Source organism: Hymenobacter algoricola (assembly GCF_039539525.1).
Classification (GTDB): Bacteria; Bacteroidota; Bacteroidia; order Cytophagales; family Hymenobacteraceae; genus Hymenobacter; species Hymenobacter algoricola.
Window position 1 is genome coordinate 1 of sequence record NZ_BAABDH010000037.1, and the last position, 55,875, is coordinate 55,875.

The window sequence follows — 55,875 nt, forward strand, 5'->3', positions numbered from 1 at the left end:
GGCGAGCGACCGTCAACTGGCAATTCTCGCTCGATAAGGCGCGGGAGAAACTCACCCGCCACTACCAAAAGGTTTGTTCGAAAAACTCTCCTGACTAAGCACTAGTTCAGAGCCGTTAGGGATGGTACCGGTTGGTAGAAAGTACCCACCGAGTGCGTGTAGCGCATGCGGCTGATGGCCTTGCCGTGCTGAAAAATGGTGGGGTTCTTGGCCCCCTTGGGCACCAGCATCAGGCCGCTGGGAGAAGTTTTTACCCCGAAGCGCGTATCAAGCACCGTATCGAAGTAGTACAGATAATCCGAAACCCAGGAAAAGTACGCCTTGGCCTTTGTGTTGGATGAGGTGACGACGTGCAGCCCCGGCGTTTTATTAACCAGCGCGGCCTGCAGCTCAACGGCATTGAGGGGCGTATCGTTGAGCATCGGAACCACATCCCACTGCCCATCTACCATCACCCATTTTTGCTGGTCGCGCAGCCAGGCTTCGGCCACGGCGTGTCCGGCACCTTCGCGGCGGGTTTCGACATCGGCCGTTTTCAGGTACAGCGGCCGGGCCGGAATGCCCAGGGCCGTGAGCGTGCCCACCACTACGATGCTGTATTCGACACATTGAAACTGCTGACCCATATCGGCATCGTGCAGGATGGAAATGGGGTCGGCTTTTTTAGCCTGCCCGCGTCCGTCGTGTACCCAGCGGTTGTGCACCCAGGTGCAAACGGCCTGCACTTTCGCCAGATCAGTTTCTTTGCCCGCCACTACGTCTTCCAGCGCGTAGGACGTGTACAGGTTCACCAGATAAGGCTCATCCGGCGTGCTGCGTTGGAAGGAGTAGGTGGTAGGGTCGGCGCTTTTGTCGAACTCCAGCGGTTTGAGCCGCCCCTGGGCAGTAGCGGCCTGCTGTAAGCTCAGCAGGCAAAGAAGCGTGAAGGCAACAGACTTAGTAAAAAAATGAAATTCCATAGGAGGAAGATGGTGCAACAGGGCAGATAACGGGTCGGTTGAGCAGACGTAAACGCAGTAGTGGCAGCTAGGGTTGTGGCGGTAAAATTCAATATTTTATGCTCACGAACCAATTCGGGCTGCCTACATAAACATGCGGGTACCCGCGCAAGGATAAAAAAGCCTGCCCGGGACACGGGCAGGCTTTTTAGGAGTAAATAGGGGCCGTTGCTGCGGCCCAAAGAAAGTTAGATGCCCTGGGCGGTCAGCACTTCTTTCACGCGCTCAGCAGCATCCTTCAGCAGCACGGCCGAGTAGACCTTCAGGCCCGACTCGTCGATGATGCGGGCACCTTCTTCGGCGTTGGTGCCCTGCAGGCGCACAATGATGGGCACTTTGATGTCGCCGATGTTCTTGTAGGCCTCTACCACGCCATTGGCCACCCGGTCGCAGCGGACGATGCCGCCGAAGATGTTGATCAGGATGGCTTTTACGTTCGGATCCTTCAGAATAATGCGGAAGCCGGCTTCTACGGTCTGGGCGTTGGCTCCACCCCCTACGTCGAGGAAGTTGGCCGGCTCACCGCCGCTGAGCTTGATGATGTCCATCGTGGCCATGGCCAAACCCGCGCCATTTACCATGCAGCCCACGTTGCCGTCGAGCTTCACGTAGTTCAGGTTCGAGGCCGACGCTTCCACTTCCAGCGGATCTTCCTCGTTCGTGTCGCGCAGGGCAACGAAGTCGGGGTGGCGGTAGAGGGCGTTTTCGTCCAGCGTCACCTTGGCATCAACGGCCAGGATCTTGTTGTCCGAGGTCTTCAGCACGGGGTTGATTTCGAACATGCTGGAGTCCGTCTCGTCGTAGGCCTTGTACAAAGCCTGCACGAACTTCACCATTTCCTTCTGGGCCGGGCCGGTCAGGCCCAGGTTGAAGGCAATCTTGGCGGCCTGGAAAGGACGCAGACCCACGCGCGGATCGACGTGCTCGTGGTGAATTTTCTCGGGGTGCGCCTCGGCTACCTCCTCGATGTCCATGCCGCCTTCGGTGGTATAGATGATAACATTCTGGCCGGTGTTACGATCCAGCAGCACGCTCATGTAGTATTCCTTTACTTCCGACTCGCCGGGGTAGTACACGTCCTGGGCAATCAGAACCTTGTGCACCTTGCGGCCTTCAGCCCCAGTCTGCTTGGTTACGAGCTGCATGCCGATGATCTGGCCGGCAATGTCTTTTACCTGCTCCAGGTTTTTGGCGAGTTTCACCCCGCCCCCTTTGCCGCGGCCGCCGGCGTGAATCTGGGCCTTGATAACGTACCAGCTGGTGCCGGTGTCGGCGGTCAGCTTTTTGGCAGCTTCAACGGCCTCTTCGGCGGTGTCGGCCACTATGCCTTCCTGCACGCGGACGCCGTAGCGCTTAAGAATTTCTTTACCCTGATACTCGTGAATGTTCATAGAGGGTCCAGTTCAGTGGGGGGTTGACGGGTGGTTCTAGGCCACGAAAGTAGGCAATAATCAGTTGCGCCGCGTCATCCGGTCCGTTATTGGCCGCTGCCACCCTCCGTCGTAGCAAGGCCGCGGGACGGCGCAATCCGGGCTGAATAATATGCTGAGCCCCATTAAACCGGAAAGCCCGGCTGCCCACCCCCGCCAGGGCCTGCTGCGGGAAGGCACCTATTCACTCCTCAGAGAATGGGTTACAGCCCTTCGTACGCCGGGCCGCCCTACTTTCCGTACCACTTCGCCATCACCTGCTCGGCGGGCTTGTGCTGGGGCGTGAAGTCGGCGTGACGGCGGGCGGGGCCGTCGGCGGCCAGGCCGGGGTACCACTTCCACACGAACAGCCCCTTAAACCAGGGCCGGGGCCAGAACGTCGCGAACAGGGCGTCGTAGCAGGCCGCCTGGGTAGCCTCATCGGTGGGCAGGAACGTGGCGGTGTGGTCGGGCCACTTCCAGGGCTCAATGGCCGTATCCGGCGTATTCTTATAGCCTGCCTCGGTGAACACCACCGGCTTGCGGAACTTCTGCTGCACCCGCTCGATGGCTTGCAGGTGCGGCTGCCAGTTGGCCAGCAGCTCAGCCCGGCCCGGACTGTTGGCTTTGCTGAGCGGGAAATACGCCTGGATGCCGATAAAATCCAGGGCGTCCCAGAACCGGATCTGCTCAAACTCTCCACTCCAGTTGGCCGCGTACGTCAGCGGGCCGTGGTACACCCGCCGCACCTGCCGGATCAGGGCCCGCCATTCAGCCTCGTGGCCCACGGTTTTTTCCAGCTCGGTGCCGATGCACAGCGCCTCCATCTGCTCGGCCTCGGCCAGCTGAGCATAGTGCAGGATAAACATAGTGTAGCTGGCAAACCACGCCTGCCAGTCGGCCGCCGACTGCATCTGGATGTCGCCGGGCCAGGTGCCCCCGGGGCCGCGCAGCCAGAGGTGGGGCTTGAGCAGAGTCCGGATGCCCTGCCGGCGGGCCTGCTGGGCCGTCTGGGTCAGGCCGTAGTCACTTTCGCCCCAGTAGCCGTGCCGGCCGGGGCGGCGCTGGGTGTGCAGCTGCACGACGGGTACGGCTGCTCCGGCCTGCCAGCCGAAGGGCGTCTGGGCAATCCAGGTGACGTGGGCGCGGAGCAGCGGCGTGAGGTCGGCGGAAGCGGCCGAGTCGGCGGCTACCCAACTCACCCCGCGGAACCGGCCATCGGCCGCCAGCTCGGCCGCTGAACGGCTGGCAAAGGTGGCCGCCGGGACCAGGTGCGGGATCCGGGGCCAGTACCACCAGGCAAGGGCCGTGGCCCCGAGCAGTAGTACCGCCGCCCCGAGCGTGAGAAGAAGCCAACGACGCATGCGCAATGGAAAGGACCCGGGCGCTGGCCCGAAGCGGGCAGGAAAAGAAAGGGGCTGCGGAACGGGCATACGGTAGTTATGGGCCGTCGTGCTGCCGGACCAGGAGCAGGAAATCTACTGATTTTGGGAAGGAAACCCGACAATGCACGCCATTGCGTAGATTTGTTTCGTAAGACCAGTACCACTAATTCCGTTTCCCTTGCTCCAGGCCATCAACGTTCGTAAGAAATATAACACGCTGGAAGTGCTCAAGGGCATCGACCTGACGATTGAGAAGTCGGAGATTGTGTCTATCGTGGGCTCCTCGGGAGCGGGCAAAAGCACGCTGCTGCATATCCTGGGCACGCTGGACAACCCCGACTCGGGTGAAGTGCTGTTTGATGGCACCTCCGTCAGCTCGCTGGGCCGGGCCAATCTGGCCAAGTTCCGCAACCGGCACATCGGCTTCATCTTCCAGTTTCACAACCTGCTGCCTGAGTTTACGGCCCTCGAAAACGTGTGCCTGCCGGCCTACCTGGCCGGCCGCTCGGAAAAGGAAACCCGGGTGCGGGCCCGCGAATTGCTTGGTATGCTGAACCTGGAGCGCCGCGCCGACCACAAGCCCTCGGAAATGAGCGGCGGCGAGCAGCAGCGCACCGCCGTAGCCCGCGCCCTGATCAACTCGCCCGAAATCATCTTCGCCGATGAGCCCAGCGGCAACCTCGACTCGCAGAACGCCCACGAGCTGCACCAGATCTTCTTTCTGCTGCGCAAGGAGCTGGGGCAGACCTTCGTCATCGTAACCCACAACGACCAGCTGGCCGAAATGGCCGACCGCACCATCACCATGAAGGACGGCCACATTTCGGAGTAGAATCGTCTTTAGTTTAAGCCAAAAGCCCCGCTGGATTCGTCCGGTGGGGCTTTTTACTTGTCGCCGCCGCTGCTGGCCTAAAGGAAGCAGCGGTCTGAACGGGCTATTTAGAAGCCAATAATCTGACTGTAAGTGAATTGTGATTTTTAAAAGCCAATAAAATTAGGATGGCTAAAAAGGTTGGGAAAATAATTTGTAAGTGTCTGGTAATCAAGGATAAAATTTCGTAATTTTTGGCACGAAACGGCAGGCTTCTTGGTTTGCTATATAGAACAACAGAACGTAACAGGACACTTATGGAAACCGCCATGAACGAAGCCACCAAAACCACCAAAAACCAGGTGAACAAAACTAAAGTCGAGAGCTACGACATCTCGCGCTCCGACGAAACGTTGCACTTGGCCACGGACCTGGCCAAGTTCATCAAGGACAACAAGCTCACCACGAATGTGCAGGGCAAGGAGTTCGTGAACGTGGAAGGCTGGCAGTACGCCGGCTCGCGCCTGGGCATTGTGCCCATCGTCGACCACGTCATCAACGTGAGTACCGAAACCGAAATTAAGTACCAGGCCAAGGTCACGCTGTTTGACCTGCGTTCGGGCCATATTGTGGGCGCGGGCTTCGCCATCTGCTCGAACAAGGAGCAGGGTAAGAAATTTTACCAGGAGTTTGCCATCATGAGCATGGCCCAGACCCGGGCCATCGGCAAGGCCTACCGCAACATCCTGGCCTGGATTATCCGCGCGGCGGGCTATGAGCCCACGCCGGCCGAAGAAATGGAGTACGGCGGCAACCAGCCCGAAGCGAAGGGGGTTGTGGCCACTCCAGCTCAGCCGCTAGCTGCGGAGCCAGCCATTGCCGCGGCCATGAAGGCTGTGCCCGCCGAGCCGACGGTAGCTGCCGAAGCCTCGGCTGTATCCTACGCCTCGGCCTCGCAGAAAGAGGAAATCATCCGGTTGCTCAACCATCCGGTGATTACGCGGCAGGAAAAGACCAAGATGCTGCTCAACATCAACCGGCTGGATGAGGAGCGCGCCACCCAGGCCGTGGCCAAGCTGCGCAAGGCCATCGATGACCGGGAGAACGGGCAGTCGGCCGCTGCTTAACCCTCACTACTTATATCGAAAGCCCGGTTCCGTTCGGAGCCGGGCTTTTTTGTTTGTCTGTCATCCTGAATGGAGCGAAGCGGAATGAAGGACCTTCCTCTTCATCAGTACGAAGCCTTTTTAGATGAGCAAAGCCCTGTCCCAATGTGTGGTGAAGGGCTTTGGGCGTTGGAAGGAGTTTTGTAGCAAACGAGGAGGAAGGTCCTTCACTCTGCTCAGGATGACCGACGTGAGAGAAGATTGACAGCAGCAGCCGAAAGCTTCCGTTTCCGAAGCCGCCCTGCTACCTTCGTTGCTCCGCCAAAACCAGCTATACCCGTGCCTTTGCCCACCGACGATATTCTGCTGGTTCTGAGCCAGCACTGGGGCCATGCGGCCTTCCGGCCGCTGCAGGAGGATATCATCCGGGCCGTGCTGACCGGGCACGACACGCTGGCGCTGCTGCCCACCGGCGGCGGCAAGAGCATCTGCTTTCAGGTACCGGCCCTGGCCCGGGACGGGCTGTGCCTGGTCGTCTCGCCGCTGATTGCGCTGATGAAGGACCAGGTCGAAAATCTGCGTAAGCGCGGCATCAAAGCCGAAGCGGTGTTTTCGGGCATGAGCCACCAGGAAATCGACCAGACGCTGGACAACTGCGTGTACGGGCCGGTGAAGTTCCTGTACGTGAGTCCTGAACGGCTGCTGACCGACATGTTCCGGGCCCGGGTGGGCCGCATGAAAGTGAGTTTGCTGGCCGTGGATGAAGCTCATTGTCTTTCGCAGTGGGGCTACGACTTCCGCCCGCCGTATATGCAGATTGCCGCGCTGCGGGAGCTGCTGCCCGGCGTGCCCTGCATTGCCCTCACGGCCACCGCCACCGAGCAGGTGAAGCTCGACATCGTGGAGAAGCTGCACTTCCGGGCCGGCAACCAGGTTTTTCAGCAGAGCTTCGCCCGGCCCAACCTATCGTACTCGGCCCTGCCGACCGAGGACAAGCTGCGCCGCCTGCTGGAAGTGGTGCGCGGGGTGGGCGCCGACAAAACCAGCATCGTGTACGCCCGCACCCGGCGCCAGACCGAGGACACGGCCGCGTATCTGCAGCAAAACGGGCTGAAAGCTGCTCCCTACCACGCCGGTCTGCCTGCCGACCAGCGCACCCGTACCCAGCAGGACTGGATGGAAAATCGCATCCGCTGCATCGTGGCCACCAACGCCTTCGGCATGGGCATCGACAAGCCCGACGTGCGGCTGGTGGTGCACCTGGAGGCACCCGACAGCCTGGAAGCCTACTACCAGGAAGCCGGCCGGGCCGGCCGCGATGAGAAATATGCCTTTGCCGTGCTGCTGCAGGGCCCCAACGATGCCGACGAGCTGCGCCGCCGCACCCAGCAGGCCTACCCGCCGCTCGATACGGTGCGTCGGGTGTACCAGGCCCTGGCCAACTTTTCGCGCACGGCCGTGGGCGGGGGCGAGCTGGTGGCCTTCGACTTCGACATCCAGCACTTCGCCGAAACCTACCGCATCAAGGCCCTGGATGCCCACAACAGCCTGCGCACCCTAGCCCGGGAAGGCTTCGTGCAGCTCAATGAGGCCGTAAACACGCCCGCCCGGGTCCACATTCCCATCGACCACCACGACCTGTACCGGTTTCAGGTGGCCAATGAGCAGCACGACAAGCTCATCAAGTCGTTGCTGCGCTTTAATGGGGGCGAGCTGTTCAGCGGGTTTCAGCGCATTTCCGAAAACAGCCTGGCCCAGCACCTGAAGCTGAGTGTGCTCGACGTGCGCAAAACGCTGCTGTTTCTGCACCGCTCGGGCATCATCCAGTACCAGCCCCGGCAGGAGTCGCCGCAGGCGCTCTTTACCACCCCGCGCTTCGACGCCGACAAGCTGCCGCTGGACCAGAAGCGCCTGCTCCAGGCCCGCGACCTGGCCCGCGACAAAACCGAATCCGTCATCCGCTACGCCCACGGCGGCCTGTGTCGCCAGCAGCTATTGCTGGAATACTTCGGCGAGCTGGACGCGCCGGCCTGCAAGGTCTGCGACTTCTGCCTGGCCGAGAAGAAAGCCCGCCAGGCCCCGGCTCCCGCTGCCGATTTGCGCGCTCAGCTGCTCACGCTGCTTAAAGCCACGCCCCAGACGCCCCGCGACGTCCTCACGCACTTCGAGCCCGGCCAGGCTACGGCCGTAACCGAGCAGCTGCGGGAGCTGGTAGAAATGGGGGAGCTGAAGTACGCGCCGGACGGGCGGCTGGGGTAGAAACCAAAAAGCCGCCCCGGCCACGCCTGAAACAGGAGCAGCCGGGGCGGCTTGGTACTGCAAGCGGCAGGAACTACTTCGCCAGCTGCTTCAGCAATTCGTGGGCAGCCGGCTCCGAGGAGGCCGGGTTCTGGCCCGTAATCAGGTTGCCGGCGCTTACCACGTACGGGGCCCAGTCGGCGCCTTTGGAGTAAGTGCCGCCGTTTTCCTTCAGCATGTCTTCCACCAGGAACGGCACGACGTTGGTCAGCTGCACGGCTTCCTCCTCGGTGTTGGTGAAGCCGGCTACCGACTTGCCTTTCACCAGCGGCTCGCCGTTGGCGGCTTTCACGTGGCGTAGCACGCCGGGGGCGTGGCACACGGCCGCTACGGGCTTGCCGGCGGCGTAGAACGTTTCGATCAGCTCAATCGACTTCTTGTCCTCGGCCAGATCCCAGAGCGGGCCGTGGCCGCCGGGGTAGAATACGGCGTCGTAGTCGGCGGCGGCAATGGAGTCCAGCTTCACGGTGCTGGCCAGAGCCTTTTGCGCCTCCGGATCCTTTTTGAACCGCTCGGTGGCTTCGGTCTGGGCACCGGCTTCGTCGCTCTTGGGGTCGAGGGGCGGCTGGCCACCGGCGGGGGAAGCCAGGGTCAGCGTCGCGCCGGCGTCCTGGAACACGTAGTAGGGGGCGGCAAATTCTTCCAGCCAGAAGCCGGTTTTATGACCCGTGTTGCCCAGCTGATCGTGGGACGTCAATACCATCAGAATATTCATGGGAGCTTGCTTTTGAGGTGAAAAAATGCCGTGGCTAAGCCAGCAGGCGGTAAAACGAGGTTTTGCGCTCGGCCAGCAGCGGCACGATCCGGCCCAGCACCAGGTCCTGGAAGTGGGCCGCGGCGCGGTGGGCTATCTGCGCGTCCTGGTCTACGTACTGCTCGTAGATGAAGAAGCGCTCCGGCTCCTCCGCCGACTGGTGGGCGATGTACAGTAGATTGCCGGGCTCGTGCTGGCGCACGGCGGCGGCGGCTTCGGCCAGCAGGCGGCGCACGGTATCGGCCTGGCCGGGCTGTACCAGCCACTCGGCGGCTACGCAGTAGATTTCAGCTTGGTTAGTCATGTTGGTAGGATTGGGGTTTTGATTTCACGCGGTGTAGCGCAATGGTAGGCGCAGTGGTTCGTGGTGTCGTGTAACGGACCACTGCGAGACACTGCGGTTTTACACCCCGAGACCCTGCGTGAAAGAGCACTTAGGATACCTTTACGATGGCCTTGCCAGTGTTGTCGCCCTGAAACAGGCCCAGGAAGGCGGCCGGAATCTGGCCGAAACCCTCGGTGATGGTTTCCTCAAACTGGAGCTTGCCCTGGCCGTACCACTCGGTGAGCCTGGTCACGCCCTCGGGCCAGCGGCTGAGGTAGTCGCTCACGATAAAGCCCTGCAGGCGGGAGCTGGTCTTGAGCAGCTTGCCTTCCGGCCGCGGGCCCACGGGCGCTTCGGTAGCGTTATACGTCGAAATCTGGCCGCAAAGGGCAATGCGGGCGTGCTTGTTGAGCTGGTTGTACACCGCGTCGGTGATGGCGCCGCCCACGTTGTCGAAGTAGCAGTCGATACCGTTGGGGGCCGCGGCGGCCAGGGCTTCGGCCAGGTTGACCGTCTTATAGTTGATGGCCTCGTCGAAGCCGAGCTGTTTGAGGTAAGCCACTTTCTCGTCGGAGCCGGCGGTGCCCACGACGCGGGCCCCCAGGATTTTGGCCAGCTGCCCGACTACCATACCCACGGCCCCGGCCGCGCCGGATACCACTACGGTTTCACCGGCCTGGGGCTGGCAGATGTCGAGCAGGCCGAAATAAGCGGTGAGGCCCGGCATGCCCAGCAGCCCCAGAAAGTAGCTGATAGGCGCCTGATCGGTCGGAATACGGGTCAGCCCCTTGCCGTCCGCCACGCTGTGCTGCTGCCAGGGCAGATTGCCGACCACCACGCTGCCCACCGGCAGCGCGTCGTTGCGGCTTTCCACCACCTCAGCCACTATGCCGCCGCTGATGGGCTGGCCCACCTCAAACGGTGCCACGTACGACTTAGCCGCGCTCATCCGGCCGCGCATGTAGGGGTCGACGGACACGTAGCGGGTTTGGAGCAGTACCTGGCCCGCGGCGGGGGGCTCTAGGGTCGTGGCTTCGAACCGGAAATGCTCGGCCGACGGCATGCCCACGGGGCGGCTGGCCAGCACAATACGTTGGGTTTGCATAGCTCTCGGGAAGGGATGAGAAAAGAAGAACCTACCATCCGGAAGCGGCGAAGCCCTTCCGGATGGTAGGTTCCAATACGGCGGCGGTTAGGCGTTGGTAGTGGTGGTCAGGCTCACCTCAACGTTGCCGCGGGTGGCGCGGGAGTAGGGGCAGATGCCGTGGGCCGCTTCCACCAGCTCTTCGGCCTGCTGCTGCTCCACGCCGGGAATGTTGATGTGCAGGTCGGCCGAAATGCCGTAGCCCCCATCCTCCGCCTGGCCGAAGCCGATCAGGGCCTCCACCGTCACGCCGTCCAGCTTTACGCTGGCCTGGCGGGCCGCTACGCCCAGCGCGCCCTCGAAGCAGGAGGCGTAGGCGGCGGCAAACAGCTGCTCGGGGTTGGTGGAGTTGGCTTTGCCGGGGCCGCCCATTTCGCGGGGCGTGCTCAGGGCGAGGTTAATTACCTGGTCGTTGGACGTAACCTGGCCGTCGCGGCCACCTTTGGCCAGGGCCTGAGCCGTGAAAACTTTCTGGATTTTCATCTGCAAAAAAGAAGGAGGGAAGTGAAAAAATAGCCGGCCCGATCAGGCAAGCCTGGTAAGTAAAGTGTGGAGCTGCTGGCGCAGGGTTTCAAATTCGGACGTCGTCAGGCCCAGCTGCTCAAAAAGGCGGGCCGGAATGTGGCAGGCCGCTTGCTGCAGCTCGCGCCCGGCCCCCAGCAGGCGGATGATGACGGAACGCTCGTCGCGCGGGTCGCGGCGGCGGCTCAGCCACTGCTTCTGCTCCATGCGCTTGAGCAGGGGCGTGAGGGTACCCGAGTCGAGCAATAGCTTTTCGCCCAGGGCCTTCACCGTCAGCTCATCGTGTTCCCAGAGCAGCAGCAGCACCAGGTACTGCGGATAGGTGAGGCCCAGCTCCTGCAGGTGAGGCTGGTAGGCCCGGGTGAGCTGCCGCGACACGGCGTAGAGCGGAAAGCAGAGCTGGTTGTGCAGCTTCTGCAGATCTTCGGACGCGGACAAGGGAGAAAGGGACGTGCTCATGGGCTTCGGAATAGTAAACCAGCGCTGGTTGTGTGATGTTTGGTTGTGGGCAATTAAAATCACCGTGCGCTGACAACTGCCTCTTTGCCAGCGGAAAAATATTTCACCTCAGCGCTGAACGCCGGCCCCCGGCCATAAAAAAGCGTCGGCGCTCTGCGGGTGCAGGGCGCCGACGCGGGCCGATACGGGCACAGAAAGCTACGCCTGCTGGTAGGCCTGAAAGCCGCCGAGCAGATTGCGCACGTTTTTGAAGCCGTGCTGCACCAGAAAGGCCTTGGCCGACGCCGACCGGCCGCCGCCTTTGCAGTGCACAATAATTTCCTGGTCCCTCAGGTCTTCCAACTCGTCGAGCTTGTCGGGCAGCGTGCCCAGCGGGATGCTGCGGCTGCCGTCGATGTGGGCCTCCTCATTTTCCCAGGTTTCGCGCACGTCGATGATGGTGGGGGTTTCGCCGTTGGCGCGGCGTTGCTTTAGCTCGTCAGGGGTGATGTCGGTCATGGTCAGGAAAGCAGTGAGACGTGGGGTAGTAGCCGCAACAATAGGGAATTCTGGCAAAACAACCCCGGCTAGCGGGCCAGCACCAGCCGTTTGGCGACCGTCAGGCCGGTGGGCAGGGTAAGCTGCACCACGTAAACACCCGCCGCCAGGGGCCGCAGATCCAGCTCCGGCTGCCCCAGCTGGGCGGCGGGCTGCTGCCACACCGGCCGGCCCAGCGCGTCAAACACGGTGGCGCGGGCGTAGCGGCCCTGCACCCGCACCAGCCCCGAGCTGGGGTTAGGATACAGGGCGAAGGCGGCCGCCACGCTGGGGTCAGCGGCGGCGGTGGTCGTGTTGTTGGTCATCACCGCCCGCATCATGATGGCGCCGGCCGGCGTTTTGCCCGCGTTGAACTGGTCGGTGGAGTAGGGCACCCAGGTTCCGGTTTCGTTGGCGAAAAAGTAGTTCTCGGGCGGCGCATTGTTCAGGTCCAGTCCCATCGGCGCGTACTGCCCGCCCAGCGGCCCGCGGCCGTAGCCCACGAAAAAGCTGCCGTTTACCGCTACGGGCGTGGTAAAGTTGATTTCCACGAAGCGCTGCCCGGCCGGCAGCGTCGCCGGAATGGTGAAGCTGACGGTGGCCTTGGGCGAGTCGGCGGGGCGCAGGGCGTTGCCCGTACCCTGACTGTCCCACACGTTGGCCGTGATGGTGCGGCCGGCGGCATCGGGCAGCACGGGATAAATCCGCAGGCTGCGCACCTGATCCGGCCTGTTCAGGTCGTAGCGGAAAGCGTAGAAGTGGGGCGGACCGCTGACGAAGGGAAAGAAGTCGATGGTGCCCTCGGGCGTGCCGTCGTCGTAGGCGTAGAAGTTTTTCAGCTCCGTCACCCGCGAAATGGTGTCGTTGGCTACCGTCAGCGGATCAACGCCCGCCAGCCGCACCAGATACAAGCTGTGGCGGATGGTTTTGGGTTCCGGCGTCAGCGGCAACGGCGTCAGCCGCACGTTGCCGACCAGGGGCAGCTGCCGGGCATTGGCCCCGATGGCCTGGTTGCCGACCAGAAACATGGCCGAAGGGCCGGTAGGCAGCAGCTGCAGCGTGCCGCGCCAGTCAATGGGAATGGGCTGGGGGCCAAGGTCGAGGTTGTTGATGGTCGTGGCCGTCTGGTCGTTGAGCTCGGCGCTGGGCGTGGGCGCGGCGTTGTACTGCCACACGGGCATGGCCGTGAAGCGCTTCAGCAGACTTTTGAGCGGGGCACTGGTCGTAATGTCGCGGTAGGAGGAGTCGGCGGCGGAACGGTTGCGGTCCAGCTTCACGTAGTCCACGGCCCAGCTGTCGTTGCCGTTGGCGGTGCTCTGGTAGCCGGAGGTGTGGAAGCGAAACTGGAAGTTGCCGTGCAGGTAGCGGGCCTGGTCCACGGCCAGCAGCTTCTGGCGGAAGTCGGTGCGCTTGCCCTGGCTGCGCAGCATCCAGATCTGCTGCCAGCGGTTGTTGTTGTCCTTGAAGTCGACCGAGATAAACACCGGCCGCGAGCTGCTGGCCGTGGAGGGCTGGGAGAAGATATTGCCAACCTGGTAGAAGAAGCTCAGGAACACGCCGTCGGCCGCGCTACGGCCACTAAGGTCAATGGGCTGGGAGGTCAGCGTGTCGGTATCACTGTAAAACGTGCCGTAGGGCAGTCCGCGGCTGTTCAGCCCGTCGAACGAGGCCACGCCGCGCGAGGTGGGCGCCAGCGCAAACCGGTTGTTGATCAGCACGCCGCCGCCCGCTATCCAGCGCTCCAGATTGGGCGGGCCTTCCGCCTGCGTCGAAAAGTCGTCGAAGAAGGGCAGGGGCAGGGCCGTGGTGCGGGCGGCGCGCTTCGGCTGCGCGGCCAGGCCGGCCGCCCGGGCCGGATCGGCGGGCAGGGGCTGCACCAGCTGGGCGTGGCCAGCCAGGGGCAGGAACAGGGCTCCGGCCAGCAGAAACGTGAGTAGAGCTTTCGAACAGATCATAGACGGTAGTTTACGCAGGTCCAACGCGCAGGGCGACGGGAAAATTTCGTGCGGGGCCGCCACGCGGGCAGAAAAGGCGCGCTACCAAAACCGGCAGCCCGCCTATAGCCCGGGTGGGCTTGGGCAGGCTGCCGGAGTAGCCGGGCGCCGGAGCGGCTAGTCGGCCGTTTTCAGCGGGGCCCGGCCGGCAATCCAGAGGTCGACGAGCTGGCCCATGCGGATGGTGGCGCCGGGGGCGGGCACGGGGCGCTGCTTGACGACCATGCCGTCGGTCTGCCCTTCCTCGGCTTCCTGGTAGAAGATTTCACCTACCTGCAGCCCCTGGCCGACCAGCAGCGTGGCGGCTTCGTCCTGGGGCATGTTCACCACGTTGGGCACCGCGAACTCCTGGTTGCCGAGGCCGTCGCCCACTTCCAGGTCTACGCGGGTGCCTTTGGCAATGGGGGCGCCGGCGGCTATTTCCTTGCCGCCCACCAGCTGCTTGAGCACGGCGTTCTGGCGCACGTCGGGCACGAGCTTGATTTCGCCCACGATCAGGTCGTAGCTGCGCAAGATCATCTGGGCGTTTTTCACCGAGCCCTCCACCAGCTTGGGCATCTTAATCACCGGCGGGTTTTTCATGCTCACCGACACGTAGATCTTGCGGTCTTCCTTCACCCGCTCTCCCGGGGCCGGGTCCTGGGTCAGGACGGTGCCGGGCCGGATGCTGGGGTTGTAGCTGCTGTCGTCGACGAAAAAGCGCAGGTTCCGCTCGTCGAGGTAGTCCTCCACGTCGGTCTGCTGCATGCCCGTGACTTTGGGCACCACGATGGTTTCGCCGTGGTTGGTGGTCATGGGCAGATACACGAAGAAGAAGCCGACCAGCAGCGTCGCCCCGATGGCCGCAATGACCAGCAGGTGCTTAAGCAGGTCGGCCGGAGTGTCGGATTTAAGAAAAGCCATTTAGGAGAGAGAAGCTAGAAGTTGAAATCGGGAGCGGAAAGGTAGGAATTGGAATGGCAGGAAGTGGAGCCAACAGAACGTCATGCCGGGCATTCTGCGCCTGCAGCAGATACGAAGCATCCCGCGGGCCGATGATTGGAGTAGCAATCAGCCGTTAGCCCGCAAGATGCTTCGCCTTTGGCTCGGCAGGTCGTTCTACTTTTTCGCTCCGATCTGCTTTTCCTGCCGCGCCTTGCCAAACTCCAGGATCTGGTCGATGAAGTCGTAGGGCGTGTAGCCGCTGAGCGCCGTCTGGTGGAAGATGCAGGTAGCGGGCGTCATGCCGGGCAGGGAGTTGACCTCGATGATGATGACTTCCACGGCCCCGCCAGCTTCGGCTTCTCCGCGCACCCGCACAAAGGCGTCGATGCGGGCGTAGCCCTGGATGTTGAGCACCTCGGCCACGCGCCTGAGCTCGGCTTTCACCTCATCCGAAATGCGCTGCCGCTCGGCGGCTTCGGGGGCGTAGCGGGCGGGGGTGATGTTCTGGCCTTCGCCGGCCAGGAATTTCTCCTCCAGGCTCAGCACTTCGCCGGTGGCCAAAGCTTCCGAAGCCTCGAACACCTCGATACCGAGCGTGCCGTCGGCCTGCCAGTGGGTGAGCAGGCCACCGGTCACTTCGAGGAAGTGGCGGGCGCCGTCGCGGCTGATGAGGGTTTCGACCAGAAAGGCTTCCTTCTGCGGGAATTCCTCCTTGAAGCCCAGGTGCAACACGGTGGCGGGGGCGGGCAGCAGCTCTTCCTGGTCGCGGAAGATGAGCTGGCTGAAGGCTTCGAGCTCCGCGCGGCTCTTGATTTTCTTCACGGCCGAGGAGCAGCCGTCGTCGGCGGGCTTGGCAATGAAGGGGTAGGCAAACTGCGTTTCGAGGCTGCGGTAGAAGCTTTCGGCATCGGCGGCCCACTCCCGGCGGGCGGCCATGCGGTGCTCGGCCACGCGCAGACCCGCGGCGCGCAGGCGGCGGTTGGTTTCGAACTTGTTGATGGTGATGCTGCTGCTTTCCACGCCCGAGCCGTTGTAGGGCAGGCCCAGCTTTTCGAGCTGCTGCTGCAGGGCGCCGTCCTCGCCGGGGCGGCCGTGCAGGGCAATAAAGACCTCATCGACTTCCTGGGCCAGCTCCTCGAAGGAGAGGCGGCGGGGCTGGGCCGTGGGCTGCCCGGCGTAGGTGCTGGTGATGGCGCCGGCCTCGCGGCGGATGTGCGCCAGGATGGGGTGCAGGCCGTGGCCGGCTTCCATGTGCTCCACCTTCTCGCGGATATCGTCGGCGTTGTCCTTGAGCATCACGCTGATGGGCAGCACGTAGAGGCGGAACTCGGCGCTGCTGCCGGTCAGAAACACGGGCACCGGCTCGTACTTGGTGCTGGAGCTGAGCTTCTCGTAGATGTTGCGGCCGCTTTCCACCGAAATGTGGCGCTCCGACGAGTAGCCGCCCATAATCACGGCCACTTTGGTGCGCTCCTGCTCGTGCTGCTGCCGGGCGGCCACGGCCGCGTCCAGCTGCCCGAGCAGGCGGCCCAGCTGCACCGGCTTCATGCCGGCACGCCGGCGCGCGGCCAGCGACGTGCGAATCAGGTAGGTGAGAAACTGCGACGGGTTCAGCCCGATTTCGGCGGCCTGGTGGAAGAAGAACGACGCCGGCAGCATGCCCGAGGTCGTGTTCGGGTCGTTGAGGAAGATTGAGTTGCCAGTTGCCGGTTGCGAGTTGCCGGTTTGTTCATCCGAAGACTGGGAACCGGGAACTGGCAACTGGGAACTGATAAACCCATCCAGGCGGGCGTAGACCTGGAAGCCGAAGGTGCGGAACATGGCCTCGCAGGCCGCGCGGATGCGCTGGATTTCGGCCTCGGGCAGGTCGATGGGCGTGATTTTGCGGGCCAGGCCGGGCAGGTACTTCGAGCGGTAATCGAACATTTCCTCGCCCTTCACAATCTCGGTCGGGGGCAGCGCCAGCGGGTTGCCGTCGGGGTCTTCGACCACGATGCAGCTGAACTCCCGGCCCGCCACAAACGACTCCACCAGCACCTGGGCCTCGCCGTCCACGTTGGTCAGCAGCACGGCGTCGGCGGTTTGCAGCCGCTCATTGAGCAGGGTCAGCAGGGCCTCGGGGTGGTAGATGATGTTCGTGTCATCCGCGTCCAGCACCACCGGCAGGCCGATTCCCTCGCGGATGTCGGTCAGCTGCTGCACCCACATGATCTTGTCCTGCTCGCCGAGGCGGCTCCACTCGTCGCGCCGCACGGTTTTGCGGAACAGGCTGCGCTCCACGGCCGCGGCAAACTGCGCTTCCGTGGGCTCGCGCAAAATGCTGATGCCGATGCTGGAGCCCTGGCGGGGCGCCTTGAACACCAGCGGCAAGCCCAGCTCCCGGGTCAGGTAGCCGAGCAGGGCCGTGCGGTCCGTGGTGTCCCACTCTTCGGCCGTGATGGTGCGGAAGTCGGGCGTGGGCTGGCCCAGGGCCTGGAGCAGCTTCTTCTGGGCAATCTTATCGATGCCGAAGGCCGAGGCCAGAATGCCCGAGCCGGAGTAGGGAATGCCGTACCATTCGAGCAGGCCCTGAATGGCGCCGTCTTCGCCGCCGGGGCCGTGCAGTGCCAGAAAGGCGAAGTCCAGCAGCTCGGGCAGCTCGTGGGGCAGCACGCGCCGGCCCACTTCCCCGATGATCTTATCCTGCTCGGCGGTGCTCAGCGCGCCCAGGCTTTCCAGGTACACCGGCATCTTGTGCGCCGAGGCCGGCAGCGCCGACACCGGGGGGTAAAAGTCGCGGATGGTGCCCTTGTAGATGTGGTGCCAGTCGAGCAGGATGAAGTTGCCCCGGCTATCGACAAAGATCGGGACGGCCGCAAACAGGGCCTTGTCCAGGTTGTCGTACACGGTGCGGCCGCCCGCAAAGGAAATTTCCCGCTCACGCGACGGGCCGCCGAAGAAGATGCCTATTTTCATAACTGGGACAAAGGTACGGGGGAAAACAGAACGGCGGCAACGAAGGGGCAACCCCCGCTTCACCTTGCTTTAGGTTGCAAATCTGCCGAACTACGCGCCGCCAAGCCGTATAAGGCTGACTACATCCCCATTCCCGTCCCATGAAAACACTGGACCAGTACAACTTCGCCGGCAAGCGCGCCGTGGTGCGCGTCGATTTCAACGTGCCCCTCGACGCCGACCTGCGCATCACCGACGACACGCGCATCCGTATGGCCACGCCGACCATCAAGAAAATCCTGGCCGACGGCGGCTCGGTGGTGCTGCTTTCGCACATGGGCCGGCCCAAGGGCGGCCCCGACAAGAAAAACTCGCTGCGCAACATCGTGGCGCGCCTGCAGCAGGAGTACGGCCAGGAAGTGCTGTTTGCCGATGACGCCACCAGCGCCGACGCTGCCCAGCGGGCCGCCGCCCTGCAGCCGGGCCATATCCTGCTGCTCGACAACCTGCGCTTCCACCCCGAAGAGGAGCAGGGCGACGCCGCCTTCGCCGAAAAGCTCAGCCAGCTCGGCGACGTGTACGTGAACGATGCCTTCGGCGCAGCCCACCGCCGGCACGCCTCCACGGCCGTCATGGCCCAGTATTTTACCCCCGAAAACCGCGTGGCCGGTCTGCTGATGCAGAGCGAGCTGGACAATGCCCACCGGGTGCTGACCAACGCCGAGCGGCCCTTCACCGCCATCATGGGCGGGGCCAAGATTTCGGATAAGATCCAGCTCATCGAGCAGCTGCTCGACAAGGTGGACTACCTGATTATCGGCGGCGGCATGTCGTATACTTTCTCGGTGGCCCAGGGCGGCAGCATCGGCAACTCCCTGCTCGAAGCCGACAAGATTGACCTGGCCCTGAGCCTGCTGGAAAAGGCCAAGGCCAAGGGCGTGCAGCTGATTTTGCCCGGCGACGCCATCATTGCCAACAAATTCGCCAACGACGCCGACGTGGACGTGGCCACCAGCCACCACATTCCCGACGGCTGGATGGGTCTCGACATCGGTCCGGAGTCGCGCGAGCAGTTCGCCGACATTATCCGCCAGTCGAAAACCATCCTCTGGAACGGCCCGATGGGCGTCTTTGAGATGAGCAACTTCTCGGTGGGCACTGAGGTCGTGGCCCGCGCCATTGCCGAAGCCACGGCCGGCGGCGCCTTCAGCCTCATCGGCGGCGGCGACTCGGCCGCGGCCGTCACCCAGATGGGCTTCGCCGACCAGGTTTCCTACATCAGCACCGGCGGCGGCGCCCTGCTCGAATACATGGAAGGCAAGGAGCTGCCCGGCGTAGCGGCCCTGGAAGGGCGGTAAGCGGCGGGCCGTAACGCAAAGCTTTGCTTCGCAGGCCATCGACTAGTTTCCCGTAATAGCGCTGAAATTTTGCGCAGCAAAACTTCGCGCTACCGCAACCAAAGAGCCCCGACGTCACATACGTCGGGGCTCTTTGGCTAACAGGAGTTTCTAAACTCAGCCAAACGGGGACGGCGAGAAGCACAGCACGAAAATCAGCAGCATCACCCAGCCCAGCACCTTGCGGCCCGGGCTCAGGGGCCGCTCGTCGGGGGCCTGGGGGTGGAAGATGCCCGTGACGCGGCCCAGCAGCAGGCCGAAAACCAGCCAGCCGGGGTTGCCCTGAATCCCGGGCACAGCCAGGGTTACGGCCAGCTGGGCGGCAAACACGCTCAGGGCCAGCATCAGCCCGCGGCGGGGCGTGGGCAGCACCCGGCGAAACACCAGAATCAGGTAGAGCAGGTAGGGCAGGCCCCAGTACAGCCAGGTATCGGTGGAGCTGTGCAGGGAGAACAGGCCCAGCCCGGCGTAGAAGATAAAGGCCATGAACAGCCCCACCGACAGCCGGTTGAACCGGCGGTAGCCCAGCAGCCCGTACAGAATGTGGCCGCCGTCGAGCTGCCCGATGGGCAGCAGGTTGAGGGCCGTGAAGAACAGCGCCAGCGCCCCGGCCAGCAGCACCGGGTAGTGCATCAGCTCATTCGGGGGGGGCAGGCGGGCCGGGTCGGCAAAGATTGTTTCGAGCAGGCGGTAGAGCAGCGGCTTGCCCAGCGTCATGCCTTCCCCGGCCCGGTACACGTAGCGGGCGTAGTCGGCCCCGTAAGCCCGGTATTCGGGGTGAATGTTGAACACGTACTCCAGCGGGTCGGGCAGGTGGGTGAAGCCGTAAATCAGCACCGGCACGGCGACCAGAAAGCCCGCCAGCGGCCCGGCCAGCCCGATGTCAAAGAACTCCTTGCGGGAGAATATCCGGTCCTTGATGCGGATGACGGCTCCGAACGTGCCGATAGTATTAAAAAAGCCGGTGAAAAACGGAATATAAAAGGGCAGCGTAGTCCGCACCCGGTAGTGGCGGGCGGTGAAGTAGTGCCCGAACTCGTGCACCGTGAGTACCCCCAGAAACGGCAGCGAAAACCACAGCCCGCGCAGGATTTCGGGCGTGCTGAACCAGCCCGTGAGCCGGAAGCCCTGGCCCTGGTCGAAAAACATGCGGCCGGTTATCCACTCGGCTCCCGCCAGCGTGGTCGTGGCCAGGGTGAGCAGGAACAGCAGCAGATGGAGCGAGTAGGTGCGCCAGCGGGGCGGCTCGGGCTTTTCGTAGGGGGTGAAGCCCAGCATCTCGGGCGTCACGGTATCGGCAGCCGGCGGCGTTTCGGCGTCAGGCAAGGGGAGGAGTGGGGAAGGCACGGAGGGCGGCGGGAAGGGCGGCGGTGAGGGTGAGGGGCGGGGCCAGAAACAGCGTGTGCAGTCCCAGGCGGCGGGCCGTTTTGATGTGCTGAAAACTGTCCTCGATGAAAAGAGTTTCCGCCGCTCGCCAGTTCATTTCGCGCAGAGCATGGGCAAAGATTTCGGGGCCGGGCTTGCGCAGCCCGACCTGCTGGGAGTAAAATACCCGGTCGAGGCAGTCGGCAATGCCGTGGCGGAAGCCGTACTGGGTGCGCAGCCGCCGGTTTATTTCCTCAATGTGCAGCTGGTTGGTGTTGCTGAGTAGGGCGGTCTGGTAGCCCTGGGCCCGCAGCTCGGCAATAAAGGCCAGCCGCTCGGCCGGCACGTCGAGCAGCATGGCGTTCCAGGCGGCATCCAGTTCGGCGTCGGTGCCCTCCAGGGCGTAGTGCCGGCGCAGGCCGGTGCGGAACTCCGCTGGCGTCAGGCGCCCGGTTTCCAGCAGGTCGAACAGCTCCGACTGGTGCTGCTGGTTGAACTCGATGGTGCTGCCGGCCCGGCTGAGCTGCCGCATGGCGTCTACCGTGCGCTGGTAGTCGATATTGATAATCACGCCTCCGAAGTCGAAGAGCAGGTGGGGCTTTTTGCCAGGCATAGCAGGGAGGAGCACGGCTCAGCCCGTGGCCGTTACCCTGGGCCGCGGGCTGTCGTTATTTAAGAATTGGAAATCCGGCCGCAAACTTCGAAGTTTGCGCTGCCGAAACCAACTACGGAAGGTTTTAGCCGGGCCTATAGCTCAATCGGTTAGAGCAGCTGACTCATAATCAGCAGGTCACTGGTTCGATTCCAGTTGGGCCCACTTGAGTATAAGGCAAGCTACTGTTTACAAGTAGTTTGCCTTATTTTTTGATTCAGTGGAAAAGCTCCCGGGGCAGAAGTCTGCCATTGCCGGCATTCTTTTGCCCTCCCGCCTGATGAAACCGGTAAAAGGGCGCACAAGCACTGAAACTGCAACGAACCCCGCTGTTTTGGCACTGCCACCTGCAATAAGGCGGCTCAGGCTGAACAGGGCCGTTCGATCTGTTGGAGCCGTTGTCCGGCTGGTTATTTCACCACCAGGATCCCGCGCAGCATACCCATGCCGCAGGTAAACTCAAACCGCCCGGCCTCCGTGGGCAGCAGCTCCACCAGCGTCGTCTGGAATGCCGGCAGGTCGCGCCGGATGTGGAAGTCTGGCATCAGCAGCTCCTCCGAGCAGCTGTTCTCCTCGTCGCGGTAGAAATGCAGCTGCACGGCCTTGCCGCGCTCCACCTCGATTACGTCGGGCGAGTAGCCGCCTTTCACCGTGATATCCACTGCCTGCACCCCGCTCGACGAGGACACGGCGGTGGCGGTCTGCCGGGCCGACAAAAAGAAATACCAGATGACGAACCCGGCCAGGGCCAGCCCCGCCATCGTCACCATTACCGCAGTCGTGTCCATGGCTCGTCGTGCTAATGATTGTTGAAAGCCCGCAGGCGCAAGGAGTTGGTCAGTACCGATACCGAGCTGAGGGCCATGGCGCCAGCCGCCAGCATGGGCGAAAGCAGCCACCCGAACACCGGATACAGCAGCCCGGCCGCAATCGGAATACCCAGGGCGTTGTAGATAAACGCGAAGAACAGGTTTTGCTTGATGGTGCGGATGGTTTGCCGCGACAGCTCAATGGCCGTCACTACGCCATTCAGGTCGGAGCGCATGAGCGTGATGCCGGCCGCTTCCATGGCCACGTCGGTGCCGCCGCCCATGGCCAACCCAATGTCGGCCTGCGCCAGAGCGGGCGCGTCGTTGATGCCGTCGCCTACCATGGCGACCGTACGGCCTTCGGCCTGCAGCTCCCGCACTTTACCGGCCTTATCGGCGGGCAGCACCTCGGCGAAGTAGCGCGTTATGCCCACCTGCTCGGCTACCTTGGCGGCCGTTTGCGGGTTGTCGCCCGTCATCATCACCACCTCAATGCCCAGGGCTTGCAGGCGCCGGATGGCGGCGCCGGACGTGTCGCGCACCGTGTCGGCCACCCCAATCAGCCCCGCCGCCTGGCCTGCCACGGCCACGTACAGCACCGTCCGGGCCTGGTTCAGCAGCTCTTCAGCCTGAGCGGCCAACGCCTCCGGAAAGGCTATGCCCTCGTCCTTGAGCAGACCCCGGTTGCCAATCAGCACGGCCTGCCCGTTTACCGTGGCCGCCGCGCCCTGGCCTTCAATGGCCCGAAAATCAAGGGCGACCAGCGGAGCAGCTCCCTGCGCCTCGGCATAGCGCACCACCGCTTCGGCCAGCGGGTGCTCACTCTGCCGTTCGAGCGCGGCCACCAGCTGCAGCAGCGGTGCCGCCGGCTGGCCCCCGAAGGGCACAAAGTCGGTCACCGCCGGCTCACCGCGGGTAATGGTACCCGTCTTGTCCAGCAGCACGGTATTCACCTTGTAGGCTTTCTCCAGCGCTTCAGCATTGCGGATCAGCACCCCGTGCTCGGCCCCTTTACCCGTGCTGACCATGATGGCCGTCGGCGTGGCCAGGCCCAGCGCGCAGGGGCAGGCGATGATGAGCACCGCCACGAAGTTGACCAACGCCAGCGGCAGCCGGGTAGCCACCGGCGCCAAGTCAAACCACAGCACAAACGTGAGGATGGCTATGACCACCACCGTGGGCACAAAAACGGCGCTGACCTTGTCGGCCAGCCGCTGAATGGGGGCGCGGCTGCCCTGGGCGTCTTCCACCAGCTTCACTATCTGCGCGAGCATGGTATCGGCGCCTACTTTCGTCACCCGAAAGCGGAACGAGCCGGTTTTGTTGAGCGTAGCGCCGAACACCGAGTCCCCCTCTTTTTTCTCCACCGGCAGACTTTCGCCCGTGAGCATGGCCTCATCCACGGCCGAGCGGCCTGCGGTAATCACGCCGTCAGTGGCCACTTTCTCCCCGGGCCGCACCACAACCACGTCATTTAGCTGCACCTGCCCGATGGGTACGTCTACCTCCTGCCCGCCGGGCCGCACCACCCGCGCCATTCTGGCCTGCAGGCCCATGAGGGCGCGAATCGCCGCGGAGGTCTGGGTTTTGGCCCGCAGCTCCAGCACCTTGCCCAGCAAAATCAGGGCAATGATGGTGGCCGTGGTGTCGTAGTATACTTCCGGCAGCAGCCCGTGGCGCGTGAAGAAGCCCGGCGCCACCGTAGCGGCCAAGCTGTAGAGAAAGGCCGCGCCCGTGCCCACCGCAATGAGCGTATCCATGTTGGCCGACCGGTGCTTAAACCCATTCCAGGCCGAGGTGTAGAACTCCCGGCCACTATACAGCAGCACGGGCAGCGTGAGCAGCAGCAGGCCGTAGTTCAGCCACGCCATGCTCACCCGCGCCATCAGGGCGGGCCACAGCATCAGCATACTCAGCAGCATAATCACTGCTGCCAGGCCCACCGCCACCCAGAAGCGGCGCTTGAGCTTGCCGTAGGCCACCGCTTTCTGGCGGTCAATTTCGGCCTGCCGGTCGGCCGCGCCGGTATCCGGCGCGCGCTCCGCCACGCCGAAGCCCGCCTGCACCACGGCCTCTTTGAGGGTGGCCGGGCTGGCCTGCCCCGGCAGGTACTGCACAGTGGCCTTCTCGGTGGCGAAGTTGACCAGCGCACTGTGCACGCCCGGCGCCCGGCTCAGCGATTTTTCCACGGCCGACGCACACGAGGCACAGGTCATGCCCTCGATGTCGAGCGTCGCCGTTTCCGTGTTTTTGGGGGTAGCTGCCATCATACTAGTGCCTTCGTTAAGTAGCCATGTTGCTGATTCTACGCCAGGTAAAATCAGCGGGATACGACATGGCAAAGGAACGGTTTCTGCTGGTCTAAGTCGGTACGGAATCCGGCGCCAGACTTGCATAATTTGACGCTCGACCACCACTGCTGCCCGTACCCAGTCAGGGTCGAAACGTGCACGAGCTGGCAGCCGCGCGCAATGCCGCCGTCGGCTATCCGTGGCACTTACGGCGGTGGCGGTGGCCCCCGCCGGCGCTTGGGGGGGCGGGCACCAGCTGCCCCGTGCCTGCGTGGCTCGGCGACTCTTATCACTTTGGGAATACGCGCTACGCCGGCCCCGGCACGGCCAGCGGCCGTGTAAACAGGCAGGCGCTGCCCGCGCCCAGCTCACTTCCTACCCAGAGCTGCCCGCCCTGGCTGCCGATAAACTCGCGGGCAACGCCAAGGCCCAGCCCCGAACCGCCCCGGTAGCTGTTCTTGTCGGGAATCTGGACGAAGCGCCGGAAGATTTTCTCCTGGTATTGGGGCGCGATGCCGGGGCCGTGGTCCTGCACGCTCACCAGCGCGTGCTGACGGTCGGCCGAGAGGCTGGCGCGGACGATTTTCCTGGCGGCCGGAGCGTTGGAGTTGCTGCAGGCCACGAGCCGGTCGGTGTTGCGGCGCTGGGGCACCGGCGGCGGCGCTTTCAATCTGCCGGCCCGGCAGGTTGGCTACCTCATGCAGGGCCAGCTCACGCAGCCGGAGCAGGTTTTCGGCCCGGAAGAAGTTCTCCAGCGCCGTGGTCACCTTCTGCATGCTGTATATTTTACCCTCCTCCAGCCGGCCGCGCAGCTCGCCCACGGTCAGATCCACGTTCACCACCTCGTCGGCCAGCTCGAGCAGCTGGTCGGGCACGCGCTCCGTCACGTTGGGGCCGCTGATGCGCCGTATCTGGTCGTGCAGGCTTTCCAGGTGCTGCACGTTCACGGCCGCAACGACGGAGATGCCCGCTTTCACGAGCTGCTCCACATCCTGCCAGCGCTTCTCGTTCAGCGAGCCGGGCACGTTGGTGTGGGCCAGCTCATCCACGACAACCACCGACGGCTGGCGCTGCAGAGTGGCCGGCACGTCCATTTCCTCCAGCATCCGGCCCTTGTAGAAGGTCTGCCTGCGGGGCCGCACCGGCAGCCCCACCAGCTGGGTTTCGGTACCGGCGCGGGTTTCCGCGTAGCCCAGCACCACGTCTGCCCGGTGCTGGTGCTGGAGCAGGTTGTGGGCTTCCTGGAGTATGCGGTAGGTTTTGCCCACCCCGGCTGCCAGGCCGGTGTAGACCTTGAGCCGGCCGCGGCGGCGGTCCTGTGCCAGGCGCAGAAACCGCTCGGCAGACTGGTCGCGCCGCTGGTCGTCAGCAGGGAGTGGTATGGTGGAAAGCAGAAGAGAACGGCGGCAACGGGCTGAGCAGTGGTTCGGCTGCGGCTGCGCAAAACGTGCTGCCGGCTATTAAAACGACAGCGCGATGCTGCTGGTGAGGTTACCGTAGTTGTCGGTGGGCCGGCCGTCGCGGTCGGTCAGGAAGGGCTCCCGGGCGCGGAAGGCGCGGCCTTCGACGCGAAAGACGACGTTGGTGGCAGGAGCGTAATCGAGGTTGAGGGAAGCGGCCTGCACCCTGAAGTCAGGCGCAGCAGGAGCGGGTATGATGGAGCTGATGATGACGCCGTGGTCGGCCGCGTAGTACTCGGCCCGGGCGGCAGCAGTCCATTTAGCGGCCAGCTTGTAGCGCACAAAGGCGGCACCCGAGTGCCAGGTATCGGCCTTACTGCCGCGGGCGGCCTGCTCCTGCGTGCCCACGTCGAACACCAGCGCCAGACTCAGGCGCGGGGTGGCGGCGTAGCTCACGTAGAAATCGTGGAAGTAGCGGCGGCGGCGCACCGAGTCCTGGGGCTGCTCATTGCCATAGAAGCCGCTGCTGTTGACGAGCAGCTTATCGGTGGGGCGCCACTGCAGCTGGGTGCCGAGGGCTTTGGCCTGGTTGTTTTCGCGGATGTTCTGCCAGCCGTTCAGCACCAGCCCGGTCAGCGTGAGCTTGGGCGAGGCTTCGAAGGTGAAGCGCGCGCCGGATTCGTAGTAAGGCGAGTTCTCGGCCATCAGCGAGCGGGTCAGCGTCCAGTTGTCCTTGCTGACGGCCGACTCGAAGCCAATGTGGGAGGCAAAAATACCGAGGTCGAGCCAGGCCTTCTGGAAGGGCCGGAAGCCGGCATAAGCTTCGTAGACGTGCCTGAGCACGGGGTCCTCAGCCGCGTAGTTGGCCGCCACATAGGTGCCCGCGTGCAAGCCCAGAGCCCCGCGCGCCTGCCCGTTGTCGTAGCGCAGTCCGATAACGGCGTTGTTCACCGTAAACTCGTTCTGGCGGTTGTGCGAGTACAGGAAGCCGGGTCGCTGGTTGGTAGCCGCATGCTGGAAATCGTAGCCGTAGTAGCCATCCACGAAACCGTAGGTGGTCAGCGGACTGGGCGGCGTGGCGGCAGCGGCCGAGTCGGCAGTGGTTTGGGCAGTGGCGGCCGCAGCCAGCAGCTGCAGACCTAGTGTGAGGAGGAAGTTGGATTTCATTGGGAGAAAAGCCCCGGCTGCCCAAGCGGCCGGAGCATCAGGGAACAGAAAAATGAGAACAGGCTCAAAGCAACGAAATTCGACCGAGCTACCAGCTGCTTTGGCTGAGGCGTACCGGCCCGCCCGCCGCTTCAGGGCAGGGCGGGGTAAATCAGGGAGACACCACCCGCAGGACGAGGGTTAAGGCGCCGGGCAGGAAGCAGGTGCTGGGCAGCAGTAGGTGCTGGCAGGGGCGAGGGCTGCTCCGGGGGGGGGGCACGACTTTTTGGTCGTGGTACCACTATCGTTGCTGATGTCTGCCTGCCGTGCAACAATAGTGGTACCGTGAAGCCCGGCGGGCGATTCTTGGTGCCACCCCCCAGCGGACCACCGCCGGAAATTCATAACCTTTGTTTCAAACCGGACCGGCACTGAGCCGTACTTTCGCTACTATATTCTGTTTGATGGCTGTTACCCAATTCGTCCGCCCCCTGGTGCGGCCTTTTGCCGAGTTCTTTCGTCGCGAGGCGGCGGGAAGCATCGTGCTGCTGCTAAGCGCCGTGCTGGCCCTGGTGCTGGCCAATACCAGCTGGGGGCCAGCCCGGTATTTTCCGGCCCTGTGGGATGAGCATCTGCGCCTCGCCTTCAACGGCCTGGTGCTGGACAAGAGCCTGCTGCACTGGATCAACGACGGACTGATGACGGTGTTTTTCCTGATCGTGGGCCTGGAAATCAAGCGGGAGGTGCTGGATGGCGAGCTGGCTACCGTGCGGCACGCGGCCCTGCCGCTGGCGGCTGCGCTGGGCGGAATGCTCGTGCCGGCCCTGCTTTTCACGCTCTTCAACCGCGGCACGCCCACGGCCGGGGGCTGGGGCATCCCAATGGCCACCGACATTGCGTTTGCCCTGGCCGTGCTCCAGCTACTGGGGCCCCGGGTGCCGCTGGGCCTCAAGGTGTTTCTCACCGCCCTGGCCATTGCCGATGACCTGGGAGCGGTGCTTGTCATTGCCGGGTTCTACACCCACGAGCTGCACCTGAACTTTCTCTACCTGGCCCTGGCCACCTGGGCCGGGTTGCTGGGGCTCAATGGGCTGGGGGTGCGGAGCCTGTGGCTGTATCTGGCATTGGGGGTACTGCTGTGGTACTTCACGCTCGAATCGGGCATCCATGCCACCCTGGCCGGCGTGCTGCTGGCCGTGGCCATTCCGACCCGCATCGGCCACGACCGGCCGGCCCTGCTACGCCTGCTGGAAGCGCGGCTGCGCTTTCTCAACGACGAGGTACACGGGTCCGACGCCGACCCGCGCACCATCAGCGAGGAGCTGGAAGAGCTGGCCGAAACCATCAGCTCGCCGGCGCAAAAGCTGGAGCAGCGGCTGCACTCGGTGGTCGCTTTCGGGATTGTTCCGCTGTTTGCCTTCGCCAATACCAGCCTCGTTATTGATGCCTCGGTGTTTGGCGAGCTATTCTCCCCGCTGGGCCTGGGCATTATGGTAGGGCTGCTGGTAGGCAAGCCCCTGGGCATCGGGCTGCTGGCCTGGATTACCGTGCGCCTGGGCTGGGCCACGCTCCCGCCCGGCGTGACCTGGCGGCACCTGTGGGGGGCCGGCGTGCTGGGCGGCATCGGCTTCACGATGTCGCTGTTTATCACCCTGCTGGCCCTGGGTGAGCATTCGCCGGGCGAAGCAGTGGCCAAGCTGGCCATCCTGCTGGCCTCGCTGGTGTCGGGCATGGTGGGCTACCTGCTATTGAGGGCTACTCATGCCAGCCCCGGCCCGTAAGCGGCGGAATCCAACTCAGCTTTCCTGGTCGCCGGCAAGTGGCCGCCGGGTACTCACGCTAGTTCAGGCCGCGGTTCAGGAATTCGACCAAAGGCTGCAGCCCCCGGAAAGCGTCCGTTACGTGGGTACGGAAACCGGGGGCCAGCACGTCGGCATCGGTGAGCGGATGCGCGGCGGTAAAGCTTTTCAGCTTGAGGTAGGGCAAAGCGGGGTTATCGGCCTCGTAGCCTTTCGGGGGGCGCTTTAAGGTGTTCTCCTGGCTCAGTCCGCTGAAGTAGCGGCTGAATTCCGCCCCGGCCAGCAGCCGCTCGAAGGCGGGCAGGTCGTAGTCGATTTCCTGGCGAATGGCGGCCAGCGCAGCCGCTTCGGGCATGTACAGGCCGCCGGCTACGAAGGAGCCGCCCGGCTCCAGGTTCAGGTAGTAGCCGGCCGTGGGCGCGCCCTTGCCCCCGGCGTTGAACCAGGCCCCGAAGTTGGATTTGTAAGGCGACTTGTCGGCCGAGAACCGCACGTCGCGGTTGATGCGGAACACGCACTTCTTGGGCTGCAGGTGCGACGCCGCAATGGCCGGGTCGGCCGCCTCCACGCCGGTCAGCAGGTCGGTTGCCAACGCCAGGAAATCGGCTTTGGCGGCCTCGTAGGCCGGCCGCTGCGCGTCGAACCACGGTTTGCTGTTATTGGCCTGGAGGCCGCTGAGAAAGGCGAGAGTCGTAGATTGAAGCATAAATGGCGGGTTAGATCGGCAAGTACGCTCCTGGCGGGCAAACTACCCGTACGTCCGGCTCACCACTCCCTCACCACTTCTTCCCGCCCGTGCCATGCCTGCTGCCGCACCCTGCCCCTGGACCGAACAAAGTGAACTGCTGCGGGCCTTTCACGACCACGAGTGGGGCGAGCCGGTGGCCGAGGCCGGCATTCTGTTCGAATACCTGGTGCTGCACACGTTTCAGATCGGCTTCGACTTCCCGGTAGTGCTGCGGCGGCGGGAGGCTTTTCGCGAAGTGCTGGCCAACTTCGACCCCGATCAGCTGGCCCGCTTCGGGGAAAACCAAATTGAGGAGCTGCTCCAGGATGCGCGCATTCTGCGCAACCGCCGCAAGCTGCTGGCCACCGTGCAAAACGCGCAGGCCTGGCTACGGCTGCGCCGCGAGCTGGGGGGCGAAGAACAGCTGCTGCCGTTTTTCTACGGCTTCGTGGGCGGCCGGCCGGTAAACGCGGGCCGGAGCCCGGCCAATCCAGTGCCGCTGTTCGTGCCCGAGAGTGAAGCCCTGAGCAAGGAGCTGAAGCGCCGCGGCTTTAGTATGACGGGCCCTGCCACCTGCTACAACATCCTGCAAACGGCCGGCATGGTCAACGACCACCTGCTGAGCTGCCCGCGCCACGCCGAATGCCAGACGCTGGCCACCCAGGGAATTTTCTAGGCGGGCCGGGACCCAGCTTGTCTTCTGCGCCCCGGCCCGCCTGCTACCGAAAACCGGACCTGCGGGCCGGTCGTCTTAGCGGGACAGTCTACTCCTTTAGCCCGTACTCCTGCATCTTGCGGGAGAGCGTGGTCACGGCCACGTTCAGCATGCGGGCGGCTTCGGCCTTGTTGCCGTGGGCCTCGGCCAGCCCCGGGCGCATATGCCGCAGCCCGGCCGTGCGTAGGGTAAAGCCGGGAGTGCCGGCGGTGGGAGTGGGCCTGTCCAGGCAGTAGCGGGTCGGCGAACATATCGTCGACGGTGAGCAGTTCACCGTCGACCAGAATTACGACCCGCTACCGCCACCGCCTTTTTCAACGCCCGGAAAAATACCGGCGCTTGAGCTGCGGAAAGTGCTGCTAAAGTATGGGCAGTGCTTACCGTTGGCTACGGATCAGCCCGGGAGCCCAGGCCCGGCGCCGCGCCCGGCCCGGCGCTGTCGGCCCTGGTTGCGTACACGGCGCATGGGCGCGGCTGGCGTACTGGCAGCCAGTGCTGCTGGCCACAGCCGCCCCACCCTTCTTCTGCTCCTCGCTGCCGGGCCCGAATCCGGCGCGTCCGGCTACTTCTTCCCCTTGTCTGCTATGCTGCTCGACACTAAGCTGCCCATCTACTACATTTTCCGACGCATCCTGCCCGACATTATCCGGGTGATGTTCATCTCCGTGTTTTTTCAGGTGCTGAAATGGTTTTTGAGCCCGTATCTGCCGCTTATTCCGCTGCAGCTGTCGGCTATTCTCGGCAGCTGCATTTCGCTGCTGCTGGCGTTTGCCATCAGCCAGTCGTACGAGCGGTGGTGGGAAGCGCGCAAGATCTGGGGGGCCATCGTCAACGATTCGCGCACCCTGGTGCTGCAGGCCCGCAGCTTCGTGAAAGCCGAGTTTCTGCCGCCCCAGGCCCCGGACTCCCCGCTGAGCGCCCTGGCCCACCGGCAGATTGCCTGGTGCTACTGCCTGGGCGAAACGCTGCGCGGCCTGAACCCCGACGCGACGCTGGCCCGCTACCTGCCCGCGGCCGAGCTGGCCTACCTGCAGCCGCACGCCAACAAGGCGTTGGGGCTGCTGGCGCTGCACACCAACCAGTTGAAGGACCTCTACGAGCGGCAAGCCATCAACACTCTGCAGCAGGTGTATCTGGATGCCACGCTGGTACGCCTGTGCGAGGCCATGGGACAGGCGGAGCGCATCAAGAACACGGTGTTTCCTACCAACTACCGGCTGCTCGTGCACTTTCTGATCTACCTGTTTCTGGGCACCCTCTCGCTGAGCCTGGTCGAAACCATCGGCCTGTGGGAAACGCCGGTGCTGCTGATGGTGGCGTCCACGTTTTTCCTGCTCGAGCGCACCGCCCGCTACCTGCAGGACCCGTTCAACGATGCGCCAACCGACACGCCGGTGACGGCCCTGGCCCGCACCGTCGAAATCAACCTGCGGCAGCTGCTGCAGGAGACGCAGGTGCCCGCCCCGCTGGCGCCGGCGGAGTTTTACCTGATGTAGGCCCGCAGTGCCGCCCGCTTACCGGCTTTTAAACTGCTGAATGGCCTGCCGGGTGAAGTCGGACAGCACCAGCCGGCCGCTGATGGCGGCCCGCTCCACGAGCAGGGTATCCCAGTTTTCGGTGCCGGCCCAGATGACGCGCTTCAGGTCGGTCAGCGCGGCCGGGTTGTAGGCAGCCAGCCGGGCGGCAAAGGCATCGACGGCGGCATCCAGGGCTTCCGGGGTTTCTACCACGGTGGCGTAAAGGCCTTTTTCCTGGGCCCAGGCCGCGCTGCGAAACTCCGCCGCATCCAGCGCCAGCTGGGCGTAGGCCGCTTTGCCGATCTTGAGCTCCACCACCGGCCCCACCACAAACGGGCCGATGCCGACCACCAGCTCGCTGAGCTTCACCGCCGCCTGGGCCGTGGCAAAGCAGTAGTCGGTAGCGGCGGCCACGCCCACGCCGCCGCCGATGGCTTTGCCCTGCACGCGCCCGACGATGATCTTCGGGCAGGTGCGGCAGGCGTTAATGACTTTGGCGAAGCCGGAGAAAAACTCCAGGCCCTGGGCTTCATCCCGGATGGCCATCAGCTCGTCGAAGCTGGCGCCGGCGCAGAAGGTTTTTTCGCCCTCACTGCGCAGGATGATGACTTTGGTGGCTTCGTCCTGGCCGGCCTGGGTGATGGTGTTGGCCAGCTGGGTGAGCAGCGCGCCGGGCAGGGAGTTGTGCGACGGGTGGAAAAAGGAAACCGTGGTGATGCCGCGGGCATCGGTAGCGGCCGTTACCTGGCCGGCGGTGAGGGTGTTGGTCATATGTATATCACGCAGTGTCTCGGGGTGTAAAACCGCAGGGTTTCGCAGTGTACTGTTGAACGACACTGCGAGACACCGCGCCGTCCACTGCGAAACCCTGCGTGAAAAATTATTCCTGGTTTTTCTTTTTCACCATCGTCAGAATGGTGGCCACGGCCACGGTTTCCTGGGTCTGATCGGTGATTTCCACGTACCAGCGCACGATGCCCTTGGCGACATCTTCCGCGTCGCGCTTCTCCTGCCCGATTTTCTCCTTCACCGTCAGCGTCACGCCGATGGTGGTGCCGGGATATACGGGCTTGGTGAAGCGGCACTCGTCGAGGCCGTAGTTAAGCAAAACCGGGCCCTTGCGCGGGTCCACGAACATGCCGGCGGCCTTGCTCAGGATGTAGTAGCCGTGGGCCACGCGGCCGGTAAAGAGCGTCCCTGCCAGGGAAGTCTCATCGACGTGGGCGTAGAAGTTGTCGCCCGATACCTGGGCGAAGCTGCTGATATCGGCTTCCGTGACGGTGTGCTTGTGGGTGACGTAGGTCTGCCCGATTTCCAGCTCCTCGAAGTAGTGCTGAAACGGGTGCTTGTCCTTCTCGATCTGCTTCGCCTTGGGCTGGTAAACTTCGGTGATGGCCGTAATCATGCTCGGCGAGCCCTGGAGCGCCACGCGCTGCATGAAGTGCTCCACGCCGCGCATGCCGCCCATTTCCTGCCCGCCGCCGGCCCGGCCGGGTCCGCCGTGAATCAGCAGGGGCAGGGGCGAGCCGTGGCCGGTGCTTTCCTTGGCCATTTCCTCGTTGATGATCAGGATGCGGCCGTGGTGGGTGGCGGCACCCAGCACGAAGTCCTGGGCCGTGCGCGGGTCGTTGGTGGCCAGGGAGCACACCAGGGAGCCTTTGCCCATATTCACCAGCTTGATGGCCTCGTCGGTATCCTTGTAGGGCATCAGCGTGGCCACGGGCCCGAAAGCTTCCACCTCGTGGGAGTCGAGGTGGCGGAAGGGCTCGGAGTTGAGCAGCAGGATGGGGGAGATGAACGCGCCCTTGTCGAAGTGGGCGCCGCGGTCCTGGCCCAGCACGTCCACGCCGCCGTCCAGGTCGCCGTACACGATGGGCGTGTTCTTCGCCAGCAGCCTGATTCGTTCGCGCAGCTGCGCGGCTTGCTCGCGCCCGGCCAGCGCGCCCATGCGCACGCCCTCGGCCAGCGGGTGGCCCACGGTGGTTTGCCCCAGCAGTTTGCCCAGGGCAATCTGCACGTCCTCCACCAGGTTTTCGGGCACGATGATGCGGCGGATGGCGGTGCATTTCTGCCCGCACTTGCCGGTCATTTCCTTGCGCACTTCTTTCACGAACAGATCAAACTCCGGCGTACCCGGCCGGGCGTCCAGACCCAGCACGGCGGCGTTCAGCGAGTCGGCCTCCATGGTGAAGGGCACGGCTTCCTCGATGATGCGCGGGTGGGCCCGCAGCTTGCGGCCGGTGCTGGCCGAGCCGGTGAAAGTCACCACGTCCTGGTAGGTGACGTGGTCCAGAATTCCCTGGCCCGAGCCGACGACCAGCTGCAGCGCGCCGGCGGGCAGGATGCCGGAAGCAATGATTTCGCGCACCACGGCCTCGGTGAGGTAGGCCGAAGGCACGGCGGGCTTCACTACGGCGGGCATGCCGGCCAGCAGGTTCACCGCAATCTTCTCCAGCATGCCCCACACCGGGAAGTTGTAGGCGTTGATATGCACGGCCACGCCCTCCCGGGGCACCATCAGGTGCTGAGCCATGAAGGTGCCGCCCTTCGACAGCCCCACCGGCTCACCCTCCACGTAAAACGGCTTGTCGGGAAACTTGCGGCGCAGCGAGGCGTTGGCAAACAGGTTGCCGATGCCGCCCTCGATATCGACCCAGGAGTCGGCGCGGGTGGCGCCGGAGCGGTAGCTGAGCGCGTAGAACTGCTCCTTTTTCTCCATCAGGTGCATCGCCAGGGCCTTGAGCATGCGGCCCCGCTCGTGGAAAGTCATTTTGCGCAGGGCCGGGTTGCCCACGCTCCGGGCGTAGGTGAAGATGGCTTCGTAGTCGAAGCCCTCCGTATTGGCCAGGGCAATGACTTCGCCGGTGCTGGCATCAAGCAATTCCTGGGGTGCGGATTCGCCGGGCGTCCAGCGGCCGAGGGTGTAGTTTTCGAGGGTGGGCGTCATGAGAGGGAGTTCGGAGAAGTTAGAGCCTGGAGCTTAGAGCTGAGAGGACGTTCTGATAATCATGCAGCCAATCAAATCGGCCGTCATTCCGAGCTTGCCGAGGAATCTCGCGTGGCGTCGTTAGCATGCTATTGTCATGCTTGATCTGTCGTCCGCGAAGTCGAAGTATCTCTACCGCTTCCGTTGGGGCGGCATTGAATAGCATCACAACATCAGCACGCGAGATTCCTCGGCAAGCTCGGAATGACGTTCTTTTGGGAAATTACACCCGCTCGATAATGGCCGCGTAGCCCTGCCCGACGCCGATGCACATCGTGACCAGAGCGTAGCGCTTCTGCTGCTGGTGCAGCTCCAGGGCGGCGGTATTGAGCAGGCGGGCACCGCTCATGCCCAGCGGGTGGCCCAGGGCAATGGCGCCGCCGTTGGGGTTGAGGCGCGGGTCGTTGTCCGAAAGGCCGAAGGCGCGGATGCAGGCCAGGATCTGGGCGGCAAAGGCTTCGTTGAGCTCGATGATATCCATCTGGTCCAGCGTAAGGCCGGCTTTTTTCAGCGCCTGCTGCGAGGCGGGTACCGGACCGATACCCATGATGCGCGGCTCCACGCCCGCCACGCCCATCGAGACGATGCGGGCTTTGGGGGTGAGGTTGTGCTGCTTCAGACCGTCTTCGGAAGCCAGCAGCAGCGCCGCCGCGCCGTCGTTCAGGCCCGAGGCGTTGCCGGCCGTCACGGTGCCGGTTTTGCTGAAGGAGGGCCGCAGCTTGCCCAGCCCTTCGAGCGTGGTGCCGGCCTTGATGAACTCGTCCTGGTCGAAGACCAGCGGCTCGCCCTTGCGCTGGGCAATGCTGACGGCCACTATTTCTTCGGCAAACCGGCCCCGCTGCTGGGCGGCGGCGGCTTTGTGCTGGGAGGCCAGGGCAAACTGGTCCTGATCGGCGCGGCCGATGGTGTCGCGCTCGGCCAGGTTTTCGGCGGTTTCACCCATGGCGTCGGTGCCGTAGAGCTCCTCCATGCGAGGGTTGATGAAGCGCCAGCCGAAGCTGGAGTCGTACATCTGCGCGTCGCGGCCGAAGGCGGTGCTGGCCTTGGAAATCACCAGCGGGCCCCGGGTCATGTTTTCCACCCCGCCGGCCACGAACAGGTCGCCGTCGCCGCTCTGAATGGCGCGGGCGGCGGCAATGCCGGCCGAGAGGCCCGAGGCGCAGAGGCGGTTCACGGTTTCGCCGGGCACCGTGGCGGGCAGGCCGGCCAGCAGCAAAGCCATGCGGGCCACGTTGCGGTTGTCCTCGCCGGCCTGGTTGGCACAGCCCAGGATCACGTCGGCAATGGCGGCCGGGTCGGCGGTGGGGTTACGCCGGAGCAGCTCCCGGATAACCAGGGCCGCCATATCATCGGGCCGGACGGTGGCCAGGGTGCCGCCGAAGCTGCCGATGGGGGTGCGGATGCCGTCAACTAAATACGCTTGTTTCACAGGGGTGGTTAGGTTGTTGGTTCTTGGGTTGGGATGCTCAGAATGTCGGTGCTGGTGCGGTAGGCCGTGCCTTTGAACAGGGCCAGCACCGTGCCGTGCTGATTGGTGACGCGCAGCTGGTACACGCCGATTTTATGCTTCAGGCTCTCTTCCCGGGCTTCCACGGTGATGAGGTCGTGAAGCTGGCCGGCTTCGAGGTAGTCCATCGTCACGCTCAAGCCCACGCTGAAGCGGCCGTGGCTGTTGCAGGCAAACCCGAAGGCCGAGTCGGCAGCCGAGTAGGTGACGCCGCCGTGCAGGTTGCCGAAGCCGTTGAGCATGTCGGGCCGCACCCGAAAGTGCAGACGGCAGTAGCCGGGGCCTACCTCATCGATTTCCAGGCCCAGCAGGCGGGTGAAAGCGTCGTGGCGCAGCATGTGCTCCTTCACTGCTTCGGCGGGGTGGTTAGCGTGGGGCAGCGGCCGGCTCATGCTGGAGAAAGAGCTGATTGGTGCGCACCAGGCGGCGCAGCAGCGGGCTGGCGCGGTAGCGGTCCTCGTGGTACTCGGCGTAGAGGTCGTCGAGGGTTTTGAGCACGGTGGCTGGACCCAGCTCGTCGGCCCAGGCCAGCAGGCCCTTGGGGTAGTTCACGCCCTTGGTCATGGCCAGCTCCAGGTCTTCGCGGGAGGCTACGTTCAGGGCCAGCGCGTCCACGGCCTCGTTGATGAGCATGGCCAGAATGCGGTGCAGCACGGCGCGGCCCAGGGTTTTGTCCCGGTTCGGCTCGGGCGGCACGGCGCCTTGGGCGTAGCTGTAGAAGCCCCGGCCCGACTTGCGGCCGTAGTAGCCGGCCTCGAACAGGCGCTTCTGGGTGAAGGAGGGCTTGAAGCGCGGGTCGTAGAAGAAGGAGGCGAAGACGGACTCCGTAACCCGGTAGTTCACGTCATGGCCGATGAAATCCATCAAGGCGAACGGGCCCATGCGGAAGCCGCCCAACTCGGTCATGGCCCAGTCGATGGTGGCCAGGTCGGCAATTCCTTCCTCCAGAATGCGGATGGCCTCGCCGTAGAAGGGGCGGGCCACCCGGTTCACGATAAAGCCCGGGGTGTCCTTGGTCAGCACCGGCAGCTTGCCCCAGCTTTGCACCAGGTCACGCACTTCCTCGGCCAGCCCGGCGCGGGTCTGCACCGCCGGAATGACTTCCACCAGCTGCATAATGGGCGCGGGGTTGAAGAAGTGAATGCCGATAAACCGCTCCGGCTTCCGGCAGGCCGCGGCAATGGAGGCAATGGAGAGCGAAGACGTGTTGGAGGCCAGAATGCAGGTGTCGGAAACCAGCATTTCCACTTCCCGAAACAGCTGCTGCTTCACCGCCAGATCTTCCACAATGGCTTCCAGCACCAGCCCACAGTCGCCGAAAGCCGACACGTCCTGGGTCAGGTGCAGGCGGGCAAACGTGGCTGCGGCGGCCTCGGTGGTCAGCTTGCCTTTCTCCGCCAGCCTGGTCAGGCTGGCTTGCAGGGCGCTGCCGGCCCGTTGCAACGCCTCCGCGTTCTGGTCGAGCAGGCGCACGGTGTGGCCGGCCGTAGCCACCACCTGCGCAATGCCCGCGCCCATAGCGCCGCTGCCGATTATTCCGATGATCATCCGTGAAAGTAAAGTGATATAAAGACTTTTGTCATTCCGAGCGAAGCCGAGGAATCTCGCGTGCTGATGTTGAATTACTACTCAGACGTCAGCACGCGAGATGCTTCGGCAAGCTCGGAATGACGTTCTGGAGTGTCTCAGGCGTGGCACTTGAAGTAGTCGAAGGGCTCCTGGCAGTCGTCGCACTGGTAGTGGGCTTTGCAGGCCGTGGAGCCAAACTGGCTGACCAGGTGCGTATGCGCTGATTTGCAGAGCGGGCAGCGCACGGCGGTGTCCTTGCCGAACAGGTTGAGCATGTGGCCCGTCGCGGTGCCATCCACGGGCGGTGCGATGCCGTAGGCTTCCAGCTTGTCGCGGCCCGCCCGGCTCATCCAATCCGTCGTCCAGGCCGGGCTGAGCTGGTTGTGGATGGTGAGCCGGGTGATGCCCTCGGCCAGCAGCCGCAGCCGGATGTCGGTGGCAATGGTGTTCATGGCCGGGCAGCCCGAGTACGTCGGCGTAATGCTCACCGTGACCTGCTCGCCGTCTACCCGCACGCTGCGCACGATGCCCAGATCCAGAATGCTGAGCACGGGCACCTCGGGGTCCGACACCTCTTCCAGCAGCTGCCAGATGCGTTCTTCGGTGGGCGCCGCGGCTACCATGTCAGGCCCGGATACGTGCGCTGCATGTACTGCAGCTCGGCCAGAATGTAGCCCAGGTGCTCGGTGTGCCGGCCTTCCTTGCCGCCGGTCATCATAAATACTCCCTGCGGAACGGGCAGCGTAGCTTCCTCAAAAACGTGCGCCAGGTGCGCCTCCATTTTCGGCAGCAGCGCAGCGTAATCGGGAATGAGGCCGGCGGCCTGCAGCACTTTTTCGGTGGCCGTGGGCGTGGTCAGCTCGCCGGAATAGCGCCAGAGGCTGGCCAGGGCTTTATCGAGGCGCTGCCGGCTTTCCTCCGTACCGTCGCCGAGGCGGATAACCCACTCCGAGCTCCATTTCAGGTGGTAGGCGGCCTCCTTCACGGCCTTTTCGGCAATGGCGGCCAGCCGCTCATCGGTGCTGGTGCGCAGCTGCACCAGGCAGTGGTAGTGGAAGTTGTCGAACAGAAACTGCCGGGTGATGGTGTCGGCAAAGTCGCCGTTGGGCTGCTCGACCAGCAGCGGGTTGCGGTACTGGGTGGCGATGCGCAGAAACGCGAGGTCGTCCTCGGTGCGGCCCTGGCCTTCCAGCTCGGCGGCGTACTGGTAGAGGCTGCGGGTTTCGCCCAGCAGATCAAGCCCGATGTTGGCCATGGCCAGGTCCTGCTCCAGCACCGGCCCGTGCCCGCACCACTCCGACAGCCGGTGGCCCAGAATCAGGCTCGTATCGGCCAATTGCAGCACGTACTGAAACAGGAGCTGCCGCAGCTCGGGCGAGTAGGCATTCAGCGCCGACGTATCGGAAGGGGCAACTTGCATAGGGCGAAAGTAAAAAGCGGCCAGCTGACTGCTACGGGCAGTCAGCTGCTTACCTACATGTGCTTAATGGAGTCCGGCACGTCGTAGAACGTGGGGTGCCGGTACACTTTGTCGTTGGCCGGGTCGAAAAAGGCCTCGGCATCGTCGGGGTTGGAGGCGTGTACGTGCGTCGACTCCACCACCCAGATGCTGATGCCTTCCTGGCGGCGGGTGTACACGTCGCGGGCATTCTGGATGGCCATGGTGGCGTCGGCGGCGTGCAGGCTGCCCACGTGCTTATGGTCGAGGCCCTGCTTGCTGCGGATAAAAACCTCCCACAGCGGCCATTCGGATTGATTCATCGGAGAGGTAAAATTCAACTATTAACGTCTGTCATTCCGAGCAAAGCCGAGGAATCTCGCGTGGCGTCGTTAGATTACTAATCAGACGTCAGCACGCGAGATTCCCCGACTTCGCTCGGAATGACGTTCTATTTTCTTTGGTAAGAACTACGCGGCCTGCGCCTCAGCTTTTCGGGCGCGTTTCCTGGCGTGGGCGGAGGCGGCTTCGCGCACCCAGGCGCCTTCCTCGTGGGCTTTCACGCGGGCGCCGAGGCGGTCCTTGTTGCACATGCCGTTGCCCTTCACCACGTTCCAGAACTCCTCCCAGTTCACGCCGCCGAAGTCGTAGCCTTTCTTGGTCTCGTTCCACTGCAGCTCCGGGTCGGGCACGGTGAGGCCCAGAAACTCGGCCTGGGGCACCATCATGTCCACGAATTTCTGGCGCAGCTCGTCGTTGGTGAAGCGCTTGATGCGCCAGTTCATGCTCTGGGCCGTGTTCGGCGAGTCGGCGTCGGCGGGGCCAAACATCATCAGCGTGGGCCACCACCAGCGGTTCAGCGCTTCCTGGGCCATTTCCTTCTGCACCGGCGCGCCTTCGCACAGCGTCTGCATAATCTCGAAGCCCTGGCGCTGGTGGAAGCTTTCCTCCTTGCACACCCGCACCATGGCCCGGGCATATGGGCCGTAGGAGGTGCGGCACAGCGGCACCTGGTTCAGAATGGCCGCGCCATCCACCAGCCAGCCCACCGTACCCATATCGGCCCAGCTCAGGGTGGGGTAGTTGAAAATGCTGGAATACTTGGCCTTACCCGAGTGCAGGTCGGCCAGCATCTGGTCGCGGGAGGTACCCAGGGTTTCGGCGGCGCTGTACAGGTAGAGGCCGTGTCCGGCTTCGTCCTGGACCTTCGACAGCAGAATGGACTTGCGCTTCAGCGACGGGGCGCGGGTAATCCAGTTGCCTTCGGGCAGCATGCCCACCAGCTCGGAGTGAGCGTGCTGGGAAATCTGCCGCACCAGCGTCTTGCGGTACGCATCGGGCATCCAGTCCTTGGGCTCAATGCTGATGTCCGCGTCAATGCGGGCCTGAAACTGCTCTTCGAGGTTGATTTCTACCGTTTCCATGCGCTTTCAACAATGTTTAACTAACAATCGTTAGTTAAAAGTAAGGAAAAATTTGGGCTTTACTCTATTGTATACGCTCAACCCAGACAGAACGTCATTCCGAGCGCAGCCGAGGAATCTCGCTTGGCGTCGTTGGCTTACTACTCTACCGACGCCACGCGAGATGCTTCGGCAAGCTCAGCATGACGTTCAACGAAATACTGGTCCGGCTACTGGTCAAAATCCACCGTCACCTTTTCCGACGTGGGGCGGGCCTGGCAGGAGAGGACGTAGCCTTTGGCTAGTTCGCGGTCGGAGAGGGAGTAGTTCACGTCCATCTCCACGGTGCCTGCTACCACCCGGCAGCGGCAGGTGCTGCACATGCCGTTTTTGCAGGAGTAGGGGGCATCCACGCCGGTTTCGAGCAGGGCATCGAGCACCGTGTTGCCGTAGTACGACATCTCCAGCACCCGGGTCGCGCCGTCGAGCTGCACGGTTACCTGGCTATGCTTGTCGTCGGCGCCGGCGGGGTGGGATCGGGTCGGATCGGCCGCTTTTTTGCCGCTGCTGGCCGAGGTAAACATTTCGAAGTGAATCTTCTCCGGGGCCATACCGGCGTTGGTCAGGGCCGCTTTCACGCCCAGAATCATTTCTTCCGGCCCGCAGATAAAGCACTCATCAATCTGGCTGGCGGGCAGAATCTTATCCAGAAACAGCTCGGTTTTCTGCTGGTCGATGCGGCCGAACAGCAGATCGGTGGTGCCCTGCTCCCGGCTCAGCACGTGGTAGACGCTCAGCCGGTTCAGGAACTTGTTCTTCAGCGCCTCGATGCCCTCCTTGAAGATGATGGAGTTGCGGCCCCGGTTGCCATAAATCAGCGTCACCTGGCTGTGGGGCTCGGCCAGCAGCACCGTTTTGATGATGGAATACACCGGCGTGATGCCGCTGCCGGCCGCAAACGCTACGTAGTGCTTGGCCTGGTCGGGGTGCAGCGGGGTGTGGAAGTGGCCGGCCGGCGGCATCACGTCCAGCTCTTCGCCCACCTGCAGGCTATCCACGGCCAGCGACGAAAACCGGCCCTCGGGCACTTTCTTGATGGCTACCTGCCACTCATTTTCCAATGGGCTGCTGCAAATGGAGTAGGAGCGGCGCAGCTCCTCGCCGTTGTGCTCGCGCCGAAACGTGAGGTACTGGCCCTGGGTGAACCGGAACGTGTCGCGCAGCTCCGCGGGCACGTCCAGCGACACGACTACCGCGTCGGGCGTTTCGCGCTGAATGCGCTTGATCTTGACTTTATGAAATCGACTCATGTCGTTTTTGGTTTTTGGTTCTTAGTTTTTGGCTCGTGGTATTCTGGTACAGCCGGCTGCATTTGCAGTCCATCGGGAGCCAAAAACCAAACACCATCAACCAAAAACCATCCGCTATTTGGCTATTCCGTTTAAAAGCAGGGTCATGATGTTTTCTTCCAGCTCTTCGGCCGTGATGCCCCGGCCCGGCCGGTACCACAGCTCCACCCAGCGCACCGCCGACAGAATGGTGAACAGCGCCACCGACGTATTCACGGGTTGCAGTTCGCCGGCGGCAATGCCCTGCTCGATCAGCGCCGCAAAGCCCTTTTCGTAGTTTTTGCGGGCTTCCTTGAAGGCTTCGAGCTTGTCGTTGGTCAGGTACTTCCAGTCGTTGTTGGCCACCGAAACCGCCGCGCCATCCTCAATCATGAGCCGGATGTGCAGGTGAATCAGGGCCTTGATTTTCTCCACGTAAGTGGTGTTCATCTGCTCAATCTGGGCCAGCTGCGACACGTAGGTGTCCGAGACGTGGAAGCAGATGATTTCCAGAATCTCGTCCTTGGAGTTGATGTGGTTGTACATGCTGGCCGCTTCCATGCCCACCTGCGCCCCCAGGTCGCGCATTGAGGTGCCCCCAAAGCCCTTGGCCTTGAACAGCTTGGCGGCCTCCTCCAGAATAAGCTGCCGCCGGTTGTTCTTTACTTTCTTGGCCATGCTTTTTTATTTGGGTGAGCCGACTGGCTGGCTCCGGGGCAGGGCGCTGGTCTGAGGCTGCCCGCTAACCGGGCGGCCCCGGCAACCGAAAATGCCCCTGGCTAAAGGTAACGGGTATTCGATTAACTAACAAATGTTAGTTAATGATTGACCAGGCAGCATCCGGATTGATAGCTCTGTAAGGCAGAACAGGGAGTGAAGGGGAAGTGCAACGCGGAGCGGATAACTCCGGCCGGAGTGCCACCGCTCCGTTATCGGTCCAGGCCAAAATTTTGTAACCAGCCTCGTTGTTCCGGTAATTTTCTAAACGCGTGAGCTTTAGAAAGGAATGGTGAGTGCGTACTCACCAAAAGTTAGCTAACACTTACCAGTTGCTAGAAAATCTTTGCTTAGCTTTGTCCCGTTGTCAGCAACTATTCCCCCCGGTAGTGCTGCCAACCAATTCCCACGCCCCGATAACCCAGGTGTTGCTCCCACCCCACCCGGACTGTCAACTGAACCCCAAGCGGCGTTCGAAATCAAAAGCCAGCCAAATCGATCCGCTCGATTCGGCTGGCTTTTGGGATTTTAAGCCCTGACGCGCGGGGACTAGGCCTGCGGCTGATACTTGGTTTTGATGAATTCGCGCATTTCCGGCGTGTAGTCGGGGCGCACGTTGGCCAGGCCTTTCCAGAGGGAATCGACCAGGCCGAGCAGAAAGCGGGTTTCCAGCTCCGGCTGTGCGTAGCCGAGCTTGCTGAAGGCTTCAATCAGCAGGCCGGGCATTGGGTGCATAAACTGCTCGTGCTGCTTGCGCGCCGCTTCCACGTCGATCAGGCGCGACTGCAGCTTCCAGAAGTAGGGTTCTTCGCGCACCAGCTCGTAGGGCAGGTCGATGATCTTGTAAACCAGGTCCAGCGGGGAGCTGTTCAGCAGGCGGCCCCGGTTCTGCTCGATTACCCGCTTGTAGCCGCTCTTGATGATGTAATCCAGCAGGCGCTCCTTGCTGCCAAAATATTTGAAGATCAGGGCTTCCGACACTTCGGCTTCCTTGGCAATCAGCTGCGTGGAGGTATTTTCAAAGCCTTTCTCAGCGAAGAGCTGCAAGGCAGTAAGCGCGATGTGCGGTTTGCGGTTCATAGCCTAAAGGTAGTATTTGACGCAACTAATTAAGCGCACTATCCCGCGCCGGGTGCTGCCAGTCGCCTAGTTGCGCGAAATGGTAATATGGCCCAGCGCCCCCAATCAGCCGACTGCCGGCTGGTTGGAGGCGCTGGGGCCGGGCTACCTGGCGGGGCTACGAAGCCTGCCGCCGCCGCCGGCCTTCCAGGATGCGGAAGAAGGAGCGGCTGTGGATTTCCTCGTGCGTGAGACCCGTCGCCAGCACCTCTTCTTCGGTGATGGCCCCGCAGTTCATGGCTTTGAGAAAGAAGTTGAGCAGGCCCTGGCCGGTGGCCGCGTCGTCGAAGATGTCGCCGGTGAGGGTAGAAATGGCGGCCCGCTCCACGAAGGTTTTCAGACGGAACAGCGCGTCGTCGTAGCTGCTCAGAAAGAAGCTGTAGGTGGCCGCGTAGCGCATCGGCAGCTGGGCCGGATTCAGGTCCCAGCCCTGGTAGAGGCCGTTGATGAGCGAGTGGGTGGTGTGGTGGAAGCCCTGCCGCCAGGCGTTGTGCACCGAGTCGCGGTTTTCCCGGAGCTGCTCAAAGCTGAGGTTGTCGCCGCGGTGGGGACCGATGGGCATCACGTTGGTCGCGCCGTCGGAGAGGAAGATGCCGGTGCCGCCCAGCGCCACCTTGGTCATGTGGTGGGCAAAGTCGCAGACGGGGTGGGCCATGGTCTGGTACCGGGCCGTGATGCCGGCCGAGGCCGTGTAGTCGTAGGTGCCGAAGTGGGCGGCTACGCAGCGGCCCTCGCTGGCGCGGATGATGCGCATCAAGGGGTTGCGACCCTCCTCGTCCATGATGATCTGGGTGGCTTCCACCATCGTCTCCATCTTGAGCGTGCCGGGCGCCAGGTTGTTGGCCTTTTCCAGCAGCTCAAACAGGCGCACCATGGTGGTCATCTGCTCGGGGATAGTGACTTTGGGCAGCATCACCACGAAGTTTTCGGGCAGCTGGCCGCCGGTTTTCTCCAGCAGGGCCGTCAGGAAAATGTCGAGGGTGCGCACGCCGCGGGCTTTCAGGTCTTCGGTGAAGGGCTTGATGCGGATGCCGATGAAGGGCGACACGGTGCCGTTGGCCATACCCCGGGCCAGCTCGCCGGCGGCCTGCACGGCCGTAGCATCCTCTTCCGCTTCGGGGCGGTTGCCGAAGCCATCCTCGAAGTCGATGCGGAAGTCTTCCACAGCCTCGCGCTGGAGCTTCTTGACGATCTTGTTGTAGACCGAGTACGCCAGCCAGGCATGTTCCTGCTTGCGCTCCATAGGGCTCATGGCGTCGAGGCGGGCAGTTAGCTCGGCAACGTCTTTCTCCAGGGTGGGCAGGTGCTCGTGGCCCTTGAGCTGGAGCACGCGGGCCAGCTCCGCGAAGTTGGGCGCGTAGGTGCGCAGGTTGTTCAGGGCCGTGTCGCCCATGCGTACGCAGGTGTCGGCCTTGAACAGGTTGGCCCCGCCGTACACGGTATGCACCGGCTGGCGGTCGGGCTTGTCGCCGGGGTAGGTGTGCTGGAACTTAAGGTTGGCCGCGCCGAGCTGGTCGAGCAGCTCGGCTTTGTCGGCGTCCTGGATACTGAGGTTCATCGGGAAAGTAAAAGGAGAGGCGGGATTTGAGAGGGGAAAAGGCGGACAAGCTACTGGAAACCGTGACCAAGACCTAATGCGCCGCTGCAACGAAGAGCTGAGGCAAAGTATAAGGTCCTCATACCAGAACGTCATTCCGAGCGCAGTCGAGGAATCTCGCGTGCTGACGTCTGATTACTGATCCAACGACTGCCCGCGAGATTCCTCGACTGCGCTCGGAATGACAAACGAGTCAGGAGCGGAACTCAGGAGCCGCGGTAGGTGCTGTAGCCGAACGGGTTCAGCAGCAGGGGCACGTGGTAGTGGGCAGTAGTAGCCACGCTGAACACGATTTCCACGAAGGGGTAAAAATTAGCGGTGCTCTGTCGCTCGAAGTACTCCTGGGTAAAGAACTTGAGCTTGTAGATACCCAGGGGCAGCGGCTCGTCGGTGGGGAGCAGGTGGGCAATGCGGCCGTCGGCGTTGGTGACGCCGCGGGCCAGCTCCGCCCAGGTTTGGCCCTGCTGGGCCGATAAGACGATGGTAACGCCCTGGGCGGGCTTGCCCAGGGTGGTGTCGAGGATGTGGGTGGTGATTTGACTCATGTTGGGGTCTTGGGGTCTTGGGGGCTTAGGGTCCTGGGGGCCTGGATTTGGGGCGGGCCGTCAGAACGACAGCCAAGACCCCAAGACCCTAACTCAGCAGCTTTTCGAGGCGGATACGGGTGATTTTGTTTTGCTCGGCGGCGGCCAGCTGCAGTTCGGCTTCGGGCTTATTGAACAGGCGGGCTTCGAGCAAAGCCAGCATCTCCTCCGCCATTTTGCCGGTGGCAAACACGATGAAGATGTAGCCGAACTGCTGCTCGTAGCGGGTGTTGCCGTCGGCCAGCGCCTGGAGCACTTCCTCACTCGTTGCGCGCACGCCGGCCTGCTCGCCCTCGGCCCAGGCGCTGGTGCTGGCAAACTTCTCCCGCAGCGCCGCCACGTTGCCCCCGATTCTGGGGTGGTGGGTGAAAGCCTCCTTCCAGTCTTCTTCCGACAGCTGATTCCAAACGGTATTGGCGTGGTCCATCAGCGTGTCCTCGTCGGCGACGGGGAAAACGTGGTTCATGCCGGCTACCCAGGCGCGGGCGCCGCAGCACTTGCGCAGCTCTTCGGCGCGGGCGACGGGCGGGAGGTTGTTGAGGTCGTGGAGGGTCATGTTCTTGTTGTTGACAGCACCAGAAAGAACGTCATTCCGAGCGAAGTCGAGGAATCTCGCGTGGCGTCATCTGAATTACTAATCCAACCTCAGCATGCGAAATTCCTCGGTTTCTGGCTTAAGGCGCCACATGCTCGGAGTGATAGTCGATTGTAGCTGGCGAAAACTAAATCACCGTGGGGAAGCGGTTGACGTTTTTGTAGTAGATGTACACCGAGTCTTCCTGGCCCATGGCGGTGGCCCACTGCTGGCAGTAGGGCGCCATCCAGATCGAGTCGCCCTTTTTGACCGGGTACCACTCGTTGTCGAGCATGTAGATGGCCTGGCCTTGCAGGTACATGAGGCCATGCTCCATGATATGGGTTTCGACCATCGGCAGGTGGCCGCCGGTGCTGTAGGTGAAGATGTTGACGGCCATATCGAAGCCCAATTCATTGGGCAGCAGCTCCTGAATGCGCAGGGCCTCGTCGTTCATGTACACCGGCGCCTTGGCCAGGTCCCGCTCCCCGAAAAGCACGGCCGGGGTAGCCTGACCGGCCAGCGGCTCGTACACCTTGTGAAAGGTCAGAATCTGGGTGCCCTCGGTGGGGTTCTGAAACAGGTATTGCTGCCCAACCGGCACGTACACGTACTGTCCTGCCGTAAGGGTGCGGTCCTGGCTGCCAACAGATGCTTCGCACTGGCCCTCCACCACGAAGAAGAAAATCTGCGAAGCCTGGGTCTGGCCGGTCAGCTGCCCGCCGGCGCGCAGGGTAACCAGCGTCTGGGCCAGGCGGGCGCCCATCTGCTCGTTGATGATGACGTTGACGGTGCAGTTGAGCCAGCCGGGTACGTTGCTGTTGATGTAGCCGTCGGGGGCAATGATGGCGTGGTTGCGCTTGACGACGGAGCGGGTGAGGGCGGAAATTTCCATCTAGTGGGAGAGGTGGGAAGAAGTGTAATCGTTGAAAAGCAGGGTCAGAAACCGCTCGGAAACCTGCAGGGCGGCGGCAATGTCGGGCAGCTCCGCGTTTTCCAGCGGGTTGTGGCTGATGCCTTTGAAGCAGCGCACAAACAGCATGGTAGCCGGGGCCACGAAGGAAACCGGCACCGCGTCGTGGCCCGCGCCGCTGACCAGCGGTACCACCGCGTAGCCCGAATCGGCAATGGCCTGGGCCAAATGGGCGTTCAGGCCGGCGTCGCAGGTGAGGGGCGCGGTCTGCTGAATCGGGTTCCAGTGCAAACCCAGCTGGCGCTTGGTGGCAATGCCGTCGGCCAGCTCGTAGAGGGCTTCGTAGGCGGTTTGCAGGCGGGCCACATCGGCGCTGCGCAGGTCGAGGCTGCAGGTGGCTTCCCCGGCAATAACGTTGCTGGCGGCGTGGCGCACGTCGAGCTTACCCACGGTAGCTACCAGTGCCGCTTTGTTCTGCAGCCCGAATTTCTCCACCGCCAGCACGAACTCGGCGGTGCCGGCCAGGGCATCCTGGCGCATGTCCATGGGCACGGTGCCGGCGTGCCCGGCCATGCCTTTGAACGTCAGCTCCACCCGGCGCTGCCCGGCAATGGCCGTGACCAGCGCCACGGGGATGTTCCGCTCCCAGAGCACCGGACCCTGCTCGATGTGGGCCTCGAAATAGCCCAGCCAGCTTTGGGCCGGAATGGCGTCGGCGGCCAGCGTGGCGGGGTTGCCGCCCATCGTCTGAATAGCGTCGGCCAGAGAAATGCCGGCGGCATCGGTTTTGGCCAGCAGGCTGGGATCAAACGAGCCGGCCACGACTTTGCTGCCCAGGTACGTGGTGTGAAACCGCACGCCCTCCTCGTCGCTGAAGGCAATCAGCTCGACGTGAAACGGTAGCTCGGCCTTCTGCTCAATGAGGCTTTCCAGCAGGTCCAGGCCCAGCAGCACGCCCAGCGGCCCGTCAAACTTGCCGGCATTCACCACCGTATCGATGTGGGAGGCAATGACGAAGGTTTTGGCGGCGGCATTGGCACTCACCAGCCGGCCGCGCACGTTGCCGATGCTGTCGAGGCGGGTGCTCAGGCCGGCGGTTTCAAACCAGCGGCGTACCAGGGCGCTGCCCCGCAAAAAGGCCGGCGTGCCGAAGGTGCGCGTGACGCCGTCGGCCTCCTCGCTGATAGCGGCCAGCTCATGAATACGCGCCAGAGTTTTTTCGGCGCGGGCAAGATAGTTTTCCACTCGGGAGAGCTTGGGGAAGAGAAAAGAGAACGAGGAATTCTCTGGAAGTCAAATCAGAACGTCATGCTGAGCGAAGCCGAAGCATCTCGCGTGCTGATATTGCGCCTCATCCCAACCCCTTTCCGAAAGAGGAGAGGGGCTTTGGTTAGTAATTCAACATCAGCACGCGAGATGCTTCGACAAGCTCAGCATGACGGGCTATATCAGCTTTGGGGAATTCCGGCCGATTGGCCGAGCAGCACCTGGCCCTGATTGAGCCGGACGAATTCCGGGCGCTGGTAGACCAGCTCGCCGCCGAGGAAGGTCTGCTCCACCACGCCGCGCAATTCGAGGCCAAGATAAGGCGACACTTTGTGTTTGTGGTGCAGCAGACTTTCCGTCACCCGGAAAGTATTCTCCGGGTCCAGCACCAGCAGGTCGGCGTCGTAGCCCGGGGCCAGGCGGCCTTTGCGGTGGGCCTGCCCGGCCAGCTTCGCCGGGTTTTCGCTCAGCCAGCGCACCAGGTCGTTCAGCGTGGCGCCGCGCTTTTCGGCGGCCGTCCAGAGTACGGGCAACGCCAGCTGCAGCGAGGCAATACCGCCCCAGGCGGTGGTGAAGTCGCCGGTTTCGATCTGCTTGAGGTCAGGCGGGGCGGGGGAGTGGTCGGTAGCCACAAAGTCGATGATGCCGCTTTGCAGGGCCGCCCAGAGCTGGTCGTTGTTGGCCTTTTCGCGGATGGGCGGGGCGCACTTGAACTGCGTCTGTCCGTCGCGGATGTCCTCGGCATTGAAAAACAGGTAGTGCTGGCCGGTTTCCACCGTCAGCGGCAGGCCCCGGGCTTTGGCGGCAGCAATGGGCGCCAGGGAGTTGGCCGACGACAAGTGCACGATGTGGACCGGGCAGCTGAATTCCTCGCAGAGCCGGATCATCAGCGCCACCGCGTCGTCTTCCCAGCTTTGGGGCCGCGACGCCAGGTAGTTCCGGTAAGAGCGTTGGTCGTGCTGCTTCCACCCGGCGTCGTCGGTGGTCAGCTCGCAGTGCACCAGCAGGGGCAGGCCGTGGCGGGCCAGCAGGGGCATCACCTGGCGCAGGTCGGCTTCGGTGGCGTTGGGAAAGTCGTCGATGCCGGAGTGGGTCAGGAAGGCCTTGAAGCCCAGCACGCCGCGCTGGATCAGGCCTTCCACCTCGGCCGCGTTGCCGGGCACGATGCCGCCCCAGAAGCCCACGTTGGTGTGCAGCTGATCCTGGGTGGCGGCCAGCTTGAGCTCGAAGTTGGCCACCGACGTTGTCACGGGGCTGGAGTTGAGCGGCATGTCCACCAGGCAGGTGAGGCCGCCGGCCAGCGCGGCGCGGGTGGCCGTGTTGAAGCCTTCCCACGCGGTGCGGCCCGGCTCGTTGATGTGCACGTGCGGGTCGATGACGCCCGGCAGCAGGGCCCGGTCCAGCACGTCGATAACGGTACAGCCAACCTCCGCGTCAATGGGGAGCAAGTCGGTGATTTTGCCGTTTTCAACGAGCACCAGGGCGGGGCGGGTGCCGTCGGGCGTCACGGCGCGCTGACTTTTTATGGCGAGGTCTGGCATTTTTCTCTGTAAATTGGGGCTGATTCGGGTGGGTATTGCCCGGGTTTTTTCCTCAACGGAAGCTCGTTGCCGCGGGCTTGCCGGGCAAAGTGGAAGGCTGCCCCGCGACGACTCGCAGCGCGCACTTCCGGCGGTAAGGTGGATAATTTGCGGCAAAACCACTTTCTTCCACCCTTGAGCAGGCGCCCCCAAGCGCCGCTCCCTGGCCCCCGCCCCGCATGATCCGACTGCTTACTTTTGGTGCCGCTTTGCTGGTATTTCTGTTGTTGCTCGGCGTTATCTACGCCCTGCAGCGGGTGGCCAAAACCCGGTCGGGCGGCGGCAAAGTCGGGGAAGGCGGCCTGACGTTGCAAGGCTTTTCCTACGCCCTGATCCTGCTGGCGGTGGCTTACCTGCTGGGTATGACCTACGTGTTTGTGCGCGGCACGCTCTGGGAAGGCCACCTGCTGGAGTGGATGAACATCGTGGTGCGCCTGATGCACATCACCTTCGGCATCGCCTGGATCGGGGCCTCCTTCTACTTTGTGTTCCTGGAAAACGCCCTGAACCGCACCGAAAACGTGCGCGACGAGCTGGCCGGCAACCTCTGGGCCGTGCACGGCGGCGGCTTCTACTACCTCGAAAAATACAAGCTGGCCCCGCCGCAGATTCCCCGCGACCTGCACTGGTTTAAGTACGAAGCCTACTTCACCTGGCTCTCGGGCTTCAGCCTGCTGTTCGTGGTCTACTACTTCAACGCGGGCTCCATGCTCATTGATCCGCAGATTCTGGACCTCAGCCCCCTGGCCGGCGTGGCCATCGGTATCGGCTCGTTCGTGGTGGCCTGGCTGGTGTACGACGGGCTGTGCAAAACCAGGCTGGTGACCAAGGGGCTGCCGTTCGTGCTCATCGGCGGGCTGATTATCACCGCGTTTGCGTTTTTCTACTGCCAGGTATTCAGCGCCCGGGCCGCCTACATTCACTTCGGGGCCATGCTGGGCACCATCATGGTGGCCAACGTCTTCTTCGTCATCATCCCGGCCCAGAAGGAGATGGTGAAGGCCGCCACCGAGGGCCGGCCCCTGGACCCGCAGTTGGGCAAAAACGCCGGCCTGCGGTCCTTGCACAACAACTACTTCACCCTGCCGGTGCTGTTTGTGATGGTCAGCAACCACTTTCCCAGCACCTTTGGCCACGCCTATCCGTGGGTGGTGCTGGTGGCCGTTTCGCTGGGCACGGCCGGGGTGAAACACTGGATGAACCTGCGCGAGAAAAAGCAGGCCACCGCCCTGGTGCTGCCCGCTTCGGCGCTGTTTCTGTTGGCCGTGGCCTTCACCACCGCCCCGAAAAATGACGCCGCGGGGGCGGCCGCCTGCCAGCCCGTGAGCATCACGCAGGTACAGGGCATCGTGCAGGCCCGCTGCGTGCAGTGCCACTCTTCCAACCCCACCGACGACGTGTTCAAAGTGGCGCCGAACGGGGTGAAGTACGACACCCCCGAGGATATCATCCGCCTCCAGGACAAGATTATGCAGCGGGTGGTCATCACCAAAACGATGCCCCAGAACAACAAGACTAACATCACCCAGGAGGAGCGGGACCTGATCCGCTGCTGGATTGAGCAGGGCGCCCAGAATAAGTAAGGCGGGCAGAATACTTACGAGGATGTCATTCCGAGCTTGCCGAGGAATCTCGCGTGGCGTCGTTGCTTGTTTTTTTTCAAAGGTACGACTCACCCGGCCACCAAAGCGGCGCGGGCCCAAAGCAGCGGGTGCGGCAGCTTCTGCCCGGAACCCGCTTAGAAGTTGTACGACAGGCCTGCCGACACGGCGCGCGACTTGCCCAGGTTGCGGCCCGCCAGATACAGGCTGGCGCCGGCCACGATGCCCAGGCCCTTGGCCACCGGCCGGTACACGCTGGCACCCAGGCGGGTGTAGTTGACCCGGGTGGCGGGGAAGTAAAAGTCGACAAAGCCTTCCTGCACGATGTCGGTGCCGGACTTGCTCGACTGCTGAAACGCCACGTAGGCATCGGCGTACACTTTGCGGCCGGCGTAGCCCACCTTGGTTTCGGCCAAGAAAGCGTTGGGTACCTGCCCCGAGCGCAGACTGTAGCCGGCCTGCCCGGTAAAGAAAACCCCGGACAAGGTCTTGAGCTGGGCAATACCGATGGCGTTGACCTTGGTGGCCCGGTTGCCGATGGCAATGATATACTCCGGGCCCCGCTCGTTCTTGTAGTTGCTGGCCGGCGTGCTCACGCCCACCGCCCCGAGCAGATCCAGAATGTTGGTGCCCACCTCCCGCGAGTAGGTTTTGAACTTGAGGTAGCCCGACACGTCCTGCAGGCCGCGGCGCGTGTTGGTGTAGTTGGCACCCGGGGTGCGGGCGCGGTTGTCGGCCAGCACCGCCTCGTCGGCTTCCCCCGTCGACTGGATGTAGGGCAGGCTTACCACCGCGTCAATCTTTTCGGTGAGGCCGTAGGTGGCAAACAGGTTCACCGAGCTGATCTGCACCTGCCTGAAGATAGGCACCGAATCCACTTTGCGGGCGGCAATGAATACTTTCTCGTATTTCTCAACGGTGCCGCTCACGACCACCGAGCCGGTGCCCTTGCCGGACATGAAGCCGCTGAGTAAGCTCTGCGCCTGGCTGACGCCGGGGCCGCAGACGGCGCACAGGAAAAGGAGGGGGATGCGGTAACGTTGTTGCATGAGGTAAGGAATGAGGACGAAGGCAAGAGCATCCGAAAAACATAGCCACTCCGGAATTGTTCAACTCTGTGGGCTGGCCACCTACGAAAAGAAGATTGTAGCCGGATTGGTCAGTAACTGAATCCGCACATCTTTTTCTATCGTAGGTCGGCCGCTTGCTGCTCTGCTCTACTCCGCTCTTTTTCTCCTGTTGCTCATGAAATACTTTGTCCCCAACTGGTTTGCCGGCTTTGCCGCCACGTCGTTGCTGCTGTTTGGCTGCGCCAAAAACGAGGATATGGACCTCTCCATTGCCGGGGTGGCCGTCGCCGACGCCAACTTTCAGGAATTGGAAGATGCCGCCATCCGCGGGGGCGTGGTCACCACGCTGTCGAACAAAAATCCCAACGACCTGCAGGGTAACTTCACGGTGTTTGCGCCCACCAACGACGCATTTGCCCGGCTGGGCCTGCGCACCGCGGCCGACCTGATTGCCCTGCAGCAGCCCTTCCTGACCAACACGCTGCTCTACCACGTGGCCAACGGCACCGTGACGGGCGCGGCCCTGGCAAACGGCCGGGAGTCGGCCTCGGCGCTGGGTCCCAACCGCCGCTTCACCGTTCGCGGGGGCAACATGTACGTCAACGGCTCCCGCCTGGTAGCCACCGACGTGAAGGCGACCAACGGCACGATTCACGCCGTCGATAAGGTGCTCCTGGCCACCGGCGTCGATATCGTGCAGTCGGCCGTGGCGCTGAGCACGTCCCAGGTATTTGTGAAGCCCGAGCTGACCTTCCTGGTCGAGGCCGTGCTGTACTGCGAGCTGGCCGGGGCCCTGACGGCCTCGCCGGGCAGCGCCCCGCTCACCGTGTTTGCCCCCACCGACCAGGCCTTCCGCAATCTGGGAATCCTGCTCAAAGTACCCCTGGTGCAGGCCAAGGACATCCGGCTGCTTCCCAAAGATGTGGTGACGGCCGTGCTGCTCAACCACGTAGTCGGTGGCGCCAACGGCGGCAAGTTTACGCCGGAGCTGCCCGATCAGACGACCCTGACCCCGCTGGGCGGCACGCCCCTGACGATGGGTCCGTTTGCCAACGGCCTGCTGACCGTGCAGGGCAAGAGCAACGCCACGCCCGCCAACATGGTGATTCCGGATGTGCAGTGCACCAACGGCGTGGTGCACGTCATCGACCAGGTGTTGCTGCCCTGATTTTCAGAGTACTCCCGCCAGTTAGTCGACAAAAATGCCGGGCTCGCCGGGCAGGAGGAGGCGTTCGTGCAGGTGCCGGCCTGAGCCCGCGGGATTATGCGCTACTTTGCCGTCTCTACTGTCGAGTATGGCCGTAGTCACTACCCCGGGATAATGAGCTGTCAGTCGCTTTTTGCTATGAAAAAATTGGGCGCCGGCTTTTTCGGCAGCTGGCTCCTCCTGTTGTGTCTGCCCGGGCTGGCAGCGGCCCAGACGCCGGCCGAAGCGCCCAAAACCACCCTGGACGGCCAGTGGAAAGGGACGCTGACGGTGCCCGGCGGGAGCCTGCCCATTGCTATTTCCATCACGGAGCTGGCCGGCGGCAACCGTTTCGCCACCCTCGACGTGCCCATGCAGCGCATTGCCCGCTCGCCCATGGAGGTGCAGCAGCGCGGCGACACGCTGGTCTTCGACGCCCAGCAGGTGGGGTGTCAGTTTGTTTGTCTGCGCTCCGCCGATGGCCGGCAGCTGGTGGGCACCTGGCAGCAGCCCGGCTACCAAACGCCCGCCACGCTGACCTACTTCGCGGCGCCGAAAGCAGATCCGAAGAATTTCAAGTTTCCGCCGCCTTACCGGGTGGAGGAAGTAGCCGTCTCGAATCTTTCGGATAACACCCGCCTGAACGGGACGCTTACCATTCCGGCCGGGGCGGGGCCGTTTCCGGCCGTGGTGCTGCTCTCCGATCTGGGCCCGCAGGACCGCGACGCCACCACCGGAACCTACCGCCTGTTTGGCGAGCTGAGCGACTACCTGACCCGCCAGGGCATTGCCGTACTGCGCCTCGATGACCGGGGCGTGGGGCAGTCGGGCGGCAACAGCGCCAACGCTACCACCGCCGACCTGGTGAAGGATGCCCAGGCGGGCCTGAACTTTCTGCGCACCCGGCCCCTGATCGACTTCAACCACCTGGGCCTGGTCGGGCACGGGGAAGGAGGCAACGTAGCCCTGCTGACCGCGGCGCAGCCGCTGCCCCCGGCCTTCGTGGTTACGCTGGCTGCCGCCGGGGTGGTAGGCCGGGAGCAGCTGGTGCTGCGTCAGGCCGAGCAGCTTCGCAGCAGCGGATCCGATACTACCAAAAGCGAGGCGGCCCGCGCCCAGCAGCAGTTTCAGGCGGATGTCCGCCGGCAGGCCGACAAGATGCGGGCCGAAGGGGCTAACTCGGCCCAGGTCGAAACCTTCCTCGACCAGCAGCGCATGCGGCAGCGCAGCGAGGATAAAAAGCAGCTGGAGGCTCTCATCAAGCAGCAGCAGGCCATGCTCGAAATTGTGCGGCAGACGAAGAACAACGCCCAGGCCCAGGCTATTGTGGCCAACATGCTGCAGCAGTACCGCGCCGGACTGGATCAGACCACGGCCCTGGCCAGCGCCGCCCAGATGACGACACCCTGGTACCGCTACTTCCTGGAATTCGACCCTTTGGCCGAGTTGCCCAAGGTGCAGTGCCCGGTGCTGCTGCTCAGCGGTACTCTGGATGCCCAGGTCGGAGTCAATAACCTGGCTTTGCTGGAGCGTAACCTGCGGGGGAGCAAGCGCGTGGTAAGCCGCAAGATGCTGGGCGTCAATCACCAGTTTCAGGCCCCCGAGCAGGAGTGGCCGCTGCTGGCGGGCCAGCCCAAACCGATTTTCTCGCCCGCCACCCAGGAGGCCATCCGGGATTTTATCCGCCAGCAGCTACCCGTCCCGGCAGTTAGGTAACCAGCACAGGGTAAGCCGTTTGATTGGGAGTTTTGGCGAAAAAACAGTGGCAAATAGGAGTCCTTCTGGGGTAAAATAGTATATTGCCTCTATGAAAGGCCCCTTCGTTGCCCTGCTGCTCGTTTTGTTCGCCCTGGTCGGCCATGCTGATCCGCACAATGGTGCCAATGGTCATTCTGCCTCCACGGCCTCTATTCGGACGCTGGACAAGAAAAACGGCTTCCGGGAAGCTACGCTCGGCGCCGACGTGCACACGTTCAGCCACCTCGTGCTGGAGCGCACGGATGCCGCTACCCAGACCACGTACTACACCCGGTCGACCGA

Annotated in this window: 50 protein-coding genes, 1 tRNA gene and 1 pseudogene (1 of these 52 only partly in view); 12 read left to right on the plus strand and 40 right to left on the minus strand. The window is 63.3% G+C overall.

All coding sequences use genetic code 11. The annotated features are described in order from the left end of the window. Positions 1 to 101: 101 nt before the first annotated feature. The 3 genes from ABD842_RS10165 to ABD842_RS10175 all read right to left on the minus strand — a co-directional run bounded on the left by ABD842_RS10165 (position 102) and on the right by ABD842_RS10175 (position 3,771). Entirely contained in the window at positions 102 to 959 is an 858-nt protein-coding gene (locus ABD842_RS10165) for a transglutaminase-like domain-containing protein (RefSeq protein WP_345113131.1), read from the minus strand. Positions 960 to 1,186: 227 nt separating this feature from the next. Beyond that, positions 1,187 to 2,389, minus strand: coding sequence for an ADP-forming succinate--CoA ligase subunit beta (gene sucC, locus ABD842_RS10170; protein ID WP_345113133.1), 1,203 nt, complete (start codon positions 2,387 to 2,389; stop codon positions 1,187 to 1,189). A 269-nt stretch (positions 2,390 to 2,658) separates the two neighbouring features. Continuing rightward, a complete protein-coding gene (locus ABD842_RS10175; protein ID WP_345113135.1) occupies positions 2,659 to 3,771 on the minus strand; it encodes a glycoside hydrolase family 113 in 1,113 nt (370 codons plus the stop codon). Between the two features lie 199 nt (positions 3,772 to 3,970). Here ABD842_RS10175 and ABD842_RS10180 point away from each other — a divergent pair, with 199 nt between their 5' ends. The 3 genes from ABD842_RS10180 to ABD842_RS10190 all read left to right on the plus strand — a co-directional run bounded on the left by ABD842_RS10180 (position 3,971) and on the right by ABD842_RS10190 (position 7,968). Beyond that, a complete protein-coding gene (locus tag ABD842_RS10180) occupies positions 3,971 to 4,624 on the plus strand; it encodes an ABC transporter ATP-binding protein (RefSeq protein ID WP_073108416.1) in 654 nt (217 codons plus the stop codon). Positions 4,625 to 4,920: 296 nt separating this feature from the next. Next, positions 4,921 to 5,730: a hypothetical protein gene (locus tag ABD842_RS10185; protein WP_345113137.1), complete on the plus strand. Its 810-nt coding sequence runs from the start codon at positions 4,921 to 4,923 to the stop codon at positions 5,728 to 5,730. 324 nt (positions 5,731 to 6,054) lie between these two features. Further along, positions 6,055 to 7,968 carry a RecQ family ATP-dependent DNA helicase gene (locus ABD842_RS10190; protein ID WP_345113138.1) on the plus strand — a complete coding sequence of 638 codons (1,914 nt, stop codon included), beginning with the start codon at positions 6,055 to 6,057 and terminating at the stop codon, positions 7,966 to 7,968. Positions 7,969 to 8,041: 73 nt separating this feature from the next. On the opposite strand, the gene ABD842_RS10195 is transcribed toward ABD842_RS10190, so the two are convergent. From ABD842_RS10195 to ABD842_RS10235, 9 genes are all read right to left on the minus strand, one after another. Further along, positions 8,042 to 8,722: a type 1 glutamine amidotransferase domain-containing protein gene (locus ABD842_RS10195; RefSeq protein WP_345113140.1), complete on the minus strand. Its 681-nt coding sequence runs from the start codon at positions 8,720 to 8,722 to the stop codon at positions 8,042 to 8,044. A 34-nt stretch (positions 8,723 to 8,756) separates the two neighbouring features. Further along, positions 8,757 to 9,065, minus strand: a complete 309-nt coding sequence (locus tag ABD842_RS10200; protein WP_345113142.1) for a putative quinol monooxygenase — start codon at positions 9,063 to 9,065, stop codon at positions 8,757 to 8,759. A gap of 130 nt (positions 9,066 to 9,195) precedes the next feature. Next, a complete protein-coding gene (locus tag ABD842_RS10205; RefSeq protein ID WP_345113144.1) occupies positions 9,196 to 10,191 on the minus strand; it encodes an NADP-dependent oxidoreductase in 996 nt (331 codons plus the stop codon). Between the two features lie 87 nt (positions 10,192 to 10,278). Then, positions 10,279 to 10,713: an organic hydroperoxide resistance protein gene (locus tag ABD842_RS10210; RefSeq protein WP_345113145.1), complete on the minus strand. Its 435-nt coding sequence runs from the start codon at positions 10,711 to 10,713 to the stop codon at positions 10,279 to 10,281. A gap of 42 nt (positions 10,714 to 10,755) precedes the next feature. Continuing rightward, positions 10,756 to 11,211, minus strand: coding sequence for a MarR family winged helix-turn-helix transcriptional regulator (locus ABD842_RS10215; RefSeq protein ID WP_345113147.1), 456 nt, complete (start codon positions 11,209 to 11,211; stop codon positions 10,756 to 10,758). Positions 11,212 to 11,409: 198 nt separating this feature from the next. Further along, on the minus strand, positions 11,410 to 11,709 hold the full coding sequence (locus ABD842_RS10220) for a rhodanese-like domain-containing protein (protein ID WP_345113148.1): 300 nt from the start codon (positions 11,707 to 11,709) through the stop codon (positions 11,410 to 11,412). A gap of 68 nt (positions 11,710 to 11,777) precedes the next feature. Then, positions 11,778 to 13,682, minus strand: a complete 1,905-nt coding sequence (locus ABD842_RS10225; protein WP_345113150.1) for a T9SS type A sorting domain-containing protein — start codon at positions 13,680 to 13,682, stop codon at positions 11,778 to 11,780. Between the two features lie 156 nt (positions 13,683 to 13,838). After that, a complete protein-coding gene (locus ABD842_RS10230; RefSeq protein WP_345113152.1) occupies positions 13,839 to 14,624 on the minus strand; it encodes a PASTA domain-containing protein in 786 nt (261 codons plus the stop codon). A gap of 195 nt (positions 14,625 to 14,819) precedes the next feature. Next, a complete protein-coding gene (locus tag ABD842_RS10235) occupies positions 14,820 to 17,600 on the minus strand; it encodes a D-alanine--D-alanine ligase family protein (RefSeq protein WP_345113154.1) in 2,781 nt (926 codons plus the stop codon). Between the two features lie 140 nt (positions 17,601 to 17,740). Here ABD842_RS10235 and ABD842_RS10240 point away from each other — a divergent pair, with 140 nt between their 5' ends. After that, positions 17,741 to 18,937: a phosphoglycerate kinase gene (locus ABD842_RS10240; RefSeq protein ID WP_345113156.1), complete on the plus strand. Its 1,197-nt coding sequence runs from the start codon at positions 17,741 to 17,743 to the stop codon at positions 18,935 to 18,937. Between the two features lie 156 nt (positions 18,938 to 19,093). Here ABD842_RS10240 and ABD842_RS10245 read toward each other — a convergent pair whose 3' ends face one another. Beyond that, entirely contained in the window at positions 19,094 to 20,302 is a 1,209-nt protein-coding gene (locus ABD842_RS10245; protein ID WP_345113158.1) for a site-2 protease family protein, read from the minus strand. Continuing rightward, positions 20,295 to 20,954, minus strand: coding sequence for an HAD family hydrolase (locus ABD842_RS10250; protein ID WP_345113160.1), 660 nt, complete (start codon positions 20,952 to 20,954; stop codon positions 20,295 to 20,297). The genes ABD842_RS10245 and ABD842_RS10250 overlap by 8 nt, the downstream gene beginning before the upstream one ends. A 130-nt stretch (positions 20,955 to 21,084) precedes the next feature. Between ABD842_RS10250 and ABD842_RS10255 the strand changes: the two genes are divergently transcribed. Beyond that, a tRNA-Ile gene (locus ABD842_RS10255) sits at positions 21,085 to 21,158 on the plus strand. 245 nt (positions 21,159 to 21,403) lie between these two features. Here the strand turns inward: ABD842_RS10255 and ABD842_RS10260 are convergent. The 5 genes and pseudogenes from ABD842_RS10260 to ABD842_RS10280 form a co-directional block, all read right to left on the minus strand. Continuing rightward, entirely contained in the window at positions 21,404 to 21,781 is a 378-nt protein-coding gene (locus ABD842_RS10260) for a cupredoxin domain-containing protein (RefSeq protein ID WP_345113162.1), read from the minus strand. An 11-nt stretch (positions 21,782 to 21,792) separates the two neighbouring features. Beyond that, on the minus strand, positions 21,793 to 24,072 hold the full coding sequence (locus ABD842_RS10265; RefSeq protein ID WP_345113164.1) for a heavy metal translocating P-type ATPase: 2,280 nt from the start codon (positions 24,070 to 24,072) through the stop codon (positions 21,793 to 21,795). A gap of 328 nt (positions 24,073 to 24,400) precedes the next feature. Then, positions 24,401 to 24,763 carry a sensor histidine kinase gene (locus tag ABD842_RS10270; protein ID WP_345113166.1) on the minus strand — a complete coding sequence of 121 codons (363 nt, stop codon included), beginning with the start codon at positions 24,761 to 24,763 and terminating at the stop codon, positions 24,401 to 24,403. Between the two features lie 76 nt (positions 24,764 to 24,839). Then, positions 24,840 to 25,361 (minus strand): annotated as a pseudogene (locus ABD842_RS21185) (histidine kinase); the annotation flags it as partial. A gap of 192 nt (positions 25,362 to 25,553) precedes the next feature. After that, a complete protein-coding gene (locus ABD842_RS10280; protein WP_345113169.1) occupies positions 25,554 to 26,660 on the minus strand; it encodes a porin in 1,107 nt (368 codons plus the stop codon). A gap of 443 nt (positions 26,661 to 27,103) precedes the next feature. Here ABD842_RS10280 and nhaA point away from each other — a divergent pair, with 443 nt between their 5' ends. Continuing rightward, complete coding sequence (gene nhaA / locus ABD842_RS10285) at positions 27,104 to 28,420, plus strand: Na+/H+ antiporter NhaA (RefSeq protein ID WP_345113171.1); 1,317 nt, start codon at positions 27,104 to 27,106, stop codon at positions 28,418 to 28,420. 58 nt (positions 28,421 to 28,478) lie between these two features. Here nhaA and ABD842_RS10290 read toward each other — a convergent pair whose 3' ends face one another. After that, on the minus strand, positions 28,479 to 29,144 hold the full coding sequence (locus ABD842_RS10290; RefSeq protein WP_345113173.1) for a DUF2461 domain-containing protein: 666 nt from the start codon (positions 29,142 to 29,144) through the stop codon (positions 28,479 to 28,481). A 94-nt stretch (positions 29,145 to 29,238) separates the two neighbouring features. Between ABD842_RS10290 and ABD842_RS10295 the strand changes: the two genes are divergently transcribed. Beyond that, the gene (locus ABD842_RS10295) at positions 29,239 to 29,841 is read left to right on the plus strand and encodes a DNA-3-methyladenine glycosylase I (RefSeq protein ID WP_345113175.1); all 603 of its coding nucleotides are present in this window, start codon (positions 29,239 to 29,241) and stop codon (positions 29,839 to 29,841) included. 88 nt (positions 29,842 to 29,929) lie between these two features. On the opposite strand, the gene ABD842_RS10300 is transcribed toward ABD842_RS10295, so the two are convergent. Further along, entirely contained in the window at positions 29,930 to 30,154 is a 225-nt protein-coding gene (locus tag ABD842_RS10300) for a helix-turn-helix domain-containing protein (RefSeq protein WP_345113177.1), read from the minus strand. 310 nt (positions 30,155 to 30,464) lie between these two features. Between ABD842_RS10300 and ABD842_RS10305 the strand changes: the two genes are divergently transcribed. Further along, on the plus strand, positions 30,465 to 31,376 hold the full coding sequence (locus ABD842_RS10305; RefSeq protein WP_345113179.1) for a bestrophin family protein: 912 nt from the start codon (positions 30,465 to 30,467) through the stop codon (positions 31,374 to 31,376). 18 nt (positions 31,377 to 31,394) lie between these two features. On the opposite strand, the gene ABD842_RS10310 is transcribed toward ABD842_RS10305, so the two are convergent. From ABD842_RS10310 to allB, 18 genes are all read right to left on the minus strand, one after another. After that, on the minus strand, positions 31,395 to 32,168 hold the full coding sequence (locus ABD842_RS10310; RefSeq protein WP_345113181.1) for an enoyl-CoA hydratase/isomerase family protein: 774 nt from the start codon (positions 32,166 to 32,168) through the stop codon (positions 31,395 to 31,397). A 109-nt stretch (positions 32,169 to 32,277) separates the two neighbouring features. After that, entirely contained in the window at positions 32,278 to 34,344 is a 2,067-nt protein-coding gene (paaZ, locus tag ABD842_RS10315; RefSeq protein WP_345113183.1) for a phenylacetic acid degradation bifunctional protein PaaZ, read from the minus strand. Between the two features lie 262 nt (positions 34,345 to 34,606). After that, on the minus strand, positions 34,607 to 35,812 hold the full coding sequence (gene pcaF, locus ABD842_RS10320; protein WP_345113185.1) for a 3-oxoadipyl-CoA thiolase: 1,206 nt from the start codon (positions 35,810 to 35,812) through the stop codon (positions 34,607 to 34,609). An 8-nt stretch (positions 35,813 to 35,820) separates the two neighbouring features. Then, complete coding sequence (locus ABD842_RS10325) at positions 35,821 to 36,282, minus strand: hotdog fold thioesterase (RefSeq protein WP_345113187.1); 462 nt, start codon at positions 36,280 to 36,282, stop codon at positions 35,821 to 35,823. After that, a complete protein-coding gene (locus tag ABD842_RS10330; RefSeq protein WP_345113189.1) occupies positions 36,257 to 37,438 on the minus strand; it encodes a 3-hydroxyacyl-CoA dehydrogenase NAD-binding domain-containing protein in 1,182 nt (393 codons plus the stop codon). The genes ABD842_RS10325 and ABD842_RS10330 overlap by 26 nt, the downstream gene beginning before the upstream one ends. A 137-nt stretch (positions 37,439 to 37,575) precedes the next feature. Beyond that, positions 37,576 to 38,082, minus strand: a complete 507-nt coding sequence (gene paaD, locus ABD842_RS10335) for a 1,2-phenylacetyl-CoA epoxidase subunit PaaD (RefSeq protein WP_345113191.1) — start codon at positions 38,080 to 38,082, stop codon at positions 37,576 to 37,578. After that, positions 38,076 to 38,879: a 1,2-phenylacetyl-CoA epoxidase subunit PaaC gene (paaC, locus tag ABD842_RS10340; RefSeq protein ID WP_345113193.1), complete on the minus strand. Its 804-nt coding sequence runs from the start codon at positions 38,877 to 38,879 to the stop codon at positions 38,076 to 38,078. The genes paaD and paaC overlap by 7 nt, the downstream gene beginning before the upstream one ends. Before the next feature lie 53 nt (positions 38,880 to 38,932). After that, positions 38,933 to 39,220: a 1,2-phenylacetyl-CoA epoxidase subunit PaaB gene (paaB, locus tag ABD842_RS10345; RefSeq protein WP_345113195.1), complete on the minus strand. Its 288-nt coding sequence runs from the start codon at positions 39,218 to 39,220 to the stop codon at positions 38,933 to 38,935. Positions 39,221 to 39,367: 147 nt separating this feature from the next. Continuing rightward, on the minus strand, positions 39,368 to 40,321 hold the full coding sequence (gene paaA, locus ABD842_RS10350) for a 1,2-phenylacetyl-CoA epoxidase subunit PaaA (protein WP_345113197.1): 954 nt from the start codon (positions 40,319 to 40,321) through the stop codon (positions 39,368 to 39,370). Between the two features lie 209 nt (positions 40,322 to 40,530). Beyond that, a complete protein-coding gene (gene paaE, locus ABD842_RS10355; RefSeq protein ID WP_345113199.1) occupies positions 40,531 to 41,610 on the minus strand; it encodes a 1,2-phenylacetyl-CoA epoxidase subunit PaaE in 1,080 nt (359 codons plus the stop codon). A 114-nt stretch (positions 41,611 to 41,724) separates the two neighbouring features. Continuing rightward, positions 41,725 to 42,306 (minus strand): TetR/AcrR family transcriptional regulator, encoded by a 582-nt coding sequence (locus tag ABD842_RS10360; protein WP_345113201.1) that lies wholly within the window; start codon positions 42,304 to 42,306, stop codon positions 41,725 to 41,727. A gap of 588 nt (positions 42,307 to 42,894) precedes the next feature. Then, positions 42,895 to 43,425 (minus strand): TetR/AcrR family transcriptional regulator, encoded by a 531-nt coding sequence (locus ABD842_RS10365; RefSeq protein ID WP_345113203.1) that lies wholly within the window; start codon positions 43,423 to 43,425, stop codon positions 42,895 to 42,897. A gap of 157 nt (positions 43,426 to 43,582) precedes the next feature. Continuing rightward, positions 43,583 to 45,022 (minus strand): DUF6986 family protein, encoded by a 1,440-nt coding sequence (locus ABD842_RS10370; RefSeq protein WP_345113204.1) that lies wholly within the window; start codon positions 45,020 to 45,022, stop codon positions 43,583 to 43,585. A gap of 245 nt (positions 45,023 to 45,267) precedes the next feature. Continuing rightward, positions 45,268 to 45,606: a hydroxyisourate hydrolase gene (gene uraH / locus ABD842_RS10375; RefSeq protein WP_345113206.1), complete on the minus strand. Its 339-nt coding sequence runs from the start codon at positions 45,604 to 45,606 to the stop codon at positions 45,268 to 45,270. Between the two features lie 88 nt (positions 45,607 to 45,694). Next, positions 45,695 to 46,201 (minus strand): 2-oxo-4-hydroxy-4-carboxy-5-ureidoimidazoline decarboxylase, encoded by a 507-nt coding sequence (uraD, locus tag ABD842_RS10380; protein ID WP_345113208.1) that lies wholly within the window; start codon positions 46,199 to 46,201, stop codon positions 45,695 to 45,697. Between the two features lie 166 nt (positions 46,202 to 46,367). Further along, positions 46,368 to 47,114 (minus strand): (S)-ureidoglycine aminohydrolase, encoded by a 747-nt coding sequence (gene allE, locus ABD842_RS10385; protein WP_345113210.1) that lies wholly within the window; start codon positions 47,112 to 47,114, stop codon positions 46,368 to 46,370. Further along, positions 47,115 to 48,377 carry a M20 family metallo-hydrolase gene (locus tag ABD842_RS10390; protein WP_345113212.1) on the minus strand — a complete coding sequence of 421 codons (1,263 nt, stop codon included), beginning with the start codon at positions 48,375 to 48,377 and terminating at the stop codon, positions 47,115 to 47,117. 203 nt (positions 48,378 to 48,580) lie between these two features. Beyond that, on the minus strand, positions 48,581 to 49,939 hold the full coding sequence (allB, locus tag ABD842_RS10395) for an allantoinase AllB (protein WP_345113214.1): 1,359 nt from the start codon (positions 49,937 to 49,939) through the stop codon (positions 48,581 to 48,583). Between the two features lie 218 nt (positions 49,940 to 50,157). On the opposite strand from allB, the gene ABD842_RS10400 reads away from it, so the two are divergent. Further along, positions 50,158 to 51,561: a urate hydroxylase PuuD gene (locus ABD842_RS10400; protein WP_345113216.1), complete on the plus strand. Its 1,404-nt coding sequence runs from the start codon at positions 50,158 to 50,160 to the stop codon at positions 51,559 to 51,561. Positions 51,562 to 51,716: 155 nt separating this feature from the next. Here ABD842_RS10400 and ABD842_RS10405 read toward each other — a convergent pair whose 3' ends face one another. After that, positions 51,717 to 52,628 (minus strand): hypothetical protein, encoded by a 912-nt coding sequence (locus ABD842_RS10405; protein WP_345113218.1) that lies wholly within the window; start codon positions 52,626 to 52,628, stop codon positions 51,717 to 51,719. Between the two features lie 196 nt (positions 52,629 to 52,824). Between ABD842_RS10405 and ABD842_RS10410 the strand changes: the two genes are divergently transcribed. The 3 genes from ABD842_RS10410 to ABD842_RS10420 all read left to right on the plus strand — a co-directional run. After that, positions 52,825 to 53,817, plus strand: coding sequence for a fasciclin domain-containing protein (locus ABD842_RS10410; protein ID WP_345113220.1), 993 nt, complete (start codon positions 52,825 to 52,827; stop codon positions 53,815 to 53,817). A gap of 177 nt (positions 53,818 to 53,994) precedes the next feature. Continuing rightward, complete coding sequence (locus ABD842_RS10415) at positions 53,995 to 55,551, plus strand: alpha/beta hydrolase (protein WP_345113221.1); 1,557 nt, start codon at positions 53,995 to 53,997, stop codon at positions 55,549 to 55,551. Between the two features lie 91 nt (positions 55,552 to 55,642). Beyond that, positions 55,643 to 55,875: the beginning of a hypothetical protein gene (locus ABD842_RS10420; protein WP_345113223.1), read on the plus strand. 307 nt of this gene lie beyond the right edge of the window; 233 of the gene's 540 nt are visible here — the first part of the coding sequence; its start codon is at positions 55,643 to 55,645; its stop codon lies off the right edge, out of view.

Excerpts from the sequence above, each read along its gene's own strand:
- ABD842_RS10195 (WP_345113140.1), bottom strand. The coding sequence starts at position 8,722 with ATGAATATTCTGATGGTATTGACGTCCCACGATCAGCTGGGCAACACG.
- sucC (WP_345113133.1), bottom strand. The coding sequence starts at position 2,389 with ATGAACATTCACGAGTATCAGGGTAAAGAAATTCTTAAGCGCTACGGC.
- ABD842_RS10265 (WP_345113164.1), bottom strand. The coding sequence starts at position 24,072 with ATGATGGCAGCTACCCCCAAAAACACGGAAACGGCGACGCTCGACATC.
- ABD842_RS10410 (WP_345113220.1), top strand. The coding sequence starts at position 52,825 with ATGAAATACTTTGTCCCCAACTGGTTTGCCGGCTTTGCCGCCACGTCG.
- ABD842_RS10280 (WP_345113169.1), bottom strand. The coding sequence starts at position 26,660 with ATGAAATCCAACTTCCTCCTCACACTAGGTCTGCAGCTGCTGGCTGCG.
- uraH (WP_345113206.1), bottom strand. The coding sequence starts at position 45,606 with ATGAGTCAAATCACCACCCACATCCTCGACACCACCCTGGGCAAGCCC.
- paaZ (WP_345113183.1), bottom strand. The coding sequence starts at position 34,344 with ATGACGCCCACCCTCGAAAACTACACCCTCGGCCGCTGGACGCCCGGC.
- allE (WP_345113210.1), bottom strand. The coding sequence starts at position 47,114 with ATGGAAATTTCCGCCCTCACCCGCTCCGTCGTCAAGCGCAACCACGCC.
- ABD842_RS10205 (WP_345113144.1), bottom strand. The coding sequence starts at position 10,191 with ATGCAAACCCAACGTATTGTGCTGGCCAGCCGCCCCGTGGGCATGCCG.
- ABD842_RS10225 (WP_345113150.1), bottom strand. The coding sequence starts at position 13,682 with ATGATCTGTTCGAAAGCTCTACTCACGTTTCTGCTGGCCGGAGCCCTG.
- ABD842_RS10370 (WP_345113204.1), bottom strand. The coding sequence starts at position 45,022 with ATGAACCTCAGTATCCAGGACGCCGACAAAGCCGAGCTGCTCGACCAG.
- ABD842_RS10185 (WP_345113137.1), top strand. The coding sequence starts at position 4,921 with ATGGAAACCGCCATGAACGAAGCCACCAAAACCACCAAAAACCAGGTG.
- allB (WP_345113214.1), bottom strand. The coding sequence starts at position 49,939 with ATGCCAGACCTCGCCATAAAAAGTCAGCGCGCCGTGACGCCCGACGGC.
- ABD842_RS10305 (WP_345113179.1), top strand. The coding sequence starts at position 30,465 with ATGCTGCTCGACACTAAGCTGCCCATCTACTACATTTTCCGACGCATC.
- ABD842_RS10230 (WP_345113152.1), bottom strand. The coding sequence starts at position 14,624 with ATGGCTTTTCTTAAATCCGACACTCCGGCCGACCTGCTTAAGCACCTG.
- paaD (WP_345113191.1), bottom strand. The coding sequence starts at position 38,082 with ATGGTAGCCGCGGCGCCCACCGAAGAACGCATCTGGCAGCTGCTGGAA.
- ABD842_RS10360 (WP_345113201.1), bottom strand. The coding sequence starts at position 42,306 with ATGGCCAAGAAAGTAAAGAACAACCGGCGGCAGCTTATTCTGGAGGAG.
- ABD842_RS10325 (WP_345113187.1), bottom strand. The coding sequence starts at position 36,282 with ATGAGCCGGCCGCTGCCCCACGCTAACCACCCCGCCGAAGCAGTGAAG.
- ABD842_RS10165 (WP_345113131.1), bottom strand. The coding sequence starts at position 959 with ATGGAATTTCATTTTTTTACTAAGTCTGTTGCCTTCACGCTTCTTTGC.
- ABD842_RS10295 (WP_345113175.1), top strand. The coding sequence starts at position 29,239 with ATGCCTGCTGCCGCACCCTGCCCCTGGACCGAACAAAGTGAACTGCTG.
- ABD842_RS10210 (WP_345113145.1), bottom strand. The coding sequence starts at position 10,713 with ATGAAAATCCAGAAAGTTTTCACGGCTCAGGCCCTGGCCAAAGGTGGC.
- ABD842_RS10365 (WP_345113203.1), bottom strand. The coding sequence starts at position 43,425 with ATGAACCGCAAACCGCACATCGCGCTTACTGCCTTGCAGCTCTTCGCT.
- ABD842_RS10330 (WP_345113189.1), bottom strand. The coding sequence starts at position 37,438 with ATGATCATCGGAATAATCGGCAGCGGCGCTATGGGCGCGGGCATTGCG.
- uraD (WP_345113208.1), bottom strand. The coding sequence starts at position 46,201 with ATGACCCTCCACGACCTCAACAACCTCCCGCCCGTCGCCCGCGCCGAA.
- ABD842_RS10260 (WP_345113162.1), bottom strand. The coding sequence starts at position 21,781 with ATGGACACGACTGCGGTAATGGTGACGATGGCGGGGCTGGCCCTGGCC.
- ABD842_RS10215 (WP_345113147.1), bottom strand. The coding sequence starts at position 11,211 with ATGAGCACGTCCCTTTCTCCCTTGTCCGCGTCCGAAGATCTGCAGAAG.
- ABD842_RS10290 (WP_345113173.1), bottom strand. The coding sequence starts at position 29,144 with ATGCTTCAATCTACGACTCTCGCCTTTCTCAGCGGCCTCCAGGCCAAT.
- ABD842_RS10400 (WP_345113216.1), top strand. The coding sequence starts at position 50,158 with ATGATCCGACTGCTTACTTTTGGTGCCGCTTTGCTGGTATTTCTGTTG.
- ABD842_RS10200 (WP_345113142.1), bottom strand. The coding sequence starts at position 9,065 with ATGACTAACCAAGCTGAAATCTACTGCGTAGCCGCCGAGTGGCTGGTA.
- ABD842_RS10240 (WP_345113156.1), top strand. The coding sequence starts at position 17,741 with ATGAAAACACTGGACCAGTACAACTTCGCCGGCAAGCGCGCCGTGGTG.
- ABD842_RS10415 (WP_345113221.1), top strand. The coding sequence starts at position 53,995 with ATGAAAAAATTGGGCGCCGGCTTTTTCGGCAGCTGGCTCCTCCTGTTG.
- ABD842_RS10250 (WP_345113160.1), bottom strand. The coding sequence starts at position 20,954 with ATGCCTGGCAAAAAGCCCCACCTGCTCTTCGACTTCGGAGGCGTGATT.
- paaC (WP_345113193.1), bottom strand. The coding sequence starts at position 38,879 with ATGCAAGTTGCCCCTTCCGATACGTCGGCGCTGAATGCCTACTCGCCC.
- paaE (WP_345113199.1), bottom strand. The coding sequence starts at position 41,610 with ATGAGTCGATTTCATAAAGTCAAGATCAAGCGCATTCAGCGCGAAACG.
- nhaA (WP_345113171.1), top strand. The coding sequence starts at position 27,104 with ATGGCTGTTACCCAATTCGTCCGCCCCCTGGTGCGGCCTTTTGCCGAG.
- ABD842_RS10220 (WP_345113148.1), bottom strand. The coding sequence starts at position 11,709 with ATGACCGACATCACCCCTGACGAGCTAAAGCAACGCCGCGCCAACGGC.
- paaB (WP_345113195.1), bottom strand. The coding sequence starts at position 39,220 with ATGAATCAATCCGAATGGCCGCTGTGGGAGGTTTTTATCCGCAGCAAG.
- paaA (WP_345113197.1), bottom strand. The coding sequence starts at position 40,321 with ATGGAAACGGTAGAAATCAACCTCGAAGAGCAGTTTCAGGCCCGCATT.
- ABD842_RS10405 (WP_345113218.1), bottom strand. The coding sequence starts at position 52,628 with ATGCAACAACGTTACCGCATCCCCCTCCTTTTCCTGTGCGCCGTCTGC.
- ABD842_RS10310 (WP_345113181.1), bottom strand. The coding sequence starts at position 32,168 with ATGACCAACACCCTCACCGCCGGCCAGGTAACGGCCGCTACCGATGCC.
- ABD842_RS10235 (WP_345113154.1), bottom strand. The coding sequence starts at position 17,600 with ATGAAAATAGGCATCTTCTTCGGCGGCCCGTCGCGTGAGCGGGAAATT.
- ABD842_RS10175 (WP_345113135.1), bottom strand. The coding sequence starts at position 3,771 with ATGCGTCGTTGGCTTCTTCTCACGCTCGGGGCGGCGGTACTACTGCTC.